The organism is Actinomadura darangshiensis (assembly GCF_004349235.1).
GTDB lineage: Bacteria > Actinomycetota > Actinomycetes > Streptosporangiales > Streptosporangiaceae > Spirillospora > Spirillospora darangshiensis.
Genome location: NZ_SMKY01000012.1, coordinates 1 through 57,671 on the forward strand (window position 1 = coordinate 1; position 57,671 = coordinate 57,671).

Below are 57,671 nucleotides of genomic sequence, written 5' to 3' on the forward strand. Positions count from 1 at the left end.
CGGGGGGACGGATGATCGGGGGACGCTACCGGGTCACGGCCGGGGTCATGCGCGGCCCGCGCGGCAGCGTCTTCCGAGCGGAGGCCCCCGACGGCCGCCCGGTGATCGTGAAGGAGTCCCGCGCCTACGTCGGCGAGCGCGAGGACGGCTTCGACCTGCGCATGTACCTCCGCAACGAGCTCCGCATCCTGCGCGCGCTGGCCGGGGTCCCCGGCGTCCCCGAGGCGCTCGACCACTTCCGGCACGGCGAGGACGAGTACCTCGTCATGACCGATGCCGGGGCCACCGACCTCAACCGCCACGTCGCCGAGGCCGGGGTGTTCACCGGCGCCGACCTGGCCGCCCTGGCGTCCCGGATCCTGGAGGTCCTCGACGCGGTGCACGCGCGCGGCGTGGTCGTCCGCGACCTGTCGCCCAAGAACATCGTCCTCGGCGAGGACGGCGGCTGCACGCTCGTCGACTTCGGCACCAGCGGGCTGGAGGACCTGCAGATGCCCGGCTGGAGCCGCGGATTCAGCGTCCCGGACCAGCGCACCGGGCGTCCGTCCACCCCCGCCGACGACTACTTCTCCCTGGGCGCCACGCTCTGCTACGCCGCCACCGGGCTGAACCCCGTCATCGTCGACCCCGACCTGGAGCGCGGGGTGCAGCGCACGCTGCAGTGCCTGGCCCGGATCTTCCCGGACGCCGGGACGGGCACGGTCGCCCTGCTGCCCCGCCTGCTCAGCCTCGACCCGGCGGAGCGGACGTCCGCCGCCGCCGAGATCAGGACCGGCGGGGGAGCCGCGCCGCCGCGCCCCTGCGCGCCCCCCGTGCGGCTGACCGGCGACCTGCTGTCGGCGGTCCTCGAACACACGGTCCGCGAGGTCGCCGGGTATGCCGAGCGCCTGATGGGCGGCCCGGACGACGCCCGCCGGGCCGCGCCGCCGATCACCAACGTCTACAGCGGCTCCGCGGGCGTGGGCATGGAGCTGCTCCAGCACCCGGAGGCCCGCGCGACGGGCGCCGACCTCGCGCGCTGGACGGCGGAGAACCTGCCGCCCGCGAACCTGCCTCCGGCGCTGTACTTCGGCCTCACCGGGACCGCGATCTTCCTGACCGCCGCCCGCCTCACGGCCGCCCCCGATCTGCCGGCGCCGGACCCCGTCCGGCCGGCCGGGGACGACAAGGCCGACCAGGCGCACGGGCTCGCCGGCATCGGCACCGGCCACCTGGTGCTCGCCTCCCTCGACCCGTCCGGGGACCATCTGGCGACGGCCGCCGAATGCGCGCGCCGCCTGCTCGCCGGGGAGGTCACCGCGCCGGACGCCCTGCCCGAGGAGCTCACCGCCCTCGAACCGTCCGGTGCCGGGCTCGACGTCGACACCGCCTACGCGCACGGGGACGCGGGCGTCGCCGACTTCCTCCTCGCCCACCACCTGGCCACCGGCGACGCCGAGACGGGCGAGGCGGCACGGGAACGCTTCACCGCCCTGTCCAAGGCGGCCGAGGGACTGGTCGGCGAACTGCTGTCCCCCACGGGCAGGCCGATGGGCGCGTCCTGGTGCCAGGGCATGTCGGGCGTCGCGACCGCCTTCCTGCGCGCGGGCCTGGCCTTCGACGACCACACCTACATGGACCTCGCCGCCCGGACCGTCCGGGCCTGCGCGCTGGTCGCGCCCCGCGCCTGGGTCACGTCCCAGTGCTGCGGCCTCGCCGGCATCGGCGACGCCCTGATCGACGTCGCCCAGGCGACCGGCGACGACACCTACTGGCGCCATGCGGAGGACATGGCCGAGCTGATGCTCATCCGCGCCGGCGGCCCCCACGACCGGCCGATCTTCCCGGGCAACGACCTGGACGTCCAGGCGTTCACCTGGGGGACGGGCACCGCGGGCGTCCTGTCGTTCCTGCGCCGGCTGCACACCCGCAGCGGCCCCCGGCTGTGGTCGGTGCCGCTCGCCCAGGGCTAGCTTCAGGCCCGGCCCTCGGCCGGGCTGCGCTGGAGCTGCCTGCGCGAGGTGATGCCGAGCTTGCCGAAGGTCTTGCGCAGGTGCCATTCGACCGTGCGCGGGCTGATGAACAGCCGGGCCCCGATCTCGGGATTCGTCAGGCCCTCCCGGACGAGCCGGACGATCTGCGCCTCCTGCGGCGTGAGTTCGCTCGCCGCCTCGCCGGTGCGTTTCCGGACATGCTCGCCCGTCGCCAGCAGCTCTTGGGCGGCCCGCTGCGCGAAGGCGTCCATGCCCATCGCGGTGAACGACTCGTGGGCGGTGCGCAGCTGCTCCCGGGCGGCGCGGCGGCGACGGCCCCGGCGCAGCCATTCGCCGTAAAGGAGGTGCGCGCGGGCCAGCTCGCCGCGGACACCGGCGCGTCCGAGAAGGTCGATCGCCTCGCGGTAGTGGCCCTCCGCCGCCGTGCCCTCGCCCATCAGCGCCTGCGAGCGCGCCTGCACGCCCAGCGCCCAGTCCGTCCCGGCGGGGAGAGTCGCCTCGGTGAGCCGCCGGAGGGCGGCGGCGGCCCGTCCGGGCGTGCCGCTCCGGGCGGCCGCCTCGATGTACTCCACCAGCGCCCAGGGCGAGGTCCCCACCTGCACCGGACGGTCCTCCCCGGCCTCGGGCACAGCGGCCAGCGCCTCCGCGTACCGGCCGAGGCCGTTGCACAGCAGGGCGGTGGCGAACGCGCTGACCGTCAGCCCGTTGCCCTCGCCCCGGCGGGCCGCCTCCGCGGCGACGTTCCGCCGCAGCACGGCGCCCTCGTCCTCGCGGCCCCGCCAGGCGGTCAGCAGCAGGGCACCGTAGGGCGGGACGGGCGTCCCGGTCGCCTCGGAGACCGTCGTGATCTCCTCGACCAGCGCCTCCGCGGCGGCCGGCTCACCGGCGAACACGTCCACGGCGACCTGCTGGGTCAGCGCGAGGGGGAGCGCGGTGACCTCACCGGACTCCCGGGCCAGCCGGACGTGCCGGGCGGCGAGCACGCTCCAGGTCTCGTGGTCCCACACCGCCGCCGCGGTCACCCCGGCCAGCCAGAGCCAGCGCAGACCGTCCTCTTCGGACAAATCCGGGCCGCGGAAGACGCGCAGCGCCGCCTTCAGCGGCGGCACCCCGGCGGCGAAGCCCTCGGTGATCCGCACCGCCAGGCCGTCGAGCAGCAGGTCGGCCGGGCGCGGCTCGTCCGGCGGCGGCGCGGACCGCGCGGCCTCCGCCGCCTCGGTCTCCCCCGGCCCGTCGGCCAGCGGACCGGCGAACAGCGCCGCACTGATCGCCTCCAGGTACGTCTCGCGCGCCAGCATCAAATCCTGCGGCGCGAGCCGCCGAGCGGCGTCGAGCAGCAGGCGCGGGGCGTCGCGGCCGCGGTCCACGGTGAAGGCGATCTGGGCGCGCAGCAGCTCGACCTGCCCGCGCCGGGCCAGATCGAGGGGGCCCGCCTCGGCGATCGACAGCAGCCGCAGCGCCGTGTCGGGCGACCCGGCGTGATGGGTCGCCCGCGCCGCCGCCAGCGCCCGCTGCTGCCGCCGGACGTGGTCAGGCGTCAACTCGGCCGCCCGCGCCAGGAACGCCGCCGCCGCGGCCACCCCGCCGCGCGACCGCGCCCGCCCGGCCGAACGCTCCAGCTCCGCCGCGATGTCCTCGTCCGGCGCCTGCGCACCCTGCGCCGCGTGCCAGGCGCGCCGGTCGGGATCGTCCTCCCGGTCGATGGCCTCGGCCAGGACACGATGCATGGCGCGCCGGTCGTCGGGCGACGCCGTCCAGTACACGGCGGCGCGCACCAGCGGATGGTGGAACCGCACCCGGTCGTCGATCTCGACGAGCCGCGCCGAGACGGCGGGCGTGGCCGCCTCGATGCCGATCCCCAGCCGGTCGGCCGCCCGCCACAGCAGCACCGGGTCGCCGGCCGGTTCCGCCGCCGCGGCCAGCAGCAGCCGCCGCGTCTCGGCGGGCAGCCCCGCCACCCGCCGCCGGAAGATCTCCTGGATCCGGCCGGCGAGGGTCGGCATGTCCGGCACGCGGAAGCCGCCCGCGAGGTCCGCCGGCGTCGTCTCCTTCGGCAGCTCCAGCAGGGCCAGCGGGTTGCCCCGGGCCTCGGCGATGAACCGGTCGAGCACCCGCTCGTCCCACGAGCCGGGGAGGGCGGCGCGGACGAGCGCCCGCGCGTCCGCGTCCGGCAGGCCCTTCACCTCCATCTCCGGCAATCCGGACAGCTCCGGCATGTCCCCCGCGGCACGGGTCGCGAAGACGATCGCGACCGACTCCACGTCCAGCCTGCGGGCGGTGAAGGCCAGCGCCTGCACCGACGCCCGGTCGAGCCACTGCACGTCGTCCACGACGCAGATCAGCGGACGGTCCCGGGCGGCCTCCGCGAGCAGCCCCAGGACGGCCAGGCCGACGAGGAACCGGTCGGGCGCGCGGCCGGCGCTCAGCCCGAGCGCCGCGCGCAGCGCCTCATGCTGCGGATCGGGGAGCGCGGGCAGCCGGTCCGACAGGGGCGTGCAGAGCCGGTGCAGCCCGGCGAAGGCCAGCTCCGTCTCGGACGGCACCCCGGTGATCCGGACGGTCTGGAACCCCCGCGCCCGCTCGGCCAGATGCCCCAGCAGCGCCGTCTTGCCGATGCCCGCCTCGCCGCGCACCACCAGCGCCCGGCTCTCGCCGCCGCGGACGGCGTCCAGCAGAGCGTCCAGCTCCGCGCACTCGGCGCGCCGACCTCGTAACACCCCTTGAATCTACTCGCCGGTGGCCCCGGGACCACCCCAGGGACTCGGCCAGGGACTCACCCTGGTTACTCGCGCGCCCCGCCCGGCGACAGTGGTCGATATCGGCTCGAAGACGAGCACGGAAGGAGACCACGCAGATGAGCGAGCCCATCCTGGAACCGGCGGCGCAGGCGTTCGCCGACGCGGCCGCCAAACCGCCCTACCTCTACGAACTGGGCGCGGAAGGCGCCCGCAAGGTCCTGGACGACATCCAGTCCGCACCGGTCGGCATGCCGGTGGTGGACGAGAAGTGGATCACGGTCCCGGCCGGGGCCGGCGACGTGCGGGTGCGGATCGTCAAGCCCGCCGGGACGGCCGGCGTGCTGCCGGTCGTGCTGTACGTCCACGGGGGCGGGTGGATCCTCGGCAACGCCGGGACGCACGACCGGCTCGTCCGCGAACTGGCGGCCGGGGCAGGCGCCGCGGTCGCGTTCGTGGAGTACGACCGGTCCCCCGAGGCCCGGTACCCGGTCGCGATCGAGCAGGCCTACGCCACCGCGCAGTGGATCATCCGGAACGGGCCGGCGGAAGGGCTCGACGCGTCCCGCATGGCCGTCGCCGGAGACTCGGCCGGCGGCAACATGACCGCCGCCCTGGCCATCCTCGCCAAGCGGCGCGGCGACGTCCGGTTCGTCCACCAGTCGATGTACTACCCGGTCACCGACGCCGCGCAGGACACCGCCAGCTACCGCGAGTTCGCCGCCGGCCCGCACCTGACCGCCAAGGCCATGGCCTGGTTCTGGGACGCCTACACCACCGACCCGGAACAGCGCGCCGAGGCCACCGCGTCACCACTGCGGGCCGGCCTGGACGACCTGGCCGGCCTGCCGCCCGCCTTCGTCATCGTGGACGAGAACGACGTCCTGCGCGACGAGGGCGAGGCCTACGCCCGCCGCCTCACCGAGGCCGGCGTCCCGACCACCAGCGTCCGCTACAACGGCACCCTGCACGACTTCATGATGCTCAACCCGGTCCGCGACACCAGTGCCGCGCGGGCCGCCACCGCCCAGGCCGTCCAGACCCTCGCCACCGCCCTGGACACCCGACCCCGTGAGACTGATTAGGAAACGCCATGAGAATCGTTGTCATCGGCGGCACCGGCCTGATCGGGTCGAAGCTCGTCGCGAACCTCACCGCGCAAGGCCACGAGGCCGTGCCCGCGTCCCCGAACACCGGCGTCAACACCATCACCGGCGAAGGACTCGCGGACGTCTTGACCGGCGCGTCCGTGGTGATCGACGTGGCCAACTCCCCGTCGTTCGAGGACGCCGCCGTCCTGAAGTTCTTCGAGACCTCGACCGCCAACCTGCTCGCCGCGGAGGAGGAGGCCGGCGTCGGCCACCACGTCGCCCTGTCGATCGTGGGCGTCGAGCGGCCGCCGGAGCGCGGCTACTTCCGCGCGAAGATCGCCCAGGAGAACCTGATCGAGAAGTCGCCGATCCCGTACTCGATCGTGCACGCGACGCAGTTCTTCGAGTTCACCAGAGCCATCGCCGACACGTCCACCATCGACGGCGCCGTCCGGATGGCGCCCGTGTTCTACCAACCCATGGCCGGCGACGACGTTGCGAAGGCGGTCGGCAAAGCCGCGACCGGCACACCGCTGAACGGCCGCGTCGAGACCGCTGGCCCCGAGCGTTTCCGGATGGACGAGTTCTTCCGCGACGCCCTGGCCTACTGGAACGACCCGCGCGAGGTCGTCACCGACCCGCAGGCGCACTACTTCGGCGCCGAAGTGGTGGAGGACAGCCTCGTCCCGACCGGCGAAGCCGAACTCGGCACGATCACCTACTCCAACTGGCCCGGCCGAGACGAATTCCCCAAATAACCCGCCGCCCCTCACCCGCGCCGCCGCGCGGGTGAGGGCCTCGCGATGACCGCCAGGAAGACCTCGACCCGGCGGACGCCGAACGCGACGAAGCCGGCCTCGCCCTCAGCTCACGGAAAGCCGTCCATCGCGGGTGAGCGCCGCCGCAGCATGGTCAAGGGATCCATCGCGGCCACCACGGCGGCCGTGCGGTCGGATACGCCGAGCTTCTTAGTAGGTCTTGACCGGCGCCTCGCCGATCAGCAGCACGCGGCGCGCTCGCCGCCTTTGGGCTCGGCGCACCATTCGGAACCGGGCCGACCTCGGCCTGCTGATCCCGATGACCTGCCTCGCCGCGGCCGCCGCGATCGTCGCCACCGTCCACGCGACGGGCGACCACCCGGTACCGGATCCACGGCGCCCAACTCACCGAGCCACTGCTGCTCCGCCTCGCCTCGACCACCCGCGCCAACGCCCTCACACTCGCCACCGCCTGCCTTCCGTCCGCGCAATCGATCACCCGAAGCAGGCCCATGACCCTCAGCGGCGCAAGCTCGCGGATCGCCCGCGCCCCGTTCACGACCACTCGTTCAATCGCCGTTCCAACCCATCAAGGAGGGCTTGAAGACCGGACTCGAACGTCCTATCTGGGGCGGCGGCATAGTCGGTCGCCGCCGTGGTCTCAAGGCGGGCGCGCAGGCGCGGGTAGCGCATGGCGATCTCCTTGGCACCGGCCATGGCGTCCTGGAACCGCTTCTCGGCCGCGTCGTCCTTGTCGAGCCGACGCATGAGCGAGGCGGTCGCCGCGGCCCCGGCCGCGTTCCCGAGGACATAGGTGAAGACCGCGCCGGCAGCCTGATCGGCCTGGTCACCCTTGAAACCAGCCGCCTCGTAGACGGCAAGGCCGTGGTCGTCGTGCCGCGCCTTGCCCTCGCCGTACAGGACGTATGCGGCAAAAGCCTGCACCAACCAGGGGTGCCGGATGAACATCTGGTGCAGGTCGGCGGCCATGGTCGTGGCCGCGGCACGCCAGCTCACCTGATCCAGGTCGGGCAGCGTGAGTTCGCTCCACATCTGGTCGGCAGCGAGCAGGACGAGGTTGTCCTTGTTCTTCACGTGCCAGTACATGGCCGTCGCCGCCGAATCGAGCCGCTTCCCCAGGGCGCGCATGTTCAGCCCTTCAAGACCCTCCTCGTCCAGGAGCGTGATGGCGGCGCGGACGATCTGATCCCGGCTGAGGGTGTCGCGAGGCATGCCCTCACCCTACGCACCCACTTGCACAAAGTTCAAGAATCAGCTTGCACTTAGTGCAAGCTCCGGTTACGGTCGTCCCTATCAGCACTTGAACTAAGTGCAAGTCATCGAAGGGAAGCCCCCGTGAACACCCTCGCCGCCGTCATGCAGCTGCTGGTCGCCGTGGCCTTCGTCAGCATCCCGGTGGTCCGCCACCGCTACGGCCCCGCCGCCAAGGCCGCCGCGGAGGCCGAGCTGCGCCGCCAGAACGTCCGCCCGCAGGTACTGGAAGAGAACAAGCTTCGCTTCGACGCCGGCGGCCACGAGACCGCCGCCCCCGCGACCGTCGCGGCGATCATGATCGTGACCGCCGCCCTGAACATCGCCGGCGTAGACCTGGCCCAGCTGCTGACCTGGATCTTCTCTTCCGCGGTCCTCTTGATGAACGCGGGGATCGTCTACAGCAACCTCACCGCGGTCAAGTCGGTAGAGGCCGCCTTCCGCCGCAAGGGCGACCCAGAACTGGCCCGCGTCGAAGTCGCCCCGTTCCTCAAGGCGGCCGAGAAGGCCTTCCCGACCTGGGTCCAAGCCCAGACCTACGTCCGCAACACCATCGTCTTCGCCGGCTCCACCATCGCCCTGATAGCCGTAACCCTCCCCTGACCACTGGCAACAGTGCGCGTCGGTAAAGGTAACCGTGCCACCTTGGGGTGCGTCGCGGTAGGCGCCGCAGAACGCCTTGCCATCCGGCCGCCGATGGCGATATCGACTGAGCGAGGCTGCCATACGTGTGCCCCGGACCGACCTGGCCCACTGGCACGACTCGAAACTCCACACCGCGCCCGTCCGCTCCACCCGATGGCGATGAGAAAGTCACGAAATCCCTGGCCAAACCCGCAACCGCTCAGCAACGCGAAAGAAGGGAAGCCTTGGGAGGGAGGGCCGGCTACTCCGGCCCTCCCTCCCAAGGCTCCTCTGGGTTAGCAATCAGTGGTCGACGTGCCATGTGTCGCGCAGATGCCGGCCGCTACTGGGTCTCGGTGATAACGGTGGCGCCTTGGCCGGCGAAGCGGACGTTGGCGTTGTGCGGGGCGGCCTGCACCCATCCCTCGAACCCGTCCATGTTGCACTTGCTGACGCCGGGCGGGGTGCTCCCGTCCGGGCAAGGGCCTCCGGCGACGTAAAGGGTGGTGGCGTTGGCGATGAAGAAGACGACATTGCCGACGGCGAACTTGCCCGGTGCCAGGTAACGCAGCCGCCCCCACTTCGACTTGATCACCTGGTTGCCCGCACGCGAGAGCGGGGTGCGCAGACCGGCCGGCGCGCCCGAGCCCCCGGAGTTGGAGGTGCCACCACCCGGCGTGGACGGTTTGCCCTGCGCGGGCGCAGAGTGGGTGGGCGACGAGCTGGTGGGCGCGGAGCTCGTAGGCGCGGAGCTCGTAGGCGTGGAGCCGACGGGCGATGAGGGCGCCACCCCCGCGGTCTTGCCATCGCCGATGCCGCCGCAGGCCGTCAGCCCGAGTGCCAGCGCCGCAACCATCCCACCGACCACGATCTTCCGCATGGTTCCCGCTCCCGTTCTCGGTGCGCGGCCTCCGTGGTCGCGCTGTGCAAAGTGAGATGCGGACGCAGCCCACCGGAGTTGGCATGCCATGACGTGATCAATCCGACCCACTAGTTCCCGAACTAGCGGACCAGCGCGGGCGTCAGGATGTACGACGCCTCAGAAAAGTTGGCGCAATCCCAATCTTTCTCGGCCCCGAGCGCACGACCAGCCTCTTCACAAGAAAATAGGTTTCACTCCTCACCAATACGCACACCCTCAGGTGCACCAACACAAAGACACTGACCTGCATCCAGCTCCCTTCCTCATCCGTCTGGACGGGCGCTGATTGCGGCATGACCGCGATGCGAGCATTTAGCCGGTGATGCAATAAAGCCCTTGGTGGACGCGTTGATCACCACAACCATCACCTCCGGACCAGGGGCTCTGCCTGCCAGCCCACCCTGCCGCCGTCGATCCGTCGCGCTCAACGCTGAACGCCCTGACAGGGATCCGCCGCCTTCGCAGTAGCATCGCCTCGGCCAGGCGGCCGCTCACCCCGGAGACACCGCTGACGCCTGAGGCCGACGGCGCGACCTGTCGCCGTCGGCAAGCCTGCGTGCCGAAGCACCCGCTCCCGGTGGGCACGATGGGTCCACGAAGAACCGCGCGCCTGGTGGTGCTCGACAGCGACGGGTGCGTTGCGTCCTGATCCTCGAGGTGGCCGCTGGTATCGCGCTGACGGCGCCGACCCCTGTGGATTCTGATCGCGGTGGCGCTCACCCTCGGTGCGGTGGACGCACTGTCCGTACCCGCGGTCGCGGCGCTCCCGTCGTGGATCACCAGCTCCGACCAGTTGGCACGGCCACCAGCATGCACTCTATCGATGCGCCTCAGCCAGATCGCGGGTCCGCCGCGCGGCGGACCGGCCATGGGCTTCACAGCCGCGGCGGCCACGTTGACTATCTCAGGTCTGCTCTTCGCGTTTCCTGCTGCTCCTGCTGACGACGCAGATGCGGTCCTCGAGGAGCAGTCGATCCGCGGCACCGCGCACAACGACCTACTCGACGGACGTCGCTACAACCGCCGCCATCGCCTCATCAGTCCCCTCGCCGTCGCCGGAGCCGTCTCCGGTTTCGGCGTCACCGGTACTCCCATCGTCGAGCCTGGGGCACCGCTCCAGCGTTCGTCGGCTGCGGTGCATTCGCCAGTTTTGGCGCGGCCATCGCCCTGGCATCCAGCGCAGTACGGCAGGCCGAACTGCCCGTCGGCGATCAGAAATGACGATCCGAACGTCCGCCACAAGAATCTAAAGGCCGGTCTCCTGTGAGTTCCGGCCCCTGATCTGCTGACGGTGTCGGGATGGCGAAATTTGAACCCACGACTTCTTCGTCCCGAACCCCAATTCTTGGCCATTCTGGGGTCGTGCAGGTATAGACGATTCGCGTTAAAATCTCAGGTGGACGGCCGGTTCCGGTGTCGGTTGCTCACGGACAAGGATGGCCGGTTCGCCACCGTCCACGGACAAATCACGGACGGATGATCATGGGGAGATCGCACCGTGGGATACGCGAAGAAGCGCAAAGGCAACAACGGAAAGTACCGCTACACAGCCTGCTACGTCGACATCAAGGGCCGCGTGCGGTCAGCCGGGACATACTCCAACAAAAGGGAGGCCGACAAGGCCTGGCAACGAGCAGAGGTCGAGGTCTCCAGGGGCCGCACGGGAGACCCCGGACGCGGAAGACAACGGTTCAAGGACTACGTGGAGGAGACCTGGCTCCCGAACCACCAGGTCGAGGCCACCACCCGTGAGGGCTACACGTACGCGCTCTACAAGAACATCATGCCGACGTTCGGCTCGATGCGGATGATCGACATCCTCCCCGAGCACGTCCGCGAGTGGATCACGACCCTCAAGAACCAGGGCATGAAGCCGGTGACCATCCGCTACCAAAAGATCATCCTCAGTGCCGTCTTCACCACGGCGATGGACGACCAGGTCACCTTCATCCACCCCTGCCGCGGAGTACGGACGCCCCCAGTCGTCCGCAAGCCCCTCGAAATCATCACCCCCGAGCAGTTCGACGACGTCTACCACGCACTCCCCGAGGGAACCTTCCGGCTCCTCGCCGAGACCGAGATCGAGAGCGGCCTCCGCTGGGGCGAACTCAGCGAGCTGCGCGTGAAGGACGTCAACCTCAGAACCCGCATCCTCACGGTCAGCCGCACGGTCGTCGAGCTGAACCCGAAGTTCCACCCGGAAGGCCGCCACTTCCTGGTCAAGGACTACCCGAAGGACAAGGAGTTCCGCCGCTTCAAGCTCAGCACCCAGATCATCGAGAAGCTCGAAGACCACATCCGAACCGCCAAGCTGACCCAGGACGACCTCCTCTTCCAGATGCCACCCCAGGACAAGCCCCGAGCCCGCATCACCGAAATCCCAGACCCGGAGACACTCGGCCGCACGGAACCTAACGAGAAGGGCCGCACCTACAACCACGGCACCCTCAGCGCCTACACCGCCGGACGCTGCCGCTGCGACTACTGCCGAGGCGCCTTCACCCTCTACCGAGCCAAGCGCCGCTCCAATGGCAAGGACAACCCTCGTCCTCGCCGCGTTCGCGAGACCGACGGCCACATCCCCAACGACTGGTTCCGCCGCAGGATCTGGCACCCGGCCCTGTCCGCCGCCGGCCTCAACTTCAAACCCACCATGCGCGACCTACGCCACGCCCACGCCTCCTGGCTCCTCAACGGCGGCGCCGACCTCCAGTAGTCAAAGAACGCCTAGGCCACGCCTCCATCGCAACAACCGAGCGCTACCTACACACCCTCCCCGACGCCGACGAAACCGCCCTCGAAGCCCTAGCCAAAACTCGGAGCAGGTCAGGCACTCGATAGCCCTGAGAGGTGCACGCCAGCGAAACTCGCGCGTTCCAGAGCCATGGGGGCATCTCTCGGTCCAAGAGAGATGCCCCTCGCGCAGCCTGATGGCCGCCCCGGCCCGATCGCGCAGCACCGACAGGCGGACGGGACCAACGCCGGTCTCCACCGTCTTGCTCTTGCCCCGCCCGTTGCGGAGGTTGCCCGAGTTGTTCCCGGCCGCATCGTGCTTGGCAGAGCCCAGGTGCGCGGTCAGCTCGGCCTCCTGCGCCCGCTCCAGCACCGCCTTGACCAGCGCCCCGAGCATGAGACCTCACGGGTCAACCGCAACTGCCTCGCCTCGTCGGTCGACCGCTCCAGCAGCACTTTCAGCACCTCATCGCCCAGCAGCTCCCGGATCGGCACATCCCGGCCCACGGTCGGCTTCCGATCCACAGATGCAGCACGGATCAGGTCCCCGCTTATCGACAAAGGCGGCTACTTCCTATTGCCTTCGAAGAGGAAACGGGAAACGCCCGTATCGCCTTGTCCTCCCGGCCTGGGGCCCGCAGTATTACTGACGGTGACTCCCGGCTGTTCGGACAGACAGTGACGGAGGTTGATGTGGTCCAGCAGCCCACTGACTTCGGAGCAGAACTTCGACGACGGCGCCTGGAAGCCGACATGACGCTGACGGGCCTGGCCCAGCGAGTCCATTACAGCAAGGCTCAACTGAGCAAGGTCGAACGAGGCATCAAGAAGCCCAGCCGTGAGCTGGCCCGCCTCTGCGATGCCGCGCTCGCTGCCGAGGGAGCGCTCGCCGCCCTGGTCCCCGAAAACCCTTCCGGGATTGGAGTCACCGTAGATGCAAATGTGAATGATGAGGTGTGGTTGATGCAGTTGTCCTCACAAGGCCAAAGCCGGTTCCAGCCCATGAGCCGACGCCAGGCGGTCGCGGCCGGTGCCGCGTCTATCGCAGGTGTGAGCATCGGCCTTCCTGCCATCTCCACCAACGTCGAGGACGCGACGCTTGTCGGGACATTCCGATCTTTGTTCGATCAATATCGGCAGCTCGGCCAGACCACCAGCCCCGGGCTGCTGCTACCCGTTCTTATCGCACAGACCCACGTCCTCCAAGAACTGTCCAAGACCGGCAGTGTACGTACGCGCCAGGCGTTGTTACGGCTCGGGTCCCGTTACGCCGAGTACATCGGCTGGCTGGTGCAGGAGACCGGCGACGAGAATGGCGCGTTGTGGTGGACCCAGCGCGCCGTCGACCTCGCCGACGCCGGCGGTGATCACCATCTCGCCGCCTACTCGCTGGTCCGGCGCGCGCTCGTCACGCTCTACCGCGGCGACCCCGAGCGAACGATCGGGCTGGCCCGGCAGGCGCAGAGCAGCGATGTGTCGCCGCGGGTCCGTGGCCTGGCCGCACAGCGGGAAGCCCAAGGACACGCTCTCGCCGGCGATTACCACGCTTGCATGCGGAGCCTGGAGCAGGCCCGCGCCCTGCTTGCTCGCCCAGCGGAGGGCTCGGGCGCCCCGGTCATCGGCACCACGAACCTGACCGATCCCGCTGAGATGGTCAGGGGCTGGTGCCTGTACGACCTGGGGCGGCCACGGACCGCCGCGCAGATCATCGAAACACAACTGGCAGAGGTGCCTGAACAGGCCGTGCGTACGCAAGTCCGCTTCGGCCTACGGCGGGCGCTCGCCCACGCAGCGGACGGCGAGATCGACCATGCCTGCCGGCTCACCCAGGATCTGCTGCCAAAGGTCACCACGATCGGCTCGGCGACCGTCGCCACCGATCTGCGCGCTCTCGCGCGCACGCTGTCTCGCCACCCCAAGAACCGATCGGTGCGCGCGCTGGCACCCGAACTCGGTACCGCCTTAGGAACCACCACCCGCAGATGAGGAGACCACGATGCAAGGAGTGTTCATCAACTACCGCACCGGCGACGGCGACGAGGCGGCCGCAATACTGGAGCAGGGACTGTCCCACCGGTTCGGCAAGGAGCGGATCTTCCGCGCCACCACGTCCATCCAGCCCGGCCAGGCGTATCCGGAGAGACTCCTCAACGCCGTATGCAGCAGCGTGATCCTCCTCGCCATCATTGGTCCCGACTGGGCTCGCGACCCCCGGCTGCGCGACGAGAGCGATTGGGTGCGCCGGGAGATCCTGGAGGCCTTCACCTCGAAGATTACCGTCATCCCGGTCCTCAAGGGCCGCGGAACCGAACGTCTGAAAGCCGCCGAGCTACCGGCCGAACTGGAACGCCTGGCCGATGTCCAATCCCTCAGGCTGGACCCGCGCGACAACGAGACGGACATCAGACGTATCGGCGACCTCCTTGCCGAACTCGTTCCCGTGCTCAGGAAGTCGGACCGGCAGGCCGCCCCATCCACTGACACCGGCCCCGTGTACAACACGGCTCGCGACACCCGCGGGACGGTGATCCAGAGCCGCCACGTCCAGGGCGACGTCGGCACCGTCATCAAGGGCAATCAGGGTCCCGTCCACGCCGGGAAAGGCGATATCAACCAGAACACTCAGCATTTCTCCGGTGACGGAGCGACGTACATCCACGGTGATAACCACGGCGGCGTCGGTCACCGCTTCGGCCAGGCACGCGGAGACGAGGAGGAGCGTTGAGCGACTCTTTCGAGGCACACGCCTTCGGAGTTCATGGAGGCATGCACGCGGGAGCGGGAGACATCAACAACATCTACTACCTGCTGCGGACCGAGTCCTTCGGAGCCTCTCCCCGCAGGCAGCCCACGGACGAGTTGCGGTGGTTGAGACGGCGCTTCGTTGAGCCAGCGGGACTGGGCAAGGCACGAGACGTCCTGGAGACCTTCCGCACCGTGTTCCTTGACGGGCTCCCGGGCAGTGGCAGGATCGCCGGGGCCAAGATGCTCCTGTGGGAGCTCGGGGACGATCGGAGGCAGATCCACGAACTGGTGCTACAGGAGAATGAGAATGCACCGCGCATCGATCGCAGTCATATCGGCGACGGCGACCTGGTGTGGCTGGATCTGTCCCGGGTCGCAGAAAGACAGTGGGATGAGGTACAGGACGAACTGTCCCCGCTACGCGCGACGGTGCATGACCACGACGCGCATCTCGTTGTCGTCCTGCCGGCCAAGACCGGTCATCTCGGTTCAGCTCTGGACCGATACCGCATCGAAATACAGCGCCCGGCCGTTGAGGAGGTGCTGGCCCGCTACCTGCTGGCGGAGGACATTCCTCGACCGGTTCCGCTTCCTCCGCTACGTTTCCTGGACGCGGACCGCCGCATGGAAGAGGTCGACAAGTATGTCAGGCTGATCCGCAGGGCTCGCGACGAGCGCCGCGAGGGCAGCTTCATGGCCTGGTGCGAGGAGGCCTTTCGGGCACTGTCCCGCCAGGCGCGAGACGTGGCAAAGCAGGTAGCCGAACTCACTGCGGGCCCGCAGCGCGCGCTGCTGCTCGCTGTCGCCATGCTGCACGGAGCACATGCCGACGTGATTTACCGGGCAGACGCCAGTCTTCTCACCGCTGTCGCACATCCGTGTGAGAACAGCCCGCTCCTGGAGCGTGTCCCCCTCGACCAACGACTCAAGGAGATCGGCGCAGAGGTCGATCCTTCCGGCAGCGTCCAATTCGAGGAGCTCGATTATGATGCGGCGCTCCGTTCATATTTTTGGGCTCATATGCCGGAGCTCCGCGACGCGCTACAGGACTGGGTGAAACAGACCGCTGACTCACCCGACCTCTCCGCTGGAGAACGAAGGAATCTGGTCGAGCGGTTCACCGAGCAGTGCTTGAGCGAGCGCTACCGGCCGACGCTGGTATCTCTGGTTGAACAGTGGACTGCAGACCCCACGACGACTCGCAAGATGGAAGCGGCCGCTGTGGTGGTGCGGCACGGCCTTCGGGACGAGCAGCAGGCCCGGTCCTTCCGCCGGCAGATATACAACTGGGCGCGTACGGACAGCCTCTCTCAACGACTCGCCGAAGTGATCATCGTGGCGTGCCGTGACGAGATGATGGCGAGGCATCCCGACGAAGCTCTGGTCCGGTTGCACCACGTTGCAAGGCGAGAGCGCGGAACTCGGGCCCGCGAGACCTTGATCGAATTGGTCAGCCGCGCGCCTCGGCTTCGTCGGCAGATGCTGACCCGTCTCACGGATCCGAAGTTCGTGCCAGGTAGATGGCCCCGCGACATTGAGTTGTTCCTGCAACTTGCCGACCCCGAAGCGCTTACCGACCCCGGACGGCGCGATCACGCTCCCATAACCGAAAGCACAGTGCGCCAACAGTTGGCCACCGGCTGGTCGCTGGTCTTCGCGCGACGGCCGCACGATGTGTGGACCTCGACCATCCGGCGGTGGCTGCATGTCGCCGCCGAAGACGAACGGCATCGGCACGCGCTCCTCGACGTCCTCGTAGGCGGAGGCGAGGCGGAGGCCAGCGTCCTTGCTCGGCTCTACGCGATCACGTGCGAGCGGAAAGCGTGGGCACCGCTCGGTGACTTGGTCATCCAGGACATCAACGCCGTCTGGGGAGCCCGGACAGCATGACTCACGCGGACGAACGGAGAGCCCCATGAACACCGGCCGGAACACTGCGACACCGTATTTGGCGGTCACCGGCGGAGCGATCCTCATCGGCCTGATCCTCTTCGCCCCCTGGCCGCTATTGATCTCGCTCGGAACGGCGGGCGTGCTCGGCGCCGGCCTGCTGTTCCTGACACGGCCAACCGGGCAACGAGCCTCCAGAACCTCGCGCTCCGAGCCCATGTTCGGAAACGCAGCCGGCCCGGCGGCGGACGTCAGGAGGTCGCGCGTCACCGATATCCCCTTGCCGACCGAACTACCCGATTACCACTTCCTGTTCTCGGCTACGGTGATCTGGTCACCGACTCCGGCCGTGACGGACGAGTCCGCGATCAATCCCGCCGCCCTTGCGGTAGACGCCGTGGTGAAGCGCGCCCGAAAGATCACCGAGTTACGAGATCCGAGTCACGCCTCACTCGTCCGGCACGAACTGGCCGGCGCGCTCGGAGAGATGCGGACAGATGGCACAGGACTGCTCCGGACGATGGCCGAGTCGGTCCAACTCGTCCTTCCCGACCACGATCACGAACGGCTGGACAAACTCGCCACGGTCCGCAAGGAAGAAGTCGTCTGGGAGCACGAGCGCAAATATGAGCTGAGCAAACGCGACTACCTCGGCGGAGACGTTTTGAAGAACCCCGGCAGCGCCGTGGTCTGGTGGCTCGCCAGGAACGACGATCAGGTGGAGAAGACGGTCAACGACATCGGTCTTCTCGCGCAACTCTCGTCCGCCGCCAATAACAGCGATGTGCCAGAGACGTTCCACTCGTTCCTCTCAGGCTTCGCCGCGTCGAACGGTCAAGCCGCCCCCAACGGATCAGGTGCGGCTTGGTCGCGAGAGCACAAGGAGTCCGCTGGCGATCTCTTCGACGCTCTCCTCCAGGCGATCCGGCTGGACGAGCATGATCCCCAGCGCCGCCTGTTCGCCCGGCAGGTGGCCGACTAGGCCACCGCGCACGGATGGCAGGAACTGGCCGAAGAACTGATACACCGATACGACACGCTGGCCGACACCGAGCCCGCAGGAGAGGCAGCCGATGGAAGCTGAACTGGCCGCACTGGCAAGCAGCGGAGCAACCGCACTAGTCGGATTGATGGTCTCCGATTCCTGGGCACGGGTGAAGGGCGGATTCGCACGAATTCTTGCTCAATCCGATCCCGCCGAAGCGCCGCTGGAGGGACTGGAGACATCACGGATGGAACTTGTGACCGCCCACCTCGAGCATGACGACACGAAAGTGGCAGCCATCGAGAGTCATTGGCGCTCCCGCCTGGAACTCCTCCTACGCTCAGACGAAACGGCCGCAGATGCGCTACGACGTCTCCTCTCTGCGTTCACGCCGTCTCCCGTGGAGACCATCTCGAACTTCAACAGCGGAGACACGCATTTTGGCTCCATCATCCAAGCTGGTCATATTTCAGGAGCAACTTTCCATCTGGCGCCGACGTCCGGCGAGCACATCGACAAACATGATGGGCCCCGACCTGCTAACTAAATGGCGGATGCTGCCGCCGCGCGAGCGCGGGCAAGGTCGCTGACGGGTCATCGGTCATGGGACTTCAGCGGTAGGACCAGGCGTGGCCGGTTCCTCGGTAGTCCTCTACAGGGATCGGGCGGACGCCCTCGCGCATCCGGTCGGTATAGAGACGCCCGTACAGGTGGTCGATCTCGTGCCCAGCCAGGCGGGCGAGCGCGGCGTCCAGGACCACGATCACCGACTTCCCATCCAGGTGGGTATGGGCGACTTCCAGCCGGAGCGGTCGGGGCACCAGGCCGCGCACGTCGAAGAAGCTCAGGCAGCCCTCGTACTGCTCGTCGGTCTCGGACGATGCGTTGATCACGCGGGGGTTGAGCAGCACGAGCGGCTCCGCGTCCGGGTCGGGTGGGGTGATGACGGCGGCGGCGCGGTCGATGCCGATCTGCGGAGCAGCAAGGCCCATGCCCTTGCCGAACACGTGATGTTCTCGGACTCGCTGCATCGCGGCGAACAACCGGTCGATGACATCGCCGGCCTCAGCGGCTTCGGTGGGCAGATCGAACGGGCGCGCGGTGGTCGCCAGGATCGGTTCGCCGCGCTGGACGATGCCGGCGGCCTTCATCCGATCGCTGGCGGTGCGTAGTTTGGGACGGGGCTGATCGGCATCGTCGTCGCGGGCGCGGAACCGCCATTCCAGCCGGTAGCGCGCGCCCATCGGCGGGTCCTGGGTAGCCCAGGAGAACACCAGCCGATCCCCGTTCTCGGTACGGGTGATGGGGGTGCGGAGTGGGACAGCCTCGGCGGTGGTGGAGGTTTCGGTGCCCCACACCACCGGATCCAGCCCGGCAGGGAACACCAGCTCGACCGACAGTCGCCGGGTCGGCAAGCGGACTGCGCGCTGGAACCATGGGCCCCACCGCCCGTCGTCGACCTGGTAGCCGTACTCGATGGTCGAGTGCTGACCGGGGTAGAGGGGGAAGCGCCCGCGGTCGTTGTCCAGGCACAGCCATGCCTCTTTGAACGAGTCGCGATCTTGCTTTGGTCGCCAGCTCATGGGTTCGCCGTCGCAGGCCGCGGTCAGCGCGAGTTCGTCCCAGGTGAGCGGCCGGGCCCGGTACAGGGCGTTGGAGCGGTCGGGTCGGCCGGGGTAGCGGTCGACGCTGATGCGGATCAGGTAGCGGGTGACCGGTTCGGCGCCGCCGTTGAACAGGCGGCGTCGCTGCATCGGCCGGTACACCGTCCCGTCGTACTCCAGCCGGGCATGGTCCTCCTCCACCACCAGGCCCTCGACGTCGCTCGCACCGGCGCTGAGGGCTCGGGGCGGTCCGTCGGCTCGCCACGCCTGCCACAACGAGCCATCCGCACTGAGCACACCGTCGGCCTTGCGGGCGAAGTCCTCACTGGCCGGATGGCGTCCGGCCTCCACATGGCTGACGTAGGACGGGTCGAAACCCATCGCTGCCGCCAGCTTCTTCTTCGACATCGCACGGTGTTCGCGCCACCGGGTCAGGGCCGCGCCGAACGAGGGCGTTCCCTCTGCGGAGGCGGTCGCTGGATCATCGGCGGGTTGCTGGACGCCCATGGCCCAATCATCTCTTCAATCCGGGCTGAGGGAATGAATGAACCGTGAATGAGGTCCCGTCAGCGTGGCCTCACCGGCTGTATCGAGAGTTTCCTCGCCTGTGACGACAACCACGAGGAGATTCTCGATGACTCGCTTGGCCTCCCCCGATTCGCCGGTCGCCGACCGGGATCTGCGGCTCCTGGTCGTCGGCGCCGGGCAGCGCACCGTCGATGTTCTGCTGCCGGCGCTGCGCCGGGCCATGCCGACCGCGCAGGTCGCGGCGATTTGCGACCCCGATCCCACCGTCGCAGCCCGGATCGCCGGGCTGACAGAAGCTGGCAGGCAGCCTGATGACATCCCGGTGTTCGCCGAGCTGGACCGAGCACTGGCCGCAGGCCCGTACCAGGTCGCGATCCTGGCCTGCCCGCACGACCAGCACCAGGAGGCGACGCTGCGGCTGACCGACGCGCACATCGCGGTGTGGAAGGAGAAGCCCTACGCCCTCACTCTCCAGCAGGCCGTCCATTTGGCAACCCGCGACGTGCGGGTGCTGGCGCATCGTCCGCACGGGCAGCTGCTGCAGATCGCGACCGACCGGATGGCGGCGTGGGGACGGCTGCTGTCGTACCGAATCCGAATCACCCGCCCTACCGGCGACTACACCGGCACCTGGCGCGCTTCGGCTGAACGCGCGGGCGGCGGAGCCATCTGCGACCTGGGCTACCACGCCTTCGACCTGATCAGCCGCCTCACCGGACGGCCGTCCGCAAGGCCCGCCACGGTGTACGCGGTCACCACCAGCTCACCGGCGCATCGCCCTGCCGTCGAGGTCGAGGAGAGCGCCCACCTGACGATCACCCATGTCGGCGGATGCGCGGGCACCGTGCACCTGTCCCGCTGCGAGGAGCGTGCCGACGAGATCGACATGGTCGCCGAGCACGGCCGCATCACGATCTCCGGCGACCGATCCGTGCTGCAGGTCACCACCCCAGCCGGACGAACCCACCGCGCCGAGGTGACCGCCGCTGACGACGACCCGTGGGCGGCGATGCTGCGCTACCACGCCCAGACCCTCGGCGACACTGCGGTCACCGCCGCCGAGGCTCGCACCGGGATCACCGCGACTGCGCTGATGGAGGCGGCCTACACCTCGGTGCGGCTCGGCCGTTCCGCCCCAGTGGCCTCCTGCGCTGACTTCGGACCGATGACCGTCCCCGTCCCCGTCCAGGAAGGACGTGCGTCATGACTTTCCAGTGGCCGCCCATCGACGCCGAGGTCTCCGCTGCGGTCACCCGGCAACTGCACACCGCCATCTCTCTCTACGACCGGTCGGGGATCATTGCCCGGTTCGAAGACGCCTTCGCCGCCCGCCACAACGCCTCGTACGCGCTGCTGACCTCATCGGGCACCGCGGCGCTGCACTCGGCCTACTACGCGCTCGGCCTCGGCCCTGGCGACGAGGTGATCGTGCAGGACTACACCTTCTTCGCCACCGCCACCCCGCTGCTCCAACTGGGTACCGTTCCGGTCCTGGCCGACATCGACATCCACGGCGAACTCGACCTCGAACGCGCCGACGAGCTACTCACTGACCGCACCAAAGCCGTGGCCATCACGCACATGTGGGGCGCCCCGCAAAACACCCGGCGACTGCGAGCCTGGTGCGATGCCCGCGGCTTGGCGCTGGTGGAGGACTGCTCCCACGCCCACGGCGCCACCCGCGACGGCGTCAGCGTGGGCGAACTCGCCGACGCCGCCTGCTGGAGCCTGCAGGGCCACAAGACCATTACCGCTGGCGAGGGCGGCATCCTGACCACCCCGCACCGCGGGGTCTACGAGAAGGCGACTCTTCTCGGGCACTTCAACAAGCGAGCCCTGGCCGAGGTGAGGACCGAATCACCGCTCTACCGGTTCGCCGATACCGGCCTCGGCCTCAAATACCGGGCACACCCGCTCGGGCTGGCGATGGCCGAGGTGTACCTGCGACGCCTGGACGACTGGCTGCTCGCACGCCAGCGCCACGCCGCCCGACTGGAACACCTGCTGGCCGGACGAGCCGGCATCGGCGTGCTCACCCCGACCGGCTCCGACCGGACCGCCACCTTCTACGCCTTCGTGTTCACCATCGACCCGCACGCCGCCGGGTTCACCCGTGACGATCTTCTCCACACCATCCAGCAGTGCGGATACGGCGAGATCACCACCTGCGACTCGATGCGGCCACTGCACACTTACCCCGTCTTCGCCGCGCCCAGGTCACCGGTCACCATCTACAAGACATCCTGTATCCGCTGCGAACTGCACGTCGCCGAACACTTGGCCGCCACCTCGCTACGGATCAACGTTCCCGCCGACGACGGGCCGGACGGATGCGCCTACATCGACACCGCGATCAACATGCTCGACCGGGCCCTCAACACCCTCGCCTCGCCGCCCGGCGGGACTACCCTGCCAGCGTGACCACCGCATCGGGCCTCGACATCCACCAATTGCACGCCGACGCCGACCGCGACGGCATCACCAAACTCGTGGTCGGCGCCATCGTCCACACCGATGGCCAAGTGCTCATCCTGCGCCGCTCCGCCGAGGACACCTTCATGGCCGGCATCGAAGAACTCCCCTCAGGCGGCGTCGAGCCAGGTGAGAACCTGCTCACCGCACTGGAACGTGAACTCGCCGAAGAAATCGGCTGGACCGGACCACTCACCCTCGACCCCGGCTTTGTCACCCACTTCGACTACATCTCCGGCTCCGGCCGCAAAGCCCGCCAATACACCTTCGGCCTCGCCCACCACGGTCGGCCCATCGTCCTGAGCACCGAACACACAGCACACCGATGGCTCCACCCCGCCGACCTGACCGACTCCGACGTCACTGACGAGACCGCTCAAGTAATCCGGGACTGGACCGCTGCATGAACCTGGCAGATTCCAAACGTGAAGAACTGACGATCGCCCAGGAAGAGCAGGCTCGTAGCAGCGAACTCGCGATGCGCGAGCTGCACACCGACCTCATCAAAATGGCCATCGAGGACAGCGAGCTTCGCTCGGTCTGGCCCGCACCTTCCCCTGGGGCGGAAACGACCCGCAAGGACCATTACTGCAACCTGATCCTCAACCTTCAGAAGGTTTCCTACGAGACTCGCACGATCGAGCTACCCGAACTTCGCAGCGCCCTGCGGTTCCTCATGACGAGCCCGGACATGCGCGCGTTCTGGTCCCGAAGCCGCCCGGACCGCGTCACCATCACCGACGGCGATGACGCCGAGGACACATTCACCGCCGAAGTCGACGCGGCATACACCGACACCATCGCGCCGTAGGTAGCGGAGACAGATGTGGCCTCCCGGACATGGACTCCTGCCATCAAGATCAGATCCCGGTCGATGGAACGCTACATGGAAGCGTGGCCCTCGCGCCTTCCATGAGATGGACATGCACTACGGGGATGACCTCGCCGCCGACACTCCCGGCTGGGTCTACGCCTGGACCGCTGAAGCGGCCACCGGCATCATCGACCGCGTCACAACGGTCGGCTGGGACCTCGTCTCCGAAGCAGCGCCCACACAGCGCGGCATCTGCAAGAAGACCATCACCGCACTTCTCTCCCTGGACGAGTGAACGTCTACATACGGGCCCTTCGCACCTCCAGCGGGGGCTACGTTCTTGCGGTGCAGTGGAACAGCCTCCCGCACCAACTCATCCCCGATCGAAAGCGCCCGCCTCGATCTGATGCCTGAACCTCCGCCACGCCTGTCCTGCGAGGACGAGTCTGGGGCCTTCCGGATCTTTGGAGTCGCGTACGGCGGCGTAGCCGCTGACACCCGCTAGCTCGACGCACTGATCCGTCGTCTGCTGACTGCGTGTGCTCTTGATCCAAGAGGCTTGGCTGAAATCCGGAATCATGCTTACTTGTCTACCCGGTCTGGTGGCGTCGGGCGATGGCTTTGATCAGGTCGACAGATGTCGCAGGGCTGAGTGCGGTCGCGCTGAGGTGCTGGAATGCGGTGGTCGTGGCCTGGACGTCGGCCGCGCGTTCCAAGAAGAGGGTGCCCGAGACGCTGTCGACGTAGGCGACGTCCGGGTCCGAGCCGGGGAAGCTGAAGACCCCGATCATGCCGCTCAGCGAGGCGTGTGGACCCGCGCTGAACGGCATGACCTGGATGTCGACCTGCGGGTGGTGTGCCATCTCCACCAAGTGCATGAACTGCTCGTGCATAACGTCGTGTCCTCCGATCTCGCGGTAGAGCATGGCCTCGTCCAGCACTGCCCAGAGCCGAAGACTGCCCGCCTCGGTGATGACGGCTTGCCGCTTCATCCGGAGGCTGAGACGGCGTCCGATCTCGTCCTCTCCCAGCGTCAGCGGGCCGGCACGGGTGATGATCGCCCGTGCGTAGTCGGCGGTCTGCAGGAGACCGGGGACTGAGGATGGCTGATAGGTCCCAAGCGACTCGGCCGCTGACTCTAGGCCGATGTAGGTTCGGGCGTTCTTGCTCAGCATGTCGCTGTAGGGCTGCCACCACTCCTTCTGCCGTGCCGCCTTGGCCAACTGGACGAGCGCCTCACGGGTGGCGGGATCATCCACCTCGTAGAGGTCAAGGAGATCCATGACGTCCGACCAGGGGACGGAGATCCGGCCCTTCTCGATCCGGGAGACCTTCGCGCCGTACCAGCCCAAGCGCTCGGTGACCTGGTCACCGGTGAGCCCTGCCGATTCGCGCAACTGACGGAGTTCCGTGCCGAGTTGCCGGCGTCGGACCGTCGGAGAGGTCATCGCGCCACCTGTTCTATCTCCAGAGAAATTTCACGAGAGCAGTTGCACACGAGTATGCCACCCAGCACACTGACTGTGTGCGGCGAGTCACAGCTTGTGGCGGGAGATGCTTCCGCGGGCGTTGATCTCGGTCGACGACACAGGAACGTTGTCGCTGCTCAGAACATAGACCGCCGCGCGGCCGGGCTACGGATTGGAGCCCCTTGCCCGGCCGCGCGGCCTCACCCCCATAGGGAGGTACGGATGAGGATAGCTCCGAGGGTGCTGGCAGTGCCCTATCTCCAGAGCGCCGAGGGCCCTTCACTGACCCTCGGGCCTGCGGGTGACGACACCCTGTCCGTCGTGCCGGACATGGACGGCGGCTTGGCCGCCTCAAGGACACCAACCCCGCGGCAGGCCACCGCCGACGGAGCGAAAACCGAAGCCGATGGGAACGGGGACGTCTGGCACGTTGACGTCCCCGGCATAGCCGACGCGGTGTCCTTGCTGCGCCGCTGGGTCCGCCTGCTCCTGGCCGACGACGCGGAACTGGCCGAAGCATTCGAACTGATCGTCAGCGAGTACGGCACCAACGCGCTGTGGCACTCGGCCAGCGGAGTGCCTGGTGGTCGGATCGGGGTCGAACTCCGCATCAGCGATCAGCAGACGCACCTCACGGTCTTGGACGACGGCCCCATCCCCGCCCGCTCCGATGAGAATGCGGACCCCTCAGAGCACGGACGCGGGCTGATCCTGGCGGACGCGTACGCCGACGAGACCGGGCAGTACGACTGCGCCGACGGCCACGCCGCCTGGGCCTTGATCAACCGCTGAGACCGGGACGTGCGCCGAACCCCCTTGGTGTACGTCCTTGGCCGGCCGTCCCCCGGCTGGCCTGTCGTGCGGTCGGTGGCTGATTCCCCCCGGAATTCACCGGCCGCACGGCACCCCATGAGCCATCCATCACCTGACGAGCGCGCTTGCCGCGTTCGCTCTGGATGTGACGTTGTGACCTTCCGTGAGTACGCCGTCCGTCCCAGCGGCTCCCTTGAGGCGGCTGCCACTGCATGGGACTCCGGCTTGGCAGGAGAAACTCGATCTCGACCAGGCCGTGGAAGTCCTGCGGCGGCGCTACCCCGACCTGTGCATCTATTGGGGCGAGTACACCGGCTCCCTCTGGGCATTGCTGCCCGATCAGCTCGTCGAGGCGAAGAACGCCTTTGACCTCGCTCGACGCATCGACGCAATCCTTGAGCGCTCCAATATCCGGAGCGCCAGAGACCGCTATGACCAGCGCAAGGTACCGGCTTCTCGGGCAGCGGACGGGACCTGGGCCATACCGGAAAGGAAGGCGCCTTCCGCAGCAAGTCAATCCCGACCCACTGACTTGGCAACACGCCGTCGGCGTAGCAACCTCCTCCGCCGCGTCCTGGTCAGTTGTCGTCGCATCCTGACGGGACAACCGAGACTGGCATCTCACGCGCGTTGAAGCGCCGCCAGGCGACGGCGGCTTCTTGCCCACGTAGCCGTAACCGGACGTACGGCCAGATCCGTTGCGGCGAGGTAGAGGGCCCCGATCATGAGGAACGGGCATGACGGCCAACCGGACCCCTGGATGCCTCGAAGCTCCGCGTGACTCGATCACCCGGGTTTGAGGTGGGGGGATCGCAGGTGGCGTCCTCCAACTCTGCTGGCGGACATCGGGTACCAGACCAGCACCACTCGGCGTCTCCGCGACCGTCCTGACGATGAGGTCTACCGCATCCTGAGCCTGGGGACGCAATGCCTGCGGGCTTTTGCCAGGGAACGAGCGTCGGCGAGTTGAACGGGGTTTGCATTCGAGAAGAGCTAGCCTGTTAACGGCCTCACGGGGTGCCGAATTCTCCATCATTCTGCGGCACGCCCCAACCCGCCGCAACGGCATAAGGGATTTAGAGTCACGTGCTGGAACCATTTGGCTGCCGCACTGCTTAGAGGCTGCAAGGTAGGACCGTGTCGCGACACGTCGTGGATTCATGGAAATCCACCGCACACACTCCTGTGGTGCGGGACCGGGCGCGGTCCTGGACGAGTCGATCGGAGGCAGAGCGACGAACGACGAACAGCCCAGCCAGCCACGCAAGCTGCAACGACGTTCCCAGCTCAGCGGAGGACGCCGGCGGGACCGGGAGATGAGATTCCGAGTCAGCGACCAGGAGTACGCGGAAATCCGCGCAGCAGCCCAACGAGCAGGAGCCGCCTACGGAACATTCATCGTCCACACCGTCCAGGCCGCCACTCGTCAGCACAGACTAGGACAGCAGTCGACCGCAGAACTCTGCGAAGAACTGCGCGGCATCGCGCGACAGTTGAATCGAATCGGCGTAAACCTCAATCAGTTGGCGCGCATCGCGAACGCGACAGGACAGGTGTCTTGTGAACTTTCCGCCGCATTGTCGTATTTGGAGAACGTCCTCCGAAGAGTGGACGCCTCGTCCGTTGAGATCGGCCGGTTCCTACGTTGATCGGCAAAGTGACCCGCGGCCAGGGCGTCGCAAGGCTGCTGTCCTACCTCTACGGCCCTGGCCGCCGCAACGAGCACGTTGATCCCCACATCGTCGCCGGTTTCCGACTCCCCATGACCCTGGAACCCGGCCTCGACGCCAGAGGCGATCGGGACTTCCGCCACCTGGTCGGCGTCCTGACGTCCCCGCTCGACACCCTCAGGCACACGTCCCTGGCGCTGCCAATCTGGCAGTGCTCGATCCGAGCGGCCCCCACGGACCGAACCCTGTCGGACGACGAATGGGCCGACATCGCCGAGGAGACAATGCACCAGACCGGATTCGCCCCACGAGGCGACGATCAGGCATGCCGTTGGATCGCAGTACGGCACGCTGACGACCACATCCACCTCGTTGCCGTCCTGGCCCGCGAGGACGGACGCAACCCCAACGTCCACCGCGACTACTACAAGGTCGCCGACGCCTGCCACATCGCCGAGGAGCGCTACGGCCTCACCCGAACAGCCCCTGCCGACCGCACAGCGGCACCCCGGCCGACCCGAGCCGAGACAGAACTCGCCCATCGCAAGAACTGGCCGGAGCCGCCTCGCACCACCCTCCGCCGGCACGTAGCTACCGCAGCCGCCGGAGCTGAGACCGAAGACGACTTCTTCGCCGACCTCGAAGATGCTGGGGTGCTGGTCAAGATCCGCGAGAGCGTCCGTAGTCCTGGAGAGATCACCGGTTACGCAGTTGCGCTCCCGGACCACACCAACCAAGAAGGCCAACCTGTCTGGTTCTCCGGAGGAAGACTCGCCGCCAACCTCACCCTCCCCAAACTTCGTCACCGCTGGTCGGCTCCACAGGGAGGTAGCCCCTTCGGCCGACGCACTTTCAGCAGAGTCGAGCTGACTCACCGGGAACGATCTGCGGCCTACCAGCAGGCCGCCCGAGCCGCCGCCACGGCCACCTGGCAGATGCACCACATCCAGGACCCGGCCGTCCGCGCCGACCTGGCCGCAGCAGCCGCCGACGTCCTTCACGTGACCGCAGGCATCACCGGCAACCGAGAACTCGTGGACGCCGCCGACTTCTACGACCGCGCAACTCGCGAACCGTACGGATACCAGCCACCGCACACTCCCTACGGAGCGAACCTCCGCACGGTTGCCCGAGCACTGGCCCTCTCCGAAATCCAAGGACGACGCGGTCACCGCCCGAGCCTCGCCGGCGTCCTGTTCCATCTCATCGTGCAACTGGCAGCCCTGATCGAGGCGATCGCAGAGTTCCGGCAGCTACAGCAACGTGCCGCCCAGGCAACTGCCGCCCGCAGGGCCGCCGCTCAGCTCACCAGCATCAGCCGGCCAACTCAACGGCTACCGACCCCGACGTTGCCGAGGATGCAGCCGAACCTCACGGCCGAGCAGAACGCCGCCCGACTCGCCGCCACCAGCTTCCCGATACCCCTTAGCCACCACATGAGCGACAACCAGTACCAATCCGCTAGACCCGCGCTCCCGCAACCCGGCTCGCATCGCCGCCGCGGCCCATCGCGGTAACCCAACCGTAAGACGCAGACGCCACGCCGGGCGCAGTAGTAGCGCAATGATCAACGCTGCCAAATACTAACGGAGCGCAAAGAATGTTAACGATGCGTAAGTAGTGCGTAAGCGCGGCAGCCGAGACCGCGGACCTGCGCTACCTCATTCCCACCACACAAGAAGGGCGACGCCATGACCAACCACAGCTCCCATCCGAAACGCACATCCCAAAGGACACAACCACATGACGGACTACAGCCCGGTTCCCGCCGCCGCTCGTAGCGACGACGAGACCATCCAACTAGCAGGCAACCTGTACGAACACGTCCGCCAGCTCAATTACGCCACTGCTGGCCCGCCGAGCCTCACGCAGCCCTCCACCGCGTACGCCATCCTCGGCAACCTCAGTGCAGCCACCTACGGTCTCGATCAATCCCTCAACCAGATCAATCGCTTCTTCCTACGAGAACTCCAAGCCGACCGCCTCGGCCACGACCACGGCGAGGACCTCCCGGACGTCCTGAGCCGTCACGGCCAGGCACTGGCCGAAGCGAGATGTCACACCCAAGCTCTCTGCACGGCGCTCAACGACGCCCAATCCGCCATCAACGCCGTCCACTCCCGTCCCGCCCCCGGACGCAAAGCGGACCTCACAACCCCGGGCAAGACAGGCGAGCAAGACGCCGGCGTAGCAGCGGCGGCCGACGACTTCCCGCGACCGATCAGCGATCAAATGCTCCTCGAACCGCCTCCCACCAGCGAACGGCACGCCCTGATCCGTACCCGCCGCCCGAACATCCCGGAGGCCTAAGAATGGAGCCGATGAGCCGCGAGGAACTCGCCGCCCTCCCCACCACAACGACCATCGAGACCGCCGCCCGTGCCCTCGGCCTCGGCCGAACCCGCGCCTACCAACTCGCCCGCGAGAACCGCTTCCCCTGCAAGGTCATCCGCATAGGCACCACCTACCGCGTCATCACGGCTGACCTGCAACGCACGTTGGCCACGGACAGCAAGACCTGCATATAGGTTCTCAGTTTCTGAAGGTACTCCGGCAATGGCACCTCTGCCGCCAGAGCGGCCATCATAAGGAGCAACGCACCGCCCGCCGGCGTCGGCAACTGAGGCAACCGAATCGCCCATGAGCGGAAGAGCCCCACACCTCGAGGTTGTCCTCCACCTCTGGGTGTGGGCAGAGGGCTCCGTAATCTACCTCGGATTCCGTAAGAATCAAGAAGTCTTCCCACTATGCCGGTCACCTCCGGATGAACACAGCCACTCCGCTGGTCGTGTCGAAGCTAGCCTCTTTTGGATCTTGGTCTGTCGACCAAGATCCTTTTCGACTGTCCTGGCTGGCCCTCGCACGACCGGTTGAGGGCAAGGAGTTCTGGCGATGCCTGCGAAAGTTCGTCATCAAGAATAGTAATCATTTTCGTCCCCCGATCACTCATTGGCCACATTTGGTCAGCGCCGCCTGTGCCGCCATTCCCGTTGACGGAGACACCAATCCGTGGTAACGCGGCGCCAGGTTGCGGACGCCGAGTGCATGAATCCCCACACCCGGAAAGCGTGAGTGTCAGGAGTGAAGTTGAGTGTCAGTGCTCACGATTCACAGTTCTGATCACTGTCAGTAATCTAATAAAGATCCCCATTACTCTCTGAATCCAAAAAAGTCGTTCGGTGTGAACTGGGCAGACGCAAGGACGAGCATTGCAGTCGGGTTCTGGTGATCAGTGCTCCGGCAGAACACGTTCGTGCTGAACGGAGCCGATGTGTTGCGTTGGCGTGGGCGACTTTGATTGGATACGCACCACCTCGGTGCTTATGTCGTCGACCACCAGGGTCTGTCGACATGTTGCTTCCGACGGGGCGGGGGGTGGGCTGTTCGTTCCAGCTGCTCGCGCGGTTACACGAAGAGGCTCGACTCTGGTGGCGCCCTTGGTGTCGTGCCCCCAGGCACTACTGGCGTACAGGAGGTCCCTTGGCATCGAAGACTTCGCGGCATGGGGGACGAAGGAACGCCGTCATGTCTGCCCGATTGCTGGTGTCGAAGTAGCCTAGGGAGTTCGGTTTATCCGTATGACCCTGAGAGGGGATCTCCGCACCTGCAGGGAGACGGGGTTCCTCGTAAACAAGTCCGAGCTCAGACGGAGAAATTCAGTACCGTCGGAGCCCTATTTCACACGTGAAGCAGGAGGGGGCGATCATGGTCAAACAAACCAAGATCATGCCGTGGGAGCGGCTTCAGCGACTCTACGAGATGTCTGAGCTCGAACGACCCGTCTACGCCAAACAATGGGCTAACGAACTCGTAAGAAAGCACGGAGCTGGGAATATGCCCCGCTATATGCAGGCCGCTCATCGGGAGACAATCGCGGCAGCCCTTCTCTTCCTAGTGGATGAGCAAACCTCGATGTCCGACGACGGTTACCGCGGCAGGCGCGGTGTCCAAACGAACAGCTTTGTGGACCCGGCGAGCGATGTCTTGCACTCTGATCAGCGCACGGATGACGTGTCGCCGTCCGTGATCCGCGCTTGGGCACAACAACGGGGCATCTCTGTCAATGCTCGCGGCCGGATTCCCATGTGGGTCACCAAGCGCTATCACCTTGAGCACGCTGCCGAGTCCGATAGTTTGGCTGACAAGATTCGTGCTGCGTTGGAGCGGCACGGTGAGCTGACCAAGTCGGAACTTTGGGACGTCATCGGACGAAACCATCCCTCGTGGAAAATCGAGCAAGCGATTGAGACCCTTCCGAACGTTGAAGTCCTCAAGGGCCGAAGCCGCGGCGGTCGTCCACCAATGATCTTTCGGTGGGCCGAGAAAAACTCCAATGATATTGCTGTATCAGCGGGAGCAACCGTCCGTAGGCAATGCAGTTTGGGAGATCCCCAGGACATGGACAGACTCGCGGTCATCGTAGACAAGGGCCCGTCTGATCCCAATACCGTCGACTCCAAGACGCAGGAATTTATCCAGATACTGCGTGGTGAGTCTCGCAGCGACTAGAGCCGGCGCGGAGAGTAGGAGGCACGCCGGCTCTCCGCCTCACTTGGAGGATCCTGCTCGAACCCGAGACCGCCGTCACGATGGAGCGACGCCATGTTTGACACACGCACTGCAGAGAACAGTAATGATGCCGACCCGAGCGACATCCCAGGATGCTTCCGCTTCGAGGGAGCCTGGTGGATTTGTGCTCAGTACTCGGCCATCTCTCAGGACGACAAAATCGCCCTACCCCCTCGTGGGCTCGCCATCCTGGGTGGAGCGCCCTGGAGGACGACGCAGGCCGTAACTGAAGCGGGCGGAGATAGCCAGACGGTTTCTTTGGTAGGTGCACCACGCCCGTACATCAGCGGACTTGTCGACATCCTCCAGATCCACCAGCGCGAGATACGCGAGGGAGACTATATCTGGTTGAACAAGCGATGGGATGACGACGAGCCTCCAGTCCTGCGGGTGCGACGTGTTCGGCGGCGTCCTGAGCTCGGTGTGGCCGAAGAGATTGCCCGCCAAAGCGGTGCCTACTTCCTGCGGTCTTCCACCACCGACCAATTCTGCGGAGTGCTCGCTGGCATCCTGACTCTTCCTCAGTCCAGCACCTGGGAAGACGTGGTTTGGCGGCTGAACCAACGTGGCGATGCTCAACTTGCGCTCCTGGTGCGGAGGTACATCGATAGCGCGTACAATGCCGGCCTCATCGTCAACCTCGAGCCAGCCGTGGACGCGTCCAGGAAGACGACGCCCGCGCCGGACGTCAGCGACTTCCTTCAGCTGATCAACGGGAGTTGAGTATGAGCCTGCCTAACGTCTCAATCACGGACTTCTATAGAAGCGACACCAGCGACGTCGCCCGCGACTTCTACATCCCCGTGCTCGCCGAGGCGGTGCGGTATGACCGAGCTGTCGGCTACTTCACCAGCACCTCGCTGAGGCTGGTGGCACGTGGAATCGACGGACTGCGAGCGAATGGGGGCAAGATTCGTCTGGTTGCTGGTCCGCGGCTCTCAATCGATGATGTCGAGGACATCCGCCGAGGCTACGAATATCGCGAGATTGTTGCAAGAGCCATTACCCGTGAGGTTGCTGTCGAGCCGCTCGGTGCACGAGCGATTGAGAGCCTTGGAATGCTCGGCATGCTGATCGCTGAGCAGGTCCTCGAGATTAAGATTGCGGTGGTTGCGGGAACCAGCGGGCTTGGCATTTACCACGAGAAGATTGGCGCTATCGCTGACGCTCTGGGAAACACCGTTGCCTTCACCGGTTCTCTGAACGAGACGCGTGCCGCGATGGAGGACAACTTCGAATCCATTGAGGTGTTTACCTCATGGACGCAAGGCGATGCGCGCCGGACGTGCCGGATCCAGGAGAATTTCGACGCTCTATGGGAGGGCAAGACCGAGCGCCTAGAGGTTTTGGAATTCCCGAGGGAGGCTGAGGAACACCTGCTTGAACTGGCCGCTCAGGTGACTAGTTCGGACCCGACCAGGAGGGGCGCTCGTCAGCTCGCTTGCGAAGAGGCCAACAAGCACGGCTGGGCCACCACTCCCAAGGAGATCGAGCTGCGCGACTACCAGAAGGAGGCCATCACGAAGTGGCTCCAGGCGGGGGCGCGCGGGATCTTCCAGATGGCGACCGGTACGGGCAAGACCATCACTGCACTGGCGGCGCTCGACCAGATTGGCCGCCAGTTGCGGACGCGTGGCAGCTCCCTCGTCACTGTGATCGTTGTTCCTCTGCTCGACCTCGTTGAGCAGTGGTCGCAGGAACTTAATCGATTCGGGATCGTTCCGGTCAAGTGCCGCGACTCGGTAGCGACATGGTGGACTCAGGCGAGGAACGCGATCGCGGATCCGCGGTCGGGACGATCGGTGACCTTGGTCGTCACGAACAAGACCTTCGGTTCGGATGCGTTTCAGGACGTACTGTCATTCGTCGAGAACGAGTTGCTGATCATTGCGGACGAGGTGCACCACCTCGGATCTGAGCACAACCGTACCGGACTGCCGGCCTTTGCTTCGTGGCGGCTGGCTCTCTCGGCTACGCCGGAGCGCTGGTTCGACGACGAGGGCACGGAGGCGCTCCGCAATTACTTTGGGAAGATTCTGATCAGTCTCGGACTTAAGGATGCGATCGAGCTGGGGGCACTCACCCGGTACCGATACCGACCAGTGCTGGTTCCCCTCACGGACGAAGAGACGGCTTACTACACCGTCCTCACCAGCAAGATTGGCGCTCTCTTCGGCCAGGTCAAGGGGGCCAAAGGAAAGGCCCGAATTGAGGCCGATGCGCAGCTCGGTCAACTGCTCAACAAACGAGCCAATGTGCTGGGGCATGCTGAAGGAAAGATCGCCGCGCTGCGGAAAGAGATCGGCAAGCGCCGTGAGCAGCCGTTTCAGTTGATCTACTGCGCCGAGGGCGGCCGCCCGCAAGAGGACGATCCGGTAGGAGGCGAGCGCCAAGTGGATCAGGCGCTCGACCTCCTCGGCAACCTTCTTGGCATGCGAGTGCATTCCTACACCTCCCGGGAGTCCAAACAGGAGCGGCGCGAACTCCTCGAAGCATTCGGAGTCGGTGACTTGGATGCACTGGTCTCGATGCGTTGCCTGGATGAAGGGGTCGACCTCCCGGATGCCAGGACCGCCTACATGCTGGCCAGTAGCAGCAACCCCCGGCAGTTCATCCAGCGCCGCGGGAGAATCCTGCGCAGAGCCCGGGGAAAGACTGAAGCCGAAGTGATCGACTTCATCGCGGTGCCGCCACAGGACCAAGAACTGTACGAGACGGAGAGAAACCTGTTCCGGCGGGAGATGCAGCGCTTCGTCGAGTTCGCTAAGTATTCCGAAAACTATGGGGAGGCCCTAAGCGAGTTGCGTGACCTGCGTGAGTACTACGAGCTGATGGACGTATAGGAGAAACGTCAGTGACCGACAAGGAAGACCAGCAGGAGATCGACCGGATCCAGCAGATTCTCAAGGGTGTCTCCCCTGAAGCTTACGACGTCATCAAGATGGTCATTGCTTTGGAACGGGAGAATCTCCACAAATCCGAGGCATTGGCTCGCAATACGGTTCGGGAGGAAATGGTGAAGAAAGCCGAGGGGATCGTTTAATGAAGCTAATTTCGATCGAACTGGAGAACTTCCGTCCCTATCAGGGGACTCAGAAGGCCAATTTTGCTCGGGACCCAGAGGGTAACGTGACCGTCTTGTGGGGCACCAATGGCGGAGGTAAGACGACGCTTCTAAATGCCTTCACGTGGGCTCTCTACGGCGTACTCAGCAACGACGTCGAGAATCAGAACCAGCTCATCAATATTACGATCTGGAACAGTGCGTCTGAGGGTACGCCCCTGACCGCGTCGGTGACAATCGAATTCGAGCACGGCGGTCACTTCTACATCGTGAAGCGCTCCGTCTATGCTTCAAAACGTGGTGGAGTCCAGCCTCGGCCGAAGTCCGAGTTGCAGTTGTGGAGACGCGAGAGTAGCGGCAACCTCGAAACAATTCTTAACCCGAATGGGCGCCTCGATCAGATGCTGCCCAAGCGCCTGAGCAGTTTTTTCTTCGTGAATGGTGAGCGCATCGAAGGATTGGTGAAACACGAGGGCGGCGACGACGTCCGTGAGGCGGTCAAGACGCTTCTCGGACTGGAGGCCATGGAACGTGCCGTTATGCATCTGCCCAAGGTCACGCAGAAGCTGCTTCGAGGGTTGAAGGCTGAAGGTGTAGCCCAGCAGAAATTGGACCACCTTCTCGGGGAGATGGAGGATGCCGAGCGCATGATTCAAGAGCAGCAGCGGCGCCGCAACGCCGCCAAGAAGGAGAAGAAGCACTTCGATTCCGAGATCGAGTTGCTCAACCTTAAGATGACACAGCTCGCCGAGGCGAGGGAGCTTCACCAGAACCGATACCGGTTGGAAGACCAGCTGAAGCGCGTACAAGCAGCGCGCCGGGGGCAGGAGGAAGAACGCGCCAGGCTGGTGGGAATTAGCGGCTTCCTTGCCTTCCTTCCCGCGTTGCCGGGCAGTATCTTGGCTGCTTGCGAGGAGCTGCGTGAGCGCGGTGAGCTCCCGGCACCGCTCAAGCGGGCTTTTATCGACGACCTAATTGAGCGCAACGAATGCATCTGCGGGACGCCTCTGGACGAGGGGAGTTCACACCGTGCAGCTTTGGAACACTGGCGAGCCAGGGCTGGCCTGGCCGAGGTCGAGGCAGCCTGGAACCAGCTCGGGGGAATCGTCGGGAGCATCGACGAGCAACGATTGCAGATGTACGACACGCTGCGGGGTTTCGGTGAACGGATTGCCGAGGCGCAGGAAGAGGAGCGCCACATCGAGCACGGTATCGACGATATTGGGAGCAAGCTCAAAAGTTTGCCTTCCGAGGAAGTCGTCGAGACCGAGGAGAACTTGGAAGCAGCCAAGCTTGCTCGGGACGAGAAGGTAGCGGCCATCGGTGCTGCCAACGCCGAGATCCAGCGGCTGGAAGGCATCAAGGAGAATCTGAAGAATCAAATTGGTAAGCTCGAGGTCAGAGATGCCCGCAGCCGTCGGCTTAAGAACCGGGTCGTGGCCGTCGAAGACGCAGGCATCGCGCTCGCTTCGATCCTTGAGGTCCTTTCTCAGGGGGTTCGGCGGCGACTTGACGCCCGCATCAAGGAGCTCTATCGCCTGGTGTCGCTCAAGAACTACGAGCCGGAACTCACCCCGGACTTCGAATTGAAGCTGTGGGATCCGAGCGGCAGCGAACGATCCCTGGCACCCAAGTCCACCGGCGAGAACATGCTGCTATCGCTTGCCTTCGTCGGTTCGCTCATCGGTGAGGCACGCGAGGCACAGAGCCCCGATCGCGCCTTCGTCCAGGGGATCGGAGGTGACTTCCCGGTGGTGATGGATGCGGTCTTCGGCAATCTGGACGATGACTACCGTCAGGCCGTCTCTGACTTTCTGCCCAGACTTGCCTCCCAGGTAGTAATCCTTACCAGTAAGGCCCAGGCCGGCGAGATCGTCGAGCAGGAACTGCGTCCCCGACTCGGTAAGCAGTACGTGATCACTACGCACACCACCAAGACCGATGTGAGTAGTGCGACCGAGATGTTGACGCTGAACGGCGACGCATACCGTTACCAAGTCATCGGTTCGGACCGTACCGGCGCGGAGCTCACGGAGGTCCGGAACTGATGGCTCACAACGCAGATATCCGCGTCCGGCGGCCCGATGAACACGACGACCTCATCAGCCGGTTGACCACCAAGGAAGGCGGACCGTTTCCTGGCTACTGGCAGGTTCTCGTCTTCGCGGCGGCACTCGGCTGGTCGAGAGGCCGGCACGATCCGTTTGAGAAGACGGGGGAGGCGATCCGCTATGGATTGTTCGGTGCTTCCGCGACTGTCTCGGCCGTAATTGACTCGATGGGGGTCCTGGCCCACCCGAACGACGCAGGCATCATGGCTGATGACCGTCTCCCCGAGCGGATCAAGGTCTTTGAGGAGTACGCCAACGGCGGACTCTCCATCATCCGGGGTGAGCTCAACAGCGGCGCACATGTCCGTCCGATGGACGTCATCCTGAATCTCTGCCAACGGGGAACGGCGCACGCCGAAAGCATGATGCAGGACCTTGGTCTCCGCCCCCCTGCGGAGCCTGCCAGCTTCAAGGACCCGGACTTCGAGCCCTGACGCCCTGCTTCGCAGGGCTTGCTTGGCAAAACGCAGAGCAGGCCCTGCGAGGCAGGGTATGAGTGGGGCGTCGTCGATGAACCAACGGGAGCTTCCATGTCCGGGTTGCATTGGGAGAGTGATCGACGCCTAACTGCGATCGGCCGTACCACGCTGTCGGTGGCAGCCCGCCAAGCCGTCGTCGACGGTGAAGTGAACGAGTCCGCAGGCGTCCTCGACTACGGAAGCGGACGTGGCCATGACGTCCGTGGTCTGAGGGAGATGCGGTTCCAAGCTCAGGGATGGGACCCCTTCTACGCTCCGAACGAGAGACCTCGACCAGCGGACGTCGTGCTGTTGACCTACGTCCTTAACGTCATCGAGGATTCCGATGAGCGACATCAGACGCTACAACGCGCCTGGGAGCTTGCTGAGCACCTGCTTGTGGTTACGACCAGACTCACCTGGGACCGCTCGAAGGTCCGCGGGCAGCAGTACGAGGACGGTGTGCTGACGAGCAGGCGGACCTTCCAACATCTGTTCAGCCCGGCAGAGCTTCGTTCCTATGTCGAGCACGCGACTGGGGTCCGCTGTGTCTCCGCTGCGCCTGGCATCGTTTACGCGTTCAAGAACGATGACGCCCGGCTTCGCTACCTAGCCCGAAAGATCGTTCCGGACGCCGACTGGTTGGCCTCAGACGACACCGGGTCGGCCATTGCCGCAGTTGTGGACTACACCGAGCGACGTGGACGTATGCCGGTGCTGGAAGAGACGCCAACAGAGATGGCCAAGCTCCTGGCCCATCTCCAGCCGAACGATCTGCGACGCATCGTGAAGAAGTCGGCCGACCCAGAGAAGGTTGAGGCCGGCGGCAGAGCATCGACCCTGTCCACGCTGCTGTTCCTCGCAGTCGAGGTGTTCAACGGACGTGGCCCTTACGGCAGCCTACCAACATCCCTGCAACTGGACGTCAAGGCCTTTTTCTCGTCCTACAAGGAAGCCTGCAGGCGGGCGGACCGCCTGCTACTGAAACTTCGCGACGACTCTTACGTCAGGGGTGCGATGCAGACATCGAAGGTCGGGAAGCTCACACCCACGGCGCTCTACGTACATCGGAGGGCGGTGGAGCAGATGCCGACAGTGCTGCGCCTCTACGAACACTGTGCATCGATTGCGGCAGGGCGGCCGCCGTCTTGGACGGTCGCCAAGCTACGCCATCAGGGGCGCGCGGTCAGCTGGCAGGACTATCCGGAATTCGATGCCGACCCGCATCCAAAGCTGCACTCGTCTTACATGGTGGATCTCACCACCCTGAAGACCTCGTTCAAGTCGTACGCGGAGGCTGCGAATCGGCCACTGCTCCACCGCAAGCATGAGTTCCTCGCGCTCGACGACCCGGACGCTCCCAAGTTCCGTCGGCTGACACAGTCTGAGGTGCGCACCGGCCTTTATCGGAACCCGAACCTCATCGGCACAGAGGATGGATGGGAGGCTGAACTCCTCCGCTGCGGGAGGGAACTACGCGGGCACCGCCTGGTCCACCGCAAGGACCTTGATCAGGCGAAGTAGGATGCTTCCCTCTGGAAATCCGAGATTTCGCTTACCAGCTCGTTGACGTCCAGGCCCTCCACCTGGTCGGGGAACCAGGACAGTCGCAGTCCGTTGCTGGCGATATCGTCTGGCAGCCCCATACTGCGCAGGACATGGCTTGGAGTGTAGGACGCGCTCGTGCAAGCCGAGCCGGTGGCGATCCCTACAAGCTCCTTGAGACGGACGATCAAGGCCTCGGCATCCACTCCCTCAAAGGAGAGGTTGAGGATGTGTGGCACCACGTGCTCCTGGTCGCCGTTGAACTGGACCTGTGTCTTGCCGAGGCCCTCCACCAGACGAGCACGGAACGCCGCCGCTCGCTCCCACCACTGCTGGTGTTCGTTCTCGAAGATCTCAGCCGCCTTAGCGAGCCCAGCGATGAGCGGCACTGGCAGCGTCCCGGGGCGAAGCTTGCGCTCCTGGCCGCCGCCGTACATCAGAGGTGTCAGCGGAAGAGTGTCTCGACCACGTCGCCGGATGAGGAGCGTCCCAACCCCCTTGGGCGCTCCGACCTTGTGCCCGCTGACGCTGATCAGGTCGATCGGTGCTGTGAGGTCCTGGGTGAGCTTGCCGAACCCCTGGGCTGCGTCCACGTGCAAGTAGGTGGGCGTATCGCGTAGATGCTCTGCCAGCTCGGCGACAGGCTGGATCACTCCTGTCTCGTTGTTGACGTGCATGAGGGAGACGAGCAACGTGTCCTCCCGCAACCGGTCGCGCACGGCTTCGGCGCTGACCCGTCCAGAGGGCCCCGGCGAGATCAGATCTATCTCGAACCCGCGGGAGGCAAGGTGCTCCAACGGTTCCAGGACGGCCTTGTGCTCGATGGTGGAGCTGATGATGTGCCGGCGCCCCTGGTCCTCACCGTATGGCGCCAGACCAAGCAGCGCGATGTTGTTGCTCTCCGTCGCCCCCGACGTGAAGACCAGCTCAGGGGGACCGGCGTTGAGCTGTCCGGCGAGCTGCTCCCGAGCCTGCTGGACCGCCCGCTTGGCCCGGGTCCCCCAGTCATGGGTGCGACTCCCCGCGTTGCCGAACTCAGTGGTCATCCAGTGCAGAACCACCTCGGCGACACGAGGGTCGACTCGGGTGGTCGCTGCTGAGTCCAAGTACGCGGTCATGCTCGCTGCACCCCTCTGGTTACTCGACTCTCACGTAAGCACGTGAAAAACTAAACGTACATGCGGTAGCGTCAAGCTCGTGGGGTCACTCTTGTCTTCGCCGTCGGCCAGTGGAACAACAGCAGGGTTCGAGTACATCTTCCCGGCGATCCGGGGCATACAGGCCCGGCGAGAGTTCTACGTCTCGATGTGTCCGTTGCGGCTCATCCCCAAGATCTTCTTGTTCAACGAGGACGAGCTGGCGCCTGAGGTGCGAGCACAGCGGGTGCTCAACAAGGCACGTGTTCCAGCCCTCGCGTCATACATCATCGACAACCCCACCGACTACGTCTTCTCAGCACTGACCGCCTCGGTCGACGGGGCCATGCGTTTCGTCGGGATCTCCGAAGAGGGCCCTGGCATGCGGATCGGCCAGCTCCTCATCCCGATGGCCGCCCGCTTCCTCATCAACGATGGCCAGCATCGGCGCGCTGCGATCGAGACAGCGCTCACTGAGAACCCCGAACTGGGTGATGAGACCATCGCAGTCGTCTTCTTCCAGGACGCAGGTCTGTCCCGTAGCCAGCAGATGTTCGCTGACCTGAACCGACACGCGGTTCGGCCGGCTCGATCCATCGGTGTCCTGTACGACCATCGCGACGAACGCGCGAAGATCGCGAGACTGCTGGCACTGAAATCGCCCGTATTCCGCAACTGCGTGGAGATGGAGAGCAGCACACTGTCCGCACGGTCGCGCAAGCTTTTCACGCTTAGTGCTCTCTACTACGCAACCAGTTCGCTCCTGCAAGGCATTGAACTGGACGATGCCGACGAGGCAGCCAAGCTCGCGGACCAGTACTGGACAGCCGTCGATGCACTGATCCCAGAGTGGGAGCTCGTCCGGGCACGCAGGATGGCCGCCGCCGAAGTTCGGCGCACGTACCTGCACAGTCACGGGATCGCGCTGCACGCCCTTGGCCGTCTCGGCAACACGCTGTTGCAGATATCCACAGAACCGGATTCGTGGAAACCCCGGCTGGGGCCGCTGGCCAAGATTGATTGGTCCCGGTCCAACCACGACTGGGAGGGGCGAGCCATCGTGGGCGGTCGTGTGTCGAAGAACCACTCCAATGTCGTGCTGACGGTCAACTACATGCGCCAGAAGCTCGGCATGGAACTCGGTCCTGAAGAAGCCAACGTTGAAGCTACACACGTGCGAGGAGAACGATGACCGTCCCTCTGGGCATGCCGGACCGCCGGGCCATCCCGTTCAAGGAGCGTGGAGGGCTTGCCGTTGTCGTCAAAGGCCTGATCGAAGAGATCCAGGAGCTCTACCTGGCCGACGAGGTCCCTTGGGTGATCGGATACAGCGGGGGTAAGGACTCCACGGCTGTCCTTCAGCTGGTTTGGCTCTCACTGCAGGGGCTGCCAGAGGACGAACGAACCAAGCCGGTCCACGTCATCTCCACCGACACGCTCGTCGAGAATCCGATCGTCGCAAGCTGGGTCACACAGTCCCTCCTCACCATGGAGAAGGCAGCCGAGGAGCAACATCTACCGATCAAGCCCCACCGCCTCACCCCAGAGGTGAAGGACACTTTTTGGGTGGGCTTGATTGGTAAGGGGTACCCGGCGCCGCGCCCCAAGTTCCGTTGGTGTACTGAGCGGTTGAAGATCCGGCCATCCAACAAGTTCATTCGCGACGTGGTGCGCGAGCACGGCGAGACCATCCTCGTCCTCGGCATTCGTAAGGCCGAGAGCCAGGCTCGCGCACGAGCCATGAACCGGCACGAGAAGCACCGTGTCCGTGACCGGCTCTCTCCCAATGGCAACCTCCCCAACTCGCTAGTCTACAGCCCGATCGAGGAGTGGACCAACGATGAGGTCTGGACGTTCCTCATGCAACGTCCCAATGCCTGGGGACACAACAACAAGGATCTGCTGAGTATGTATCAGGGCGCGTCGAGTGACGGCGAATGCCCGCTGGTTGTGGACAACACCACCCCATCGTGCGGTGACAGTCGATTCGGTTGCTGGACTTGCACCCTCGTCGACAAGGACAAGTCGATGTCGGCGATGATCCAGAATGATGAAGAGAAGGAGTGGATGCAGCCGCTCCTCGAGTTGCGCAACAAACTTGACGTTCGCAACGATGAAGGACGCCGCGACGACAAGCACCTACGGGACTGGCGGAAAATGAACGGCTCCATCCAGCTGTTCAACGACAAAGTCGTCCACGGTCCGTATACCCAGGAATCACGCGGGAACTGGCTGCGGGACCTACTCAACGCCCAGACCTGGGTCCGTCAGAACGGCCCAGACAGCGTGCAAGACATCGAGCTCATCACCATGGATGAGCTTCACGAGATCCGCCGTATTTGGGTTTTCGAGAAGCACGAAGTGGAGGATCTCCTCCCCACGATCTACGAGAAGGAGACTGGGGAAACGTTCCCGGGCGGTCCCCTTGACGAACAGCTCACCCTGGCCGGAGACGAGATGGAGCTGCTCCGCGAGGTTTGTGGCGAAGATGACCTGCACTTCACTACTGCTCGCGAGCTGCTGGCGGTGGAGCGTAAGTTCCGTACGATGACTCGTCGTTCAGGGCTGTTCGAGGAGCTAGAGAAGACGATCCGCCGCGGCTACTACGAGAACAAGGAAGACGCCGAACAGAACGCGCTGCAGCGGCAGAGGGATAAGACCCTACCCGACCTCCCACTCTTCGACGAAGAAAGCACCAATGCTTCTGCTTAATGTCACCCTCGAGAACTTCGGTGCCTATCAGGGCAAGCAGTCTCTCGAGCTGGCTACCCGCCCTGGCAGGCCGATCGTCCTGATCGGTGGCCTCAACGGCTGCGGCAAAACCACCCTGCTGGACGCGATCCAACTGGCGTTGTACGGGGCCCGTGCACGCACCAGTGGCCGCGGCAACCGCCCCTACGACGATTATCTCCGTGACAGCGTCAATCGGCAGGCCAGCCCTAAGCACGCCAAGGTGGTCGTTGAGTTCTCTTCAACGGTTGAAGGGCGTGAGCGTCGCTACAAGGTGGTACGGTCTTGGGAGGTCAAAGGCAAGTCCGTACGCGAATTCCTCAATGTGCTCATTGATGGTGAGCTCGACCTTGTGGTCAGCGAGCAGTGGGCCGATTATGTCGAGGACCTCCTCCCTCTTGAGGCGTCGTCACTCTTCTTCTTCGACGGAGAGAAGATCGAGTCGCTCGCGAACCCCGACCGAGCGGCATCAGCGATCGCGTCCGCCGTGCAATCGCTGCTTGGCCTGAACTCGGTCGAACGACTGCGTAATGACCTGCTCGCTGTCCAGCGGCGGCAAAAGATCTCAAAGGAAGACCAGGAAGCGCTGGATAAGATCCAAAAGATCGAGGGTCAACTCAGGCAGGTCGACCAATTCGCTGAAGATATCAATCAGCGCGTCGCGTCGAAGACAGCTGCGCTGACAGCAGCTGAGCGCCAGTTCGCTACAATCGACGATACCTTCGCCAAGGAGGGCGGCGACCTCTACTCCAGACGGGCGGCACTTGAAGCCGAGCGATCTCAGATAGTTTCGCAACTCAAGAGCATCAATGAGGTGCTGACGAACGCCCTCGCCGCTGGTCCCCTCCCGCTCGCGCTGCTAACTCCGCAGCTCTCGACCATTCGTGACATGGTGGAAAAGGAGCGGCAGGCAGCAGAGACAGCACAAGTCATTGACGTGCTGACCGAGCGCGACGCCAAACTACTGGCGCTGCTGAAGGATCTTGTGTCCGCGCAGAGTCTTACAGCCGCTGAGAAGCACCTCGGCGTCGACCGGGACCAACGCGCATCGATCGTCACGGAGACACGCCGGGTGCTCAACTTTCCCGACGAATCCCTGTCCCAGCTCCTGTCCATAGACGAAACCCTGCAGCAGGAATCGGCACGAGCACATGAGCTCATCGAACAAGCGCAACTCCACCAAGAGCGGCTAAATGTTCTTGAACGTCAGCTTGCCGGCGTGCCCGACCGGGATGCGATCGCCGCGCTCCTCGAGGCACGGGATGCTCAGCGAGATGAGGTGACCCGCGTCAAAACGGAGCTCGGCAAGCTTAAGGAAGAGCTGGACGTTACACGGCGACGCCGTGAGCAACTTATGCTCGAGCGTGAGCGTGCCTACAAGGGACGCGCAGCGAACCTGGCCCAGGTAGAGGACGCGGAACGCGTCGTCGCTTATGCTAATAAAGTGCGAGCGACCATGGATAAGTTCGGTGCTGTACTTCTGCAAAGGCACATCAATAAGCTCGAAGTCGCGGTTTTGCAGAGCTTCCAGCACCTGATGCGCAAGACTGCGCTGGTGAGCGACCTACGTATCGATACAGAGAAGTTCACACTCACTATGATCGGCCCAGACGATCAGGAACTGGACCCGTCTCGACTTAGCGCAGGTGAGCGACAGCTCCTCGCGGTTTCACTCCTCTGGGGACTGGCGAAGGTGGCCGGCAACCGCCTTCCCAGCGTTATCGACACTCCTCTCGGCCGCCTCGACAGCCGACACCGGGAACACTTGGTGGACCGCTACTTCCCGCATGCCAGTCACCAGGTGCTCCTGCTGTCCACAGACGAAGAGATAGACGAGTATCTCCTCAGCAAGCTGAAGCCCTCGATCGCACACACTTACACGCTGGTCCATGACGACAAGACGTTTACTACCTCGATCGAGCCCGGCTACTGGTGGACCGGAGGCACGGCACATGTCGCTTGACAACGTTCGGCTCTCTCAGCCGGCCAAAGACCAGCTGATCAAGCTCAAGCGCATCACGGGCATCAAGAACTGGAACACCCTGTGCCGTTGGGCCCTCACACTTTCCCTTCACGACCCGAGCCCGCCCCTGGTCCGCGACATCAACACGGACTCCAACGTCGAGATGTCCTGGAAAACGTTCGCCGGCAAGTACAGCGACATTTACCTGGTACTCCTCAAACAACGTTGCCTGGCCGATGGCCAGGAGCCGACAGAGGAGAACCTCTTCCACACCCTCACGATCCACATCCACCGGGGCATCGGCCACCTAGCAGGCCGCCAGGGCCTCAAGTCCATCAGTGACCTGATCTCGCTTGCCGCGACTTGATATTTTAGCCCGACGTCATGAGACGGTCTTCTAATCACAGCAGCCTGAGGCTCAAGAGTTTCGTCGGCTTCATTTCTGTAGGAATCATAGGGATTTTCGCACTTCAGAACCGAACTTCTCCAGATCCCAAACATCAAAGGGAACATCAAAAAGAGTGCGAACCTCCGCAGTAAGGATTGGATGCGGCATGCCGTGAGTACTCCAATCGGCCTTGCGGTCATTGGTCAGTAGAACCACCTGTTTAAAGTTTTGGCCACCTGGCTCGGATTCATGTACTAGCAAGCCAAAGAGAAAATCGGCCCACACATAAAAGTCACCGTCACCAGCATCCTTAAATCCCGGCGGCGTCCTGGTGCTATTTCTGATCTGTGCTGCGCAGATAAAACGATCTCGTGGCACAAAACTGCAACATGATTTGCTTTGAAGGATTTCAAGCATCCTGGTGACGCTATCCCCGACATTTTCGTCGTAGATATACCCAAATTGCCGTTGAAATCGTTCCAGCATTTTTAGTACTTCATCTTCGAAGTCGCCAAATCGCGAGTCTATCTTCTTCGCTTCTACTGCAAGGGAGTCGAAGCGTTTCCTTAAGGTGGTACCTACAGTGTCTACGACGTTCAGTTGGTTGTTCCAGAACTCCTGGATCGCCTGGCCAGGTATAACGAGTGGCGCGGCGTGTTGTATTAGATAGTCCAATATTTCGACACTGCGCTTCTCGGTCGCTAGTCGTAGAAATACGCTAGCGTCAAACCCAAGGGCGACTTCGTTTAGAGATACAGATGGCTTTGGAGCCTTCTGGACTGCTTGTGTGAGCGCGGCGATGGCATCCACTGGAGATTGCCGATTTAGCACAGCTTCGAGGCGATCAAGGGAAGCTGCATGCGGGGTATCAATACCAGACATTCGCGGCCTCCATTGCGAGTTCGTTTCCTACAATTTCTACTGCCTCCGGAGTCCACACTTTAAGATTGCTTAGCTTCTCGTCTATTTCGCCACCTATTGCCCGCGGGATGAGATGTTGTTGAACTCCGGTCCATGTGCTCGCTCCGCGAGGACGCCTGTCGAGGTCGACTAGGATGGTATTACCAAGTGTCGAACCCCAATAGGCCACATCGTCGTCGCCGAAGCCGGGCCAGTCCTGACTAGCAGCTTGACGCGGCCGCAGGTGCTGCAGGGTTCCCGCTGGGACGGGTGTCATAGTGCTGCAGACTATGGAGCGCCGAATAAAGGTGAGGACACCTTTGTTGTAGCTGCGATGACTAAGCTGTTCGACGAAGTCTTCACGGGAATGATTCATATCTTGCAGTGCGATAAGTCCCTGCTGGCAAGACCCAGTCTCATGTACTATACGGGCTGCATCTGCGAACTTTCGCTCCACGCTGCCTGCACCGAGGTTTCCAACGACCACCCTCTTCACTATGAGTTTGAGCACTTCGAGCATTCCCGACGTTGCATCATCGGTTGAGCTCATGGCGAGAAGCAAGGGCCTGACTGCGGTGACGCCCAGCTCGTTCAGTGCTGCGAATGCGCCCAATGCATCCTGATCCGCCGGCCCATCCAGGGTTGGGTCTATAAGCTGCAAATAGAGGGGAATTTGGATTTGGAGTTGTTTCATGAGCTCGTCGACCGAAATTGGAGCTACATCCTCAAATCCTCCCCTTCTTGATATGTAGTTGTATAGGTCTTTTGGCAAGATGTAGCCTGCTGTAAGATTGACCACGTGTCGGATGAACCCGACAAAGTTTTGGCTGCCCGACACTTCGAACTGTTCAGCCATGCGATACCACTGGTCGTACCGCGACTCTCGAGCCTCTGTGGGCGTCTTGCGTAGGACGTAGTTCTTTAGTAGGTCCGCAGTAGTTAGCTGCCGCCCTCGGGTGTTAACTACTTCGAATACGCTATATGCTGCGGCCTCATCCGGATGCTCGAAAACTGCTACGTAAAGCTCGTCATTAATGAACTCCGCCCAGGTGCCCAAGTCCCGAAACGCTTCTTTTCCGTTGCCACTTGGCAATGACTTTCTAATGTATTGGTACGCCTCCCACAAGCGTTCAGAGGAGGATCCCTTAGTTGCCAGCGTTCGCGCGTCGATATCGCCGTGGTCAATAATCGACTGCAGAGTCTGGTCGGCTCTAGGATCCGTGAGCGTGACACGGGGGAGTATTTTATCGGTGGTGTAATCCATGGATCGAAGCATGGTTGAATGGAGCTGCTCTGCAAGCGCCTTGCGGCCCACCGTAATAGCAGCGCTTCGCAAAGCTGCTGCGAGTAGCGTGATGGTGAGTAGTCGCTGCTGACCGTCAACGACCTGTTTTGGTTTACCCTCGCCTGTAAGGACTATCAATCCAAGAAAGTATGGACCTTTGCCACGGGCTTGAGACAGGTCGTTCCAAAATTCAGCAACCTCGGTCGATTGCCATGCATATTCCCGTTGATATTCCGGAATAGTAAAAGTGTAGCTGGAAAGAAGTGATCCTACGGTCGTAGCAGAAGCATTTAGTGGTGCGCTCACATGAATCCACTTTCTGTCTTCTCGGCCCTGATGTTATTTTTGATACCTAGAATTAGCAATTTGTTGAGAGGTTGCGTCTGCCCTCATTGAGGCTCGGTCGAGTAACCTACTATGCCATGGTCTTGACATGTGCGCATGTCCAGTGTTGGTCGTGTTCCTGTGTCGCTCTTGTGGCATAGATTTAACGATCTGCCGAGGGGGCTTACGGCGTGTCTCGTGTCGTCAGATCTGTGACGTTGAGTAAGTTGCGGGAGCATGTCGAGCGTGGCGGAGTCGTGTGGTTCACGTCATCAGGAGTGGGAGAGGGGCTGGCGCCGACCCCTCGATGGTACGGGTCCGTGGCTGTTGCCACCGGGGGAGCAAGGTGCGAACTTGGCGAAGACGGTCTCCCAGAGCGGCCAGTCGATCGCGACCCGGTGGCTTCGATGCTGTGGGCCGTCCGCTCGACGGGGCCGTCGTGCCTGAAGTCGATGGCGGGTATGTGCTTCAGGAAGCGGCCGAAGTGCCGGTCGCAGAACTCGCGGTAGTTGCGGGTGTCGAGGATGAAGCCGTGGACGGCGATGTCGACCAGCGGACCGCAGCCGATCTCGAGCTTCTCGCCCCACTTCTCCATGGCGGTGATGAGGTAGGCCACGGCCTGGCCGAAGAGGCGTCCAGCCATCACGGTGTCGAAGGGGTGGTCGCGGACGAGGAGGGCGATCTGCCGTTCCCATACCTGCGGGTCGACGAAGGATCTGGGGTCTCTGGTCGTGCTGTCGTCGGATGGACTTCCTGGACGGTGGTGCTGGTCATGCTGGCCTCCTTCAGCCGGTTGACCTTGGCCGTCTCGTGCGGCCTTAGCTCCAGGTCGGCTGAACGGTGCGGTTTGAGGAGGCTTGTGTACAGGCGGCGGACAGGGTGTGCGTCTCTTGCACGTGCTCTACTTTGCGCTGGCTGTGGGGCTTACGTTGGGTGGTTGGGTGTTAGCGGATTCCGCAGCGGGCAGCTAGCCCGCGTAAGTCTGGGGACGTCTGGCCTGAGGTTAAGAGTCCGGTGACCAGGCCGCGGACGGCGGGACGGGAGTGCGTCTCTTGCGGCGCGGCGCGTTCGGCGTGCAGGAGCGCTTGCAGGCATTGATCGCGACGGCCCCACATCCCGTATGCACGGGCTACGTCTGTGAAGTAGCGAGCTCGGCGCTCCACCGTAGGGAGAGCGCGTGGAGGGATCTTGCGGGCTGCTGCAATGGCTGCGGCGGGGTCTCCGGCGGCATACTCGGCCGAGATCCGGTGGAGTTGAACCGCTGTTGGGCTGAAGCCGCTGCCGTGGTCGCGGAGGAGGACCTTACCGCCGAGGTGGGCGGCGAGCGCTGCGGCTTGCTCGGTTAGCTGCCGCATGCCGGAGTGGTCGGCGGCATGCGCTGCTGTGTAGGCGGCCGACATGACGAGAAGGCCGCGCTCGGCCGTGCGAGCGGAGTCGCGGCCTTGGAGCATGTCGTCCTCGGCCATGCCTATCGCGATCTGCTCGGCCTCGGAGTGCCAGCCGGCGCGGCGCGCCAAGACAGCCAGGTTGCGGGCCGCTTCGCCGGCTACGAGGGGATCGCCGCACGCTGTAGCTAGGGAGCGGGCTCGATCTGCTGCGACCCATCCGAGTTGGTCGTCCAGCTTGATCATGAGGCGTGTGACCAATGTGTAGGTCTCGGCCAGGACGGTGTCAGTGGTGCTGCATGTGGCGTGAGCATTGGTGATCAACTGCGGGAGGGCGGTGGCGAGTTTGGTGTACTCGCAGTTGTCGTAGGCACGGATTGCGGATGCGAGCGTGGCACGGAGCGGGGTGGGCGGGATTGGCGCCGTTGCGGAGCCGGTAGTCAGCATGGCGCTGCGGACTCGGGTAACGAGGAGGTCCTTCGGCCTTCCTTGCGCGTCCGCGGCTGCAGAAGCGATGGCGCGGGCTGGAGGACTGGCGGCGGCAGCGGTTACGGCGAGGTTGGTCAAGAGTTGACGGCGCCGCACATCGTCCTCCGCGAGTGGCTGAACCGTCACCGTAGCGGTGATCCCCAGCGCCGTCGGGGAGATCTGTAGGACTTTGGCGAGGCGGCGGAGGGTGGCGATGTCGCCCAAGGGTTGTGCGCCGGTCTCCAGGCGAGAGACGGTGGAGCGGGAGCAGTGGAGGTGGTCGGCGAGGTCGCGCTGCGTCCAGCCGTGGGCTACGCGGGCAGATCGAACGAGCGTGCCGAGGTTCTTGCTCATGGCGACCCCGTGGTCCGAGGAACGACCCCGTGGGAGTTATGCCCAAGCAGGTCGCTGGGCACTGGTGTGCGTGGCGGCCACGTTGGGTCTCTGGGGGACCGTCGGATGGCGCGGAGCTATGTCCGTTTGAGGCGCTTGGACGCGGGCGGACGGGGCCGTGGATCTGAACATGTGGGCGGAGGAGCAAGTCCGCTCGGTGCTGGCGAGGGACGGACCGTGTCCGTGGGTGGAGGAAACGTTCGCGGACGAATCGCGGACAAAAGATCTTGAGGCCGGTCTCCTGTGTGGAGAACCGGCCTCTGACCTGGCGTTATGTGTCGGGGTGGCGGGATTTGAACCCACGACCTCTTCGTCCCGAACGAAGCGCGCTGCCAAGCTGCGCTACACCCCGGTGGTGGCTGCCCGGGAGTCGTACGTTCTCCCGGCGCCTTGTCCACCTTAGCGGATGCCAAGGGGTGCTGCGTCCCTATTTACGGGCTGTGAAGGCGGTCACGGCGCCGGAGGGCGTGAGGGTTATGTCTGTTAGGTCGGCCGTCTCCAGCCAGGTGTGGAGGTCGGTCACCGTGCCTGGGGTGCCGAAGCTGCCTTGGTGTTGGAGGAGGGTTATCAGGGGGTCGCGGCCGGAGCCTCGGGTGATTGTTGTGCCGGTGAGGGTGCCGCCTGGGCGTAGGACTCGGGTCAGTTCGCGGATCGCGGTGGCTGGGTCGTCCAGGCAGTGGAGGCCGTTGTACGTGAGGCAGGCGTCGAAGGTGGCGTCGCCGAAGGGGAGGGCGTAGATGTCTGTTTGTAGGAGGGATTTCGTTCTGCGGCGGGCTCGTTTGAGCATGGTTGGGGAGATGTCGGCGGCTATGTGGCGGGGGTTGTCGTCTACCGCTATGCCGCCGCCGCAGGGGATGTCGAGGGTCAGGGCCGAGGTGTCTTGGGCGGCTATGGCGTCCCGGAGGTGGTCTATGTCGTAACCCCAGAGGACGCGGGCTCCCACGCGGGAGAGGATGCGGTTCTGGACTGCGTAGTCGTAGAGCGCGGCGGTGAAGGGGGCGGTCTTCCAGTTCACCGGCGGGGGACGAGGGTCAGCAGCGATGCCTCGGGTGGGCAGCAGAAGCGTATGGGGGCCTTCGGGGACGTGCCCAGGCCGGCGGAGACGTGCAAAAACGAGCCGCGGTGCTTGTGGAGGCCCTTCACACGGGGGCGGTCGATGCCGCAGTTGGTGGCGAGGGCGCCGTAGAAGGGGACGCAGACCTGGCCGCCGTGGGTGTGGCCGGCGAGGAGGAGGTCGTAGCCGTCGGCGGTGAAGCGGTCGAGGTTGCGCGGTTCCGGGGAGTGCATGACGCCGAGGTGGACGTCGGCCTGCGGGTCGACCGGGCCGGCGATCTTGTCGTAGCGGTCGCGGTTGATGTGGGAGTCGTCGATGCCGCCGAACTCGACGTCGAGTTCGCCCACCTTGAGGCGTCCGATGCGGTTGTTGAGGTCGAGCCAGCCGGCGGCCTGGAGGGACGAGCCGAGCTCGCGGTACGGGAGGTCGGGCTCGCGGCGGCGCCGATCGTAGTCGGACTTGCTCGTCCGCCAGATGTAGCGGAGGGGGTTCTTGAAGACGGGCGCGTACAGGTCGTTGGACCCGTAGACGAAGACGCCGGGACGGTCGAGGAGGGGGCCGAGGGCGTCCAGGAAGGGGCCGATCGCGTCGCGGTGCGAGAGGGTGTCGCCGGTGTTGACGACCAGGTCGGGCTCCAGGGCGTCCAGGGCGCGGACCCAGTGGATCAGGCGCGAACGGCCGGGCGTCAGGTGCGCGTCGGAGAGGTGCAAGATCTTCACGGGGGGACGGCCGGGCGCGAGGACGGGCACGTCGAAGCGGCGGAGCCGGAACCAGTTCCGCTCGATGACCGAGGCGTACCCGAAGGTCGCGGCGCCCGCGCCCAGGAGCCCCAGGGGCACGGCGTAGATCTTTCGCACGGCTCTCCCTTCTCAGGGGTACATGCTTTCAGACATGGGCACCCCGCGGTAATCCTGATGAGGCAGATGGTCGCGGACGGGCATGATGTTGTTCATGACCCTGAAGGAGAAGCTGGAGACCGACCTTTCGACCGCGATGAAGGCGCGGGACGAGCTGCGCACGCGCACGCTGCGCATGGCGCTGACGGCGGTGAAGAACGAGGAGGTCGCCGGCAAGCGGTCGCGTGAGCTGTCCGACGACGACATCGTCAAGGTGCTCGCGCGGGAGGCGAAGAAGCGCCGGGAGGCGGCGACGGCGTTCGGTGACGCGGGGCGGGAGGCGCAGGCGCAGGCGGAGCGGGACGAGGGCGAGGTCCTGGAGGACTACCTGCCCGCGCAGCTGGCCGACGAGGAGCTGACCGCGCTGGTCGCGGACGCGATCGCCGAGACGGGTGCGGCGGGGCCGCGCGCGATGGGGCAGGTCATGAAGTCGGTGAATCCCAAGGTCGCCGGGCGCGCCGAGGGCGGACGCGTTGCGGCCGAGGTGAAGCGCCAGCTCGCGGAGTAGCGCCGGCTCGCGGAGTGAGGGTGGGGCGCGGCCTCAGTGTCCCCGGCCGTGGCCGCGCTTCTTGCCCGCGCTGACGTAGACGATCACCGTGCTGCCGGGTGGGACCTCGGTGCCCGCGTCCGGGGAGCTGGACACCACCGTCCCCTTCGGCTGGTCGGATTCCACGCTCCCGGACGCGACCTGCACCTTCAGGTCGGCGCCTTCGAGCTTGGCCTTGGCGGCGGCGAACTTCTCGCCCTTCACCTGCGGGACGCGGGTGGTGTCGCCGAAGTCGCGGGTCGGGGTCTGGAAGCCGGGCGCGGGCTTGCCGGACAGCGCGTTCCGCATGGACTGCTGCCACATGCCGCCGGGGATGCCCGCGCCGTAGACGCCGTACACCTTGTACTGCCAGGGGCCGCGGAAGTCCCAGTAGGAGGTGGCGGCGGCGAGGTTCGGGGTGAACCCGGCGAACACGGCGCAGGTGAACTCTTCACAGGTTCCGGTCTTGCCGGCGGCGGGACGCCCGAGGCCGCGTCCGGCGGCCGTGCCCTTGGTCAGGACGCCCTGCAGGATCGAGTTCACCTTGTCGGCGACGTCCTGGTCGACGGCCTGGTGGCAGTCCTGCTTGGGCAGGTCGAGCTTCTTGCCCTCGGGGTCGACGACCTCGGTCACCGAGATGGGGGCGCAGTACTTGCCGCGGGCGGCGAAGCCGGCGTAGGCGGCGGCGAGGTGCACCATGTCGATGTCGTTGACGCCGAGGACCTGGGACGGGATCGGCAGCAGCGGGTTGCCGTTGCCCTGCGTCATCCCGAACTTCTCGGCCATCTTGACGGCGTTGCAGACGCCGACGCGCTTCTCCAGGTGGGCGTAGAACGTGTTGACCGAGTGCCAGGTGCCGGTCTTCAGGTCGAAGTTGCCCGCTTCGCTGTCGCCCGCGTTCGACAGCGTCCAGGAGCCGCCGCCGAGCATCGAGCCCTCGACCTTCTTGCCCTGGTACATCCCGGTGTAGCGGCACGGCTGGAACCCGCCGACCGTGGTCGTCTGCGGCGAGTTGATGGTCGTGCTGACCGGGATGCCCTGGTTGAGGGCGGCGGCGAGGGTGAAGACCTTGAACGTCGAGCCGGCCGAGACGCCGTTGCCGCCGCCGTGGTGGGAGTCGGCGGGCAGGTTGATCGTCGTCCGGCCCTTCCCGGGGCCGAACCGCTTGCTCAGCCCGATGGCCCGGACCTTGCCGGTGCCGGGCTCGACCATCGCCTCCGCGCCGACGCGGTTGCCGCCGGGGGCGACGGTCCCGCGCAGGGCCTTGTCGACGGCGTTCTGGTCGGCCATGTCGAGCGTGGTGCGGATGGTGTAGCCGCCCCGGTTCAGCTTGTTGACGACGTCCTGCTGCTGCTTCGGCTTGAGCTGCCAGTACTTGCCGTCCGACAGGATGTTGAGCATGTCGTACTTCACGTACTCGCAGAAGTACGGCGCCTTGCTGGACTCGCAGCCGCCCACCGGATCGGTGCGGTTCAGCTGGATCGGCTTGGCCGCCTCTTCGTCCGCCTTGGCCTTGCTGATGTGGCCCAGCTGCGCCATCCGGTAGAGGACGACGTCGCGCCGCTTACGCGCGTCCTTGGGGTTGCGGATGGGGTCGTAGGCGGTGGGGTTCTGCGTGATGCCCGCCAGTAGCGCGGCCTGGCCGAGGTTCAGTTTGGACGCCGGAACGCTGAAGTACCGCTTGGACGCTGCCTGGACGCCGTACGCGCCGGCACTGAAGTAGGCGACGTTCATGTAGCCCTCAAGGATCTGGTCCTTGGACAGGCGCTGCTCGATGTCGAGCGCGTAGCGGAGCTCGCGGAGCTTGCGTCCGACGGTGGGCGCGGTGGCCTCGCGGTATTCCGCGTCCGTCTTGGCGCTGTCGACCAGGAGGTTCTTGACGTACTGCTGGGTGAGCGTGGAGCCGCCCTGCGTCTGCTCGGACTCGACGTTGGACGCCAGTGCGCGGATGGTCCCCTTGAGGTCGAGCGCGCCGTGCTCGTAGAAGCGCGAGTCCTCGATGTCGACCATCGCCGTCCGCATGATGGGGGCGACCTGGTCCAGCCGGACGGACTCGCGGTACTTGTCGAAGAACGTGGCGACCTGCTTGCCGCTCCCGTCGTACATCACCGTCTTCTCGGACGGCGGTGTCGTCTTGAGCTGGCTGTCCATGTCGTCGAAGTTGTTCGCGGCGTCGCGAGCGGTCATGCCGGCGCTGCCTACCCCGGGCAGCGCGATGAGGGCGACGATGAGGCCCGCCACCACCCCGGCTCCCAGCAGCTTGAACAGGGTGGATGCGGCCTTGACTCGATCCGTTTTCGCAACGCGCACGAGGTATAGGGTACGCGGGACGAGCAGTGCATTCGGGACAGGTCCCCCGGTCCCCCGGTCCCCCGGCTTTCCGGGCCCCGTTGATCGGGACGTTCGTCCGTTATGCCCTCATGATGGCAACCTGCGCCGTGTCTGGCGCGTCAACTACAGGTAACTAGTCCGTTCCGGCGGTATGGCCCCGGTGGGCTATATCGAGAATGGGCCCAACGGGGGCTGTTGAAACGTCCCTCGCTTCCGTAAGTTCTTCCCCACGGCTTTCGTTTGGCGGCCTGACGTCCGCGCCCGTCCGGCCAAGGAGCGCAAATCGACACAGACCCTAGGGGAGTGGGGCCAAGATGTGGATCACGGATTGGACCGCCCGCGCCGCCTGCCGTAACGCGGATCCGGACGCCTTGTTCGTGCAGGGTGCGGCGCAGAACCGAGCCAAGATGATCTGCCGCGGTTGCCCGGTGCGCACGGAGTGTCTCGCCGATGCCCTCGACAACCGGATCGAGTTCGGTGTCTGGGGCGGTATGACCGAGCGTGAGCGCCGCGCACTACTGCGGCGGCGACCGGACGTGCAATCGTGGCGCGATCTGCTGGAGACCGCGAAGGAAGAGTACGAGCGGTCGGTCGAGGTCGACGAGGTCGACGAGGAAGAGCTCGTCGCCAGCTGACGTCGCCGGGCCCGCGCGGCCCGTCCGGCAAAGGTCCGAAGACGGCATAGTCCAATAAGAGCGTGCCCGCAGGCCCGTACCGACTTTCTGGTACGGGCCTGCGGTCACGTCACGCCCGCCCCCGGCTGCTCGCCCCGCGCGGCGCGGTTGCCCGACCCGGACCACCGCCTTCCACGCGCCGGTTGATCGCCGGCCGGTGCGTCGGCCGGAGCGCGGCTGATCAACCAGGGGCGTACCGCAGGGAACTCGTCCGGCGCTGCCTCGATTCGTCTCGGCCGATCGCACATTCGCAGGTCGAACGGTCTGCGGGGGAATGTCGGAACCGTGGGTGCGGCTTCTCCGCGATCAGGTTCCGGTGACCGTATTTCCGCAGCTCAAGACCATGTTCCAAGGTGAGGTCAGGCGGAGGCGGGTCCGGTCTCGGCGAGGAGCAGGTTGAGGACGCTGAGGCCGCGCCACGCCTTGGTCATGCCGAACCGGGCGGAGAAGCGGACGACGGCGCGCACATCGTCCAGTGTCGCGCCGGCGCTGAGGGCGCGCGTCACGTGGATGCGGAAGCTCTCGTCCAGCGTCTGGTAGAGCACGTCGACCGTCATCGTGGCGAACGCGCGCTCGCGGACGCTCAGCCGCTGCATTCCGGCGCGCATGCGCGACTGCAGGTCCATGTAGTCGGCGAAGGGGGCGTCGAGGTCGCGCACGGCGTCGCGGGTGGGCGCGGGGATCGGGCTGCCCGAGCCGTCGGCGTTCACCTGATGGCCCTCTCCCACGGGTCCGGCCGCGCCCCGTTCCCGCTCCAGCGCGATGAGGCGGACCAGTGCCTCCAGTGCGGCCGGGTAGCCGCTGTCGTAGGAGATGAAGCGGAGCAGCTCCCGCAGGTCATCGCCCGTCACGCCGTTCTCCAGCGCCATCGCCGCATGGCGTTCGAACGGCAGTCCGAGGGTCTGCTGGCAGACGTCGGCGACGACGCACAGCAGGGCCTTCTCCCGCGTCGTCAGCTCCGGTGTCCCCTCCCAGAGCTCGCCGTCGGTGGCCGCGGCCATCTCCGCGAAGACCGGGTCCAGCGCCGTCATCTGGGTCTCGGATGGAACGTCCATGATGCCCTCCGTGAGTGAACAGCTGTAGGGCTACGACTGTAGCCTAACGGGAATCCGACTACAATGACGGGCCATGGGCGTGACCTCCTCGTCCCGGGGCGGTGCTCGGGGCCGCAACCCGCGAGGCCAGGGCGAACGGCTGCGCGAGGACGTCCTCTCCGCCGCTCTGCGGATGCTCGACGAGCTCGCCGACGACCAGGCGCTGTCCCTGCGCGCGGTGGCACGAGAGGTCGGCATCGCCGCGACCTCCGTCTACATCCACTTCGCAGACCGGGACGCCTTGGTGCTCGCGGCCCTGGAGCGTTTTCACGGTGACATGGTGGGTGCCGTCGACCAGGCGGAGGCGGGTTTCGACGACCCGGTGGCGCGATTGCGCGCCCGCGTCCTGACGCTCGCGGCATGGGTTCGACAGCGCCCGGGGCTCTACAAGGTGCTCCATGAGAGCACCCTCAACCAGCGGATGGCCATGTCGTTCAAGCAGGAACTCGGTAGGGGGACCACCGCCGCGGTCCAGCGCTGCATGGACGCCGGCCTCGCTCCTGCCGACGACGCCGCGACGGTCTCCCTGGACCTGCGAGCAGCCGTCCATGGGGCCGTGTCAATGCGCGTCAACCAGCCCGGTCTCCCGTGGCCGCCGCTTGAGGAGCAGGTCGAACGCTTCCTTGCCAAGCTCGTCGGCGTCCGGCCTGCAACGCCGTAACCGGGACGCCGAGTGGCGTCAGGCGGCGGTGGGGGCGGCCAGGTCTTGGCCCACCTGGCGTAGGCCGTCCAGGTCGTGGACGTCCTCGGCCTGGGCGGGGACCGCCGTCGCCGGGACGGTCGGGTGCGTGGACGCGAAGTGGTCGCGGAGGCGTTCCTCGCGGGCGGCCAGTTGCATGCGGTCGGTGTGCATGCGGAGCAGGGCGGCGGTCAGCGTGTGCTCGCCGCGTTCCTCCAGCGTCTCGGCGGCGGCCTGGCTGCGGGCGGCCGACAGCGTGTCGGCGGCGGACTCGTGGACGCGGTTGACGACGAGGCCGGCGAGCGGCATGCGCTCCTCGGCGAGGCGCTCGACGAAGTAGGACGCCTCGCGGAGCGCGTCAGGCTCGGGGGCGGCGACGACGAGGAACGCGGTGCCCGGCGTCTGGAGGAGCCTGAACGTCTTCTCGGCGCGCTCGCGGAACCCGCCGAACATCGTGTCGAACGCGGCGACGAACGTCTGCACGTCCCGCAGCAGCTGGACGCCGAGGACCTTGTTGATGACGCCGGTGAACATGCCGAACCCCGCGCTGATCACCTTGACGCCGAGGCGGCCGCCGGTCTTGGCCGGGGCCGCGAGGAT

At 65.4% G+C, this 57,671-nt stretch carries 51 protein-coding genes, 1 tRNA gene and 1 pseudogene (1 of these 53 running past the window's edge); 35 read left to right on the top strand and 18 right to left on the bottom strand.

What is annotated here, in order from left to right; translation table 11 throughout:
* The coding region (locus tag E1293_RS04595; protein ID WP_132194136.1) for a protein kinase/lanthionine synthetase C family protein at positions 1-1,952 on the top strand (1,952 nt) is incomplete at its 5' end.
* A 2-nt stretch (positions 1,953-1,954) separates the two neighbouring features.
* Here the strand turns inward: E1293_RS04595 and E1293_RS04600 are convergent.
* Positions 1,955-4,690, bottom strand: coding sequence for an AAA family ATPase (locus E1293_RS04600; protein WP_243716018.1), 2,736 nt, complete (start codon positions 4,688-4,690; stop codon positions 1,955-1,957).
* A gap of 137 nt (positions 4,691-4,827) precedes the next feature.
* Between E1293_RS04600 and E1293_RS04605 the strand changes: the two genes are divergently transcribed.
* The gene (locus E1293_RS04605) at positions 4,828-5,793 is read left to right on the top strand and encodes an alpha/beta hydrolase (RefSeq protein ID WP_132194140.1); all 966 of its coding nucleotides are present in this window, start codon (positions 4,828-4,830) and stop codon (positions 5,791-5,793) included.
* A gap of 8 nt (positions 5,794-5,801) precedes the next feature.
* Positions 5,802-6,557, top strand: a complete 756-nt coding sequence (locus E1293_RS04610) for an SDR family oxidoreductase (protein ID WP_132194142.1) — start codon at positions 5,802-5,804, stop codon at positions 6,555-6,557.
* 555 nt (positions 6,558-7,112) lie between these two features.
* On the opposite strand, the gene E1293_RS04615 is transcribed toward E1293_RS04610, so the two are convergent.
* On the bottom strand, positions 7,113-7,790 hold the full coding sequence (locus E1293_RS04615; protein WP_132194144.1) for a TetR/AcrR family transcriptional regulator: 678 nt from the start codon (positions 7,788-7,790) through the stop codon (positions 7,113-7,115).
* A gap of 123 nt (positions 7,791-7,913) precedes the next feature.
* On the opposite strand from E1293_RS04615, the gene E1293_RS04620 reads away from it, so the two are divergent.
* On the top strand, positions 7,914-8,432 hold the full coding sequence (locus tag E1293_RS04620; RefSeq protein WP_132194146.1) for a hypothetical protein: 519 nt from the start codon (positions 7,914-7,916) through the stop codon (positions 8,430-8,432).
* Positions 8,433-8,796: 364 nt separating this feature from the next.
* On the opposite strand, the gene E1293_RS04625 is transcribed toward E1293_RS04620, so the two are convergent.
* Positions 8,797-9,333, bottom strand: coding sequence for a hypothetical protein (locus E1293_RS04625; RefSeq protein WP_132194148.1), 537 nt, complete (start codon positions 9,331-9,333; stop codon positions 8,797-8,799).
* A gap of 751 nt (positions 9,334-10,084) precedes the next feature.
* On the opposite strand from E1293_RS04625, the gene E1293_RS04630 reads away from it, so the two are divergent.
* Both E1293_RS04630 and E1293_RS04635 read left to right on the top strand, forming a co-directional pair.
* Positions 10,085-10,642 (top strand): hypothetical protein, encoded by a 558-nt coding sequence (locus tag E1293_RS04630; protein WP_132194150.1) that lies wholly within the window; start codon positions 10,085-10,087, stop codon positions 10,640-10,642.
* 231 nt (positions 10,643-10,873) lie between these two features.
* Entirely contained in the window at positions 10,874-12,091 is a 1,218-nt protein-coding gene (locus E1293_RS04635) for a tyrosine-type recombinase/integrase (protein ID WP_243716019.1), read from the top strand.
* A gap of 219 nt (positions 12,092-12,310) precedes the next feature.
* Here the strand turns inward: E1293_RS04635 and E1293_RS50645 are convergent.
* Positions 12,311-12,633: pseudogene (locus tag E1293_RS50645) on the bottom strand (transposase); the annotation flags it as partial.
* A 168-nt stretch (positions 12,634-12,801) separates the two neighbouring features.
* Between E1293_RS50645 and E1293_RS04645 the strand changes: the two are divergent.
* From E1293_RS04645 to E1293_RS04665, 5 genes are all read left to right on the top strand, one after another.
* Positions 12,802-14,094: a helix-turn-helix domain-containing protein gene (locus E1293_RS04645; protein ID WP_132194154.1), complete on the top strand. Its 1,293-nt coding sequence runs from the start codon at positions 12,802-12,804 to the stop codon at positions 14,092-14,094.
* Positions 14,095-14,113: 19 nt separating this feature from the next.
* Positions 14,114-14,833 (top strand): toll/interleukin-1 receptor domain-containing protein, encoded by a 720-nt coding sequence (locus E1293_RS04650; protein ID WP_207938665.1) that lies wholly within the window; start codon positions 14,114-14,116, stop codon positions 14,831-14,833.
* The gene (locus tag E1293_RS04655) at positions 14,830-16,743 is read left to right on the top strand and encodes a hypothetical protein (protein ID WP_132194158.1); all 1,914 of its coding nucleotides are present in this window, start codon (positions 14,830-14,832) and stop codon (positions 16,741-16,743) included. The genes E1293_RS04650 and E1293_RS04655 overlap by 4 nt, the downstream gene beginning before the upstream one ends.
* Before the next feature lie 25 nt (positions 16,744-16,768).
* The gene (locus E1293_RS04660) at positions 16,769-17,725 is read left to right on the top strand and encodes a hypothetical protein (RefSeq protein WP_132194160.1); all 957 of its coding nucleotides are present in this window, start codon (positions 16,769-16,771) and stop codon (positions 17,723-17,725) included.
* A 91-nt stretch (positions 17,726-17,816) separates the two neighbouring features.
* On the top strand, positions 17,817-18,275 hold the full coding sequence (locus E1293_RS04665; protein WP_132194162.1) for a hypothetical protein: 459 nt from the start codon (positions 17,817-17,819) through the stop codon (positions 18,273-18,275).
* 64 nt (positions 18,276-18,339) lie between these two features.
* On the opposite strand, the gene E1293_RS04670 is transcribed toward E1293_RS04665, so the two are convergent.
* Positions 18,340-19,839: a peptide deformylase gene (locus E1293_RS04670; RefSeq protein WP_132194164.1), complete on the bottom strand. Its 1,500-nt coding sequence runs from the start codon at positions 19,837-19,839 to the stop codon at positions 18,340-18,342.
* Between the two features lie 127 nt (positions 19,840-19,966).
* Between E1293_RS04670 and E1293_RS04675 the strand changes: the two genes are divergently transcribed.
* From E1293_RS04675 to E1293_RS04695, 5 genes are all read left to right on the top strand, one after another.
* Positions 19,967-21,067, top strand: a complete 1,101-nt coding sequence (locus E1293_RS04675; RefSeq protein ID WP_132194166.1) for a Gfo/Idh/MocA family protein — start codon at positions 19,967-19,969, stop codon at positions 21,065-21,067.
* Entirely contained in the window at positions 21,064-22,281 is a 1,218-nt protein-coding gene (locus E1293_RS04680) for a DegT/DnrJ/EryC1/StrS family aminotransferase (RefSeq protein WP_132194168.1), read from the top strand. Before E1293_RS04675 ends, E1293_RS04680 begins: the two co-directional genes overlap by 4 nt.
* A complete protein-coding gene (locus tag E1293_RS04685; RefSeq protein WP_207938666.1) occupies positions 22,278-22,739 on the top strand; it encodes an NUDIX domain-containing protein in 462 nt (153 codons plus the stop codon). The genes E1293_RS04680 and E1293_RS04685 overlap by 4 nt, the downstream gene beginning before the upstream one ends.
* Entirely contained in the window at positions 22,736-23,143 is a 408-nt protein-coding gene (locus tag E1293_RS04690; RefSeq protein ID WP_132194172.1) for a DUF6082 family protein, read from the top strand. Before E1293_RS04685 ends, E1293_RS04690 begins: the two co-directional genes overlap by 4 nt.
* A gap of 112 nt (positions 23,144-23,255) precedes the next feature.
* Positions 23,256-23,441 carry a hypothetical protein gene (locus E1293_RS04695; RefSeq protein WP_132194173.1) on the top strand — a complete coding sequence of 62 codons (186 nt, stop codon included), beginning with the start codon at positions 23,256-23,258 and terminating at the stop codon, positions 23,439-23,441.
* Between the two features lie 78 nt (positions 23,442-23,519).
* Here E1293_RS04695 and E1293_RS04700 read toward each other — a convergent pair whose 3' ends face one another.
* Positions 23,520-23,726, bottom strand: coding sequence for a DUF397 domain-containing protein (locus E1293_RS04700; RefSeq protein WP_132194175.1), 207 nt, complete (start codon positions 23,724-23,726; stop codon positions 23,520-23,522).
* A gap of 10 nt (positions 23,727-23,736) precedes the next feature.
* Entirely contained in the window at positions 23,737-24,594 is an 858-nt protein-coding gene (locus E1293_RS04705) for a helix-turn-helix domain-containing protein (protein ID WP_132194177.1), read from the bottom strand.
* 243 nt (positions 24,595-24,837) lie between these two features.
* Here E1293_RS04705 and E1293_RS04710 point away from each other — a divergent pair, with 243 nt between their 5' ends.
* From E1293_RS04710 to E1293_RS04765, 12 genes are all read left to right on the top strand, one after another.
* A complete protein-coding gene (locus E1293_RS04710) occupies positions 24,838-25,407 on the top strand; it encodes an ATP-binding protein (protein WP_132194179.1) in 570 nt (189 codons plus the stop codon).
* 1,181 nt (positions 25,408-26,588) lie between these two features.
* Positions 26,589-27,077, top strand: a complete 489-nt coding sequence (locus tag E1293_RS04715) for a plasmid mobilization protein (protein ID WP_132194181.1) — start codon at positions 26,589-26,591, stop codon at positions 27,075-27,077.
* A complete protein-coding gene (locus tag E1293_RS04720) occupies positions 27,074-28,615 on the top strand; it encodes a relaxase/mobilization nuclease domain-containing protein (protein WP_132194183.1) in 1,542 nt (513 codons plus the stop codon). Before E1293_RS04715 ends, E1293_RS04720 begins: the two co-directional genes overlap by 4 nt.
* A gap of 226 nt (positions 28,616-28,841) precedes the next feature.
* Positions 28,842-29,408: a hypothetical protein gene (locus E1293_RS04725; RefSeq protein ID WP_132194185.1), complete on the top strand. Its 567-nt coding sequence runs from the start codon at positions 28,842-28,844 to the stop codon at positions 29,406-29,408.
* Between the two features lie 11 nt (positions 29,409-29,419).
* Positions 29,420-29,626, top strand: a complete 207-nt coding sequence (locus E1293_RS04730) for a helix-turn-helix domain-containing protein (RefSeq protein WP_132194187.1) — start codon at positions 29,420-29,422, stop codon at positions 29,624-29,626.
* Positions 29,627-30,782: 1,156 nt separating this feature from the next.
* Entirely contained in the window at positions 30,783-31,607 is an 825-nt protein-coding gene (locus tag E1293_RS04735; protein WP_132194189.1) for an Lsr2 family DNA-binding protein, read from the top strand.
* 93 nt (positions 31,608-31,700) lie between these two features.
* The gene (locus tag E1293_RS04740; RefSeq protein ID WP_132194191.1) at positions 31,701-32,390 is read left to right on the top strand and encodes a hypothetical protein; all 690 of its coding nucleotides are present in this window, start codon (positions 31,701-31,703) and stop codon (positions 32,388-32,390) included.
* A 2-nt stretch (positions 32,391-32,392) separates the two neighbouring features.
* Positions 32,393-34,510: a DEAD/DEAH box helicase family protein gene (locus tag E1293_RS04745; protein ID WP_132194193.1), complete on the top strand. Its 2,118-nt coding sequence runs from the start codon at positions 32,393-32,395 to the stop codon at positions 34,508-34,510.
* Between the two features lie 11 nt (positions 34,511-34,521).
* Complete coding sequence (locus E1293_RS04750) at positions 34,522-34,710, top strand: hypothetical protein (RefSeq protein ID WP_132194195.1); 189 nt, start codon at positions 34,522-34,524, stop codon at positions 34,708-34,710.
* Positions 34,710-36,779 carry an AAA family ATPase gene (locus E1293_RS04755; RefSeq protein ID WP_132194197.1) on the top strand — a complete coding sequence of 690 codons (2,070 nt, stop codon included), beginning with the start codon at positions 34,710-34,712 and terminating at the stop codon, positions 36,777-36,779. The genes E1293_RS04750 and E1293_RS04755 overlap by 1 nt, the downstream gene beginning before the upstream one ends.
* Complete coding sequence (locus E1293_RS04760; RefSeq protein WP_132194199.1) at positions 36,779-37,276, top strand: DNA phosphorothioation-associated protein 4; 498 nt, start codon at positions 36,779-36,781, stop codon at positions 37,274-37,276. The genes E1293_RS04755 and E1293_RS04760 overlap by 1 nt, the downstream gene beginning before the upstream one ends.
* Positions 37,277-37,372: 96 nt before the next feature.
* Positions 37,373-38,824, top strand: coding sequence for a DNA phosphorothioation-associated putative methyltransferase (locus E1293_RS04765; RefSeq protein ID WP_132194201.1), 1,452 nt, complete (start codon positions 37,373-37,375; stop codon positions 38,822-38,824).
* Here the strand turns inward: E1293_RS04765 and dndA are convergent.
* Complete coding sequence (gene dndA / locus E1293_RS04770; RefSeq protein ID WP_132194203.1) at positions 38,812-39,963, bottom strand: cysteine desulfurase DndA; 1,152 nt, start codon at positions 39,961-39,963, stop codon at positions 38,812-38,814. The two genes, E1293_RS04765 and dndA, sit on opposite strands and share 13 nt — an antisense overlap.
* Positions 39,964-40,042: 79 nt before the next feature.
* Here dndA and dndB point away from each other — a divergent pair, with 79 nt between their 5' ends.
* The 4 genes from dndB to dndE are packed head-to-tail and all read left to right on the top strand — an operon-like array spanning position 40,043 to position 45,041.
* Positions 40,043-41,173: a DNA sulfur modification protein DndB gene (gene dndB / locus E1293_RS04775; protein WP_132194205.1), complete on the top strand. Its 1,131-nt coding sequence runs from the start codon at positions 40,043-40,045 to the stop codon at positions 41,171-41,173.
* Positions 41,170-42,693, top strand: coding sequence for a DNA phosphorothioation system sulfurtransferase DndC (gene dndC, locus E1293_RS04780; RefSeq protein ID WP_132194207.1), 1,524 nt, complete (start codon positions 41,170-41,172; stop codon positions 42,691-42,693). Before dndB ends, dndC begins: the two co-directional genes overlap by 4 nt.
* Positions 42,680-44,674 (top strand): DNA sulfur modification protein DndD, encoded by a 1,995-nt coding sequence (gene dndD / locus E1293_RS04785; RefSeq protein ID WP_132194209.1) that lies wholly within the window; start codon positions 42,680-42,682, stop codon positions 44,672-44,674. The genes dndC and dndD overlap by 14 nt, the downstream gene beginning before the upstream one ends.
* On the top strand, positions 44,664-45,041 hold the full coding sequence (gene dndE, locus E1293_RS04790) for a DNA sulfur modification protein DndE (protein ID WP_132194211.1): 378 nt from the start codon (positions 44,664-44,666) through the stop codon (positions 45,039-45,041). Before dndD ends, dndE begins: the two co-directional genes overlap by 11 nt.
* A gap of 84 nt (positions 45,042-45,125) precedes the next feature.
* On the opposite strand, the gene E1293_RS04795 is transcribed toward dndE, so the two are convergent.
* From E1293_RS04795 to E1293_RS04825, 7 genes are all read right to left on the bottom strand, one after another.
* A complete protein-coding gene (locus E1293_RS04795) occupies positions 45,126-45,944 on the bottom strand; it encodes a PIN-like domain-containing protein (protein ID WP_132194213.1) in 819 nt (272 codons plus the stop codon).
* Entirely contained in the window at positions 45,931-47,553 is a 1,623-nt protein-coding gene (locus tag E1293_RS04800; protein WP_165978074.1) for a DUF262 domain-containing protein, read from the bottom strand. The genes E1293_RS04795 and E1293_RS04800 overlap by 14 nt, the downstream gene beginning before the upstream one ends.
* 202 nt (positions 47,554-47,755) lie before the next feature.
* Positions 47,756-48,214: a glycine-rich domain-containing protein gene (locus tag E1293_RS04805; protein ID WP_243716021.1), complete on the bottom strand. Its 459-nt coding sequence runs from the start codon at positions 48,212-48,214 to the stop codon at positions 47,756-47,758.
* Between the two features lie 301 nt (positions 48,215-48,515).
* Positions 48,516-49,778: a helix-turn-helix transcriptional regulator gene (locus tag E1293_RS04810; RefSeq protein ID WP_132194217.1), complete on the bottom strand. Its 1,263-nt coding sequence runs from the start codon at positions 49,776-49,778 to the stop codon at positions 48,516-48,518.
* 317 nt (positions 49,779-50,095) lie between these two features.
* Positions 50,096-50,169: transfer RNA gene (locus tag E1293_RS04815), tRNA-Pro, on the bottom strand.
* A gap of 75 nt (positions 50,170-50,244) precedes the next feature.
* Positions 50,245-50,832 (bottom strand): class I SAM-dependent methyltransferase, encoded by a 588-nt coding sequence (locus E1293_RS04820; RefSeq protein ID WP_165978075.1) that lies wholly within the window; start codon positions 50,830-50,832, stop codon positions 50,245-50,247.
* Positions 50,829-51,728, bottom strand: coding sequence for a metallophosphoesterase (locus E1293_RS04825; RefSeq protein ID WP_132194221.1), 900 nt, complete (start codon positions 51,726-51,728; stop codon positions 50,829-50,831). The genes E1293_RS04820 and E1293_RS04825 overlap by 4 nt, the downstream gene beginning before the upstream one ends.
* 94 nt (positions 51,729-51,822) lie before the next feature.
* Between E1293_RS04825 and E1293_RS04830 the strand changes: the two genes are divergently transcribed.
* The gene (locus tag E1293_RS04830; RefSeq protein ID WP_207938668.1) at positions 51,823-52,275 is read left to right on the top strand and encodes a GatB/YqeY domain-containing protein; all 453 of its coding nucleotides are present in this window, start codon (positions 51,823-51,825) and stop codon (positions 52,273-52,275) included.
* Positions 52,276-52,308: 33 nt separating this feature from the next.
* Here E1293_RS04830 and E1293_RS04835 read toward each other — a convergent pair whose 3' ends face one another.
* The gene (locus tag E1293_RS04835; protein WP_132194225.1) at positions 52,309-54,603 is read right to left on the bottom strand and encodes a penicillin-binding protein; all 2,295 of its coding nucleotides are present in this window, start codon (positions 54,601-54,603) and stop codon (positions 52,309-52,311) included.
* A gap of 335 nt (positions 54,604-54,938) precedes the next feature.
* On the opposite strand from E1293_RS04835, the gene E1293_RS04840 reads away from it, so the two are divergent.
* Positions 54,939-55,259 carry a WhiB family transcriptional regulator gene (locus E1293_RS04840; protein ID WP_132194227.1) on the top strand — a complete coding sequence of 107 codons (321 nt, stop codon included), beginning with the start codon at positions 54,939-54,941 and terminating at the stop codon, positions 55,257-55,259.
* Between the two features lie 398 nt (positions 55,260-55,657).
* Here E1293_RS04840 and E1293_RS04845 read toward each other — a convergent pair whose 3' ends face one another.
* Positions 55,658-56,353 carry a carboxymuconolactone decarboxylase family protein gene (locus tag E1293_RS04845; protein WP_132194229.1) on the bottom strand — a complete coding sequence of 232 codons (696 nt, stop codon included), beginning with the start codon at positions 56,351-56,353 and terminating at the stop codon, positions 55,658-55,660.
* Between the two features lie 73 nt (positions 56,354-56,426).
* Between E1293_RS04845 and E1293_RS04850 the strand changes: the two genes are divergently transcribed.
* Complete coding sequence (locus tag E1293_RS04850; protein WP_132194231.1) at positions 56,427-57,053, top strand: TetR/AcrR family transcriptional regulator; 627 nt, start codon at positions 56,427-56,429, stop codon at positions 57,051-57,053.
* A gap of 18 nt (positions 57,054-57,071) precedes the next feature.
* On the opposite strand, the gene bagB is transcribed toward E1293_RS04850, so the two are convergent.
* Positions 57,072-57,671: the 3' portion of an ATPase BagB gene (gene bagB / locus E1293_RS04855; protein WP_132194233.1), read on the bottom strand. Its footprint extends 546 nt past the window's final position; 600 of the gene's 1,146 nt are visible here — the last part of the coding sequence; its start codon lies off the right edge, out of view; the stop codon is at positions 57,072-57,074.

Coding starts and splice junctions, on each gene's coding strand:
- E1293_RS04840 (WP_132194227.1), top strand. CDS start 54,939: ATGTGGATCACGGATTGGACCGCCCGCGCCGCCTGCCGTAACGCGGAT.
- E1293_RS04805 (WP_243716021.1), bottom strand. CDS start 48,214: ATGGCTGGACGCCTCTTCGGCCAGGCCGTGGCCTACCTCATCACCGCC.
- E1293_RS04615 (WP_132194144.1), bottom strand. CDS start 7,790: ATGCCTCGCGACACCCTCAGCCGGGATCAGATCGTCCGCGCCGCCATC.
- E1293_RS04690 (WP_132194172.1), top strand. CDS start 22,736: ATGAACCTGGCAGATTCCAAACGTGAAGAACTGACGATCGCCCAGGAA.
- E1293_RS04710 (WP_132194179.1), top strand. CDS start 24,838: ATGAGGATAGCTCCGAGGGTGCTGGCAGTGCCCTATCTCCAGAGCGCC.
- E1293_RS04740 (WP_132194191.1), top strand. CDS start 31,701: ATGTTTGACACACGCACTGCAGAGAACAGTAATGATGCCGACCCGAGC.
- dndE (WP_132194211.1), top strand. CDS start 44,664: ATGTCGCTTGACAACGTTCGGCTCTCTCAGCCGGCCAAAGACCAGCTG.
- E1293_RS04605 (WP_132194140.1), top strand. CDS start 4,828: ATGAGCGAGCCCATCCTGGAACCGGCGGCGCAGGCGTTCGCCGACGCG.
- E1293_RS04795 (WP_132194213.1), bottom strand. CDS start 45,944: ATGTCTGGTATTGATACCCCGCATGCAGCTTCCCTTGATCGCCTCGAA.
- dndC (WP_132194207.1), top strand. CDS start 41,170: ATGACCGTCCCTCTGGGCATGCCGGACCGCCGGGCCATCCCGTTCAAG.
- E1293_RS04725 (WP_132194185.1), top strand. CDS start 28,842: ATGACGGACTACAGCCCGGTTCCCGCCGCCGCTCGTAGCGACGACGAG.
- E1293_RS04660 (WP_132194160.1), top strand. CDS start 16,769: ATGAACACCGGCCGGAACACTGCGACACCGTATTTGGCGGTCACCGGC.
- E1293_RS04695 (WP_132194173.1), top strand. CDS start 23,256: ATGCACTACGGGGATGACCTCGCCGCCGACACTCCCGGCTGGGTCTAC.
- E1293_RS04755 (WP_132194197.1), top strand. CDS start 34,710: ATGAAGCTAATTTCGATCGAACTGGAGAACTTCCGTCCCTATCAGGGG.
- E1293_RS04730 (WP_132194187.1), top strand. CDS start 29,420: ATGAGCCGCGAGGAACTCGCCGCCCTCCCCACCACAACGACCATCGAG.
- E1293_RS04610 (WP_132194142.1), top strand. CDS start 5,802: ATGAGAATCGTTGTCATCGGCGGCACCGGCCTGATCGGGTCGAAGCTC.
- E1293_RS04745 (WP_132194193.1), top strand. CDS start 32,393: ATGAGCCTGCCTAACGTCTCAATCACGGACTTCTATAGAAGCGACACC.
- E1293_RS04670 (WP_132194164.1), bottom strand. CDS start 19,839: ATGGGCGTCCAGCAACCCGCCGATGATCCAGCGACCGCCTCCGCAGAG.
- E1293_RS04850 (WP_132194231.1), top strand. CDS start 56,427: ATGGGCGTGACCTCCTCGTCCCGGGGCGGTGCTCGGGGCCGCAACCCG.
- dndA (WP_132194203.1), bottom strand. CDS start 39,963: ATGACCGCGTACTTGGACTCAGCAGCGACCACCCGAGTCGACCCTCGT.
- E1293_RS04700 (WP_132194175.1), bottom strand. CDS start 23,726: ATGATTCCGGATTTCAGCCAAGCCTCTTGGATCAAGAGCACACGCAGT.
- E1293_RS04760 (WP_132194199.1), top strand. CDS start 36,779: ATGGCTCACAACGCAGATATCCGCGTCCGGCGGCCCGATGAACACGAC.
- dndD (WP_132194209.1), top strand. CDS start 42,680: ATGCTTCTGCTTAATGTCACCCTCGAGAACTTCGGTGCCTATCAGGGC.
- E1293_RS04810 (WP_132194217.1), bottom strand. CDS start 49,778: ATGAGCAAGAACCTCGGCACGCTCGTTCGATCTGCCCGCGTAGCCCAC.
- E1293_RS04830 (WP_207938668.1), top strand. CDS start 51,823: ATGACCCTGAAGGAGAAGCTGGAGACCGACCTTTCGACCGCGATGAAG.
- E1293_RS04680 (WP_132194168.1), top strand. CDS start 21,064: ATGACTTTCCAGTGGCCGCCCATCGACGCCGAGGTCTCCGCTGCGGTC.
- E1293_RS04625 (WP_132194148.1), bottom strand. CDS start 9,333: ATGCGGAAGATCGTGGTCGGTGGGATGGTTGCGGCGCTGGCACTCGGG.
- E1293_RS04845 (WP_132194229.1), bottom strand. CDS start 56,353: ATGGACGTTCCATCCGAGACCCAGATGACGGCGCTGGACCCGGTCTTC.
- E1293_RS04705 (WP_132194177.1), bottom strand. CDS start 24,594: ATGACCTCTCCGACGGTCCGACGCCGGCAACTCGGCACGGAACTCCGT.
- E1293_RS04765 (WP_132194201.1), top strand. CDS start 37,373: ATGTCCGGGTTGCATTGGGAGAGTGATCGACGCCTAACTGCGATCGGC.
- E1293_RS04665 (WP_132194162.1), top strand. CDS start 17,817: ATGGAAGCTGAACTGGCCGCACTGGCAAGCAGCGGAGCAACCGCACTA.
- E1293_RS04675 (WP_132194166.1), top strand. CDS start 19,967: ATGACTCGCTTGGCCTCCCCCGATTCGCCGGTCGCCGACCGGGATCTG.
- E1293_RS04715 (WP_132194181.1), top strand. CDS start 26,589: ATGGAAATCCACCGCACACACTCCTGTGGTGCGGGACCGGGCGCGGTC.